This window comes from Paenibacillus cucumis (ex Kampfer et al. 2016), from assembly GCF_019748695.1.
In the GTDB taxonomy this organism is placed as follows: domain Bacteria; phylum Bacillota; class Bacilli; order Paenibacillales; family Paenibacillaceae; genus Paenibacillus; species Paenibacillus polysaccharolyticus.
This window is the reverse complement of record NZ_JACLIC010000006.1, coordinates 1-57,671: the sequence shown is the minus strand read 5'-3', so window position 1 is coordinate 57,671 and position 57,671 is coordinate 1. Positions and strand designations below refer to the sequence as shown.

Genomic DNA, 57,671 nt, shown 5'->3' with positions numbered 1-57,671 from the left:
CCACATTTGAATCTGTTCATAAGAAATTTATGGCAGCATTATCAGACAGACAGCAAGAAAACATTCATAACATTCAACAGCGTGTTGCTTTTAAACATACCGAACAGATCAAAGACAGTGATCATCTGGAGCTTCTATTAAATGCCGCAGTACAGCAGATCGTTATTCAAATTACGTATCATGACAAAAACAGGAGTGCGGCGGAGCAGAGTAAAGTCACAGTTTCTATTGAGAACAAAGAGCCTACGAAAGAGAATCTGGAAGATTACCATGATCAGTCAGAAGCAGTTTCCAAAACAAAAACCAGCACCCGTATTATACAGCCCATTGCGCTATATTCCATTAAAGGGTACTGGTATTGCCAGTCATACGATCTGAAGAAAAAAGCGTACCGTGTATTTCGCTGTGATCGAATCATTTCGGCTGTATTAACGCATATCGAACCTGTCTCACACCTTGCTGAAATACAAAGTGAACATCTCCAATCCCTATGGAAACCTTCCGAACAAGCTATTTCGTTTCAATGCAGGATCAGTGAGGCGGGCATGGAGCAATTTCAGCAAAACCACTATCCCTCCATGCGCCTTGAAGAACAAGACGGATTCTATCTGCTCGTCGGAACCTATGAACCTCATGAACTGGAGTTCATTGTGAGCTACCTTGCAGGGTACGGTACTTCCATTAAGATTGTTGAGCCTGAGATGTTGAAGGAATCGTTGAGACAATACTATTTAAATTTGTTGGAGTGTATTTGATGCTAATAAAAAATACCCGGTAGAGTGCATACCGAGAAAAAATACGGCATACACCCAAGCCGGGTATAAGATTAGAACATAATATCAATGGCCTCTAGCTCATCTTGTTCCTGTTCAGATTGACCGTTCAGGGAAATATCCTTCAGCAACATCGAAGGCTGTTCGCCAATCTGGCTGATGATTCCGAGCAGATCCTGAGCGAAATTATCGATCAGATTGCGTGTAAACAACTTGGTCGCATATTCAAACTGCCCGGTCATCCCCTCATCTAGCATCGAAATGACCAAAGTCAGATCGAATTGAGCAACTGTATGCTTTTCCGGATAAGATTCGATCTGGATCTCTCCGAAGCTTTGAACGTTATCTTCCTTCGTTTCCAGAGCAAACATGACATCGAATACAGGATTGCGGCTTAGATCTCGCGGTACCTGAAGTTTCTTCACAAGCTCCTCAAACGGATAATCCTGGTGATCGTAAGCCCCCAGCATCGTTTCTTTGACTTCGTTCAAGTAAGCAAGGAATGTCTTCTCCCCCGAAGGATAATGGCGAATGGCCAACGTGTTGACAAACATTCCGATCAGTGGCTCCAAGTCGGTATGTGTGCGACCCGAAACCGGCGTGCCTACAATGAAGTCTTCTTGCCCCGAGTACTTGCTGAGCAGGATAGAATAGGCCGCCGATAATACCATATAAAGAGTAGCACCGTTCTGACTGGCGATGCGTTCCAAGCTTTCCGTCATCTGCTGGTCGATATTGAAAGGTAGCACATCTCCCTCAAAGCTGCGAGTGACAGGTCTGACAAAATCCGTCGGCAGTTCAAGCGTCGGCAGTTCGCCTTCCAGCACGTCCAGCCAATAGGCTTCCTGACGTTTCAGCTGTTCTTTTACAGGCTCAGACTGTTGCCAAGCGGCATATTCCTTGTATTGAATTCGAAGCGGTTCAAGAGTCTCGCCGTTATACAGACGTAAGAGTTCTTCGACGAATATGCCCATCGACATGCCATCCGTGATGATATGATGGATGTCCAGCATAAGCAAGTGCCGCTCTGCTTCCCATTCAACTAAGCCCACACGTAGCAGCGGCGGCCGCTCCAAATCAAAGACTCGCACAAATCCGTCTGCGATATTTCTCGTTTCACTTTCTGTCGCTTTGGTATACTCGACGGCAAACTCCAAGTTCGGATAAATTCGTTGTACGGGTTCACCGTCCACCATTTCGAAGCCAGTTCGCAAAACTTCATGACGAGCGATTAATCCTTTGAGCGCGGACTCGAATTGATTCCGTTCCAAACACCCGACGAGAACCGTCATGCCTGACATGTTGTAACTAAGCTCCGCACCCTCCATCTGTTGCTGGATGTACAACCGTTTTTGCACGGAGGAAAGCGGATAGTAATCCTTCTGATCCAGCACCGGAATGGATCGGTGTTCCTGCCACTCCAATTGACTGATTATTTCAGCCATCGCTTCAATCGTCGAGTGTCGGAACACATCGCGCAACGGCAAGTCTACACTCAACTCCTTGTGCACCTTGCTAACCAGCATTGTTGCCCGTAAGGAGTGCCCACCAAGATCAAAGAAGTTATCCGTTACACCTATTGTTATTGGTCCGAGCACGTCCTGCCAGATGGCGACCAGTTTCGCTTCTAGCTTGGTTCGCGGCGCCACGTATTCGCGTCCTCCTCCAGCTCCTTCTTCTGGCGCTGGCAATGCCTTCCGGTCAACTTTCCCATTCGGCGTTAGTGGCAAGTTTTCCAGTTCTACAAAGTAAGATGGGATCATATAACCTGGCAACTCCTGGGCCAACGCGCCGCGCAGATCATTTACTGCCAGATCCGTTCCTGTATCCGATGTGTAATATGCACATAGCACTTTCTGCCCGTTTGCGTCATTTCGAACCAGCACCACGGTTTCGCGTACATTTTCCACCCGCAAGAGTTGTGACTCGATCTCGCCCGTTTCGATCCGGTAACCCCGGATTTTGGCCTGGTTGTCCATCCGACCGATAAAGTCCACGTTGCCGTCTTTCGTCCATCTCGCCAAGTCTCCCGTGCGATACAAACGCTCACCTGCTGTGAACGGGCTGTCTACGAACTTTTCTTCCGTCAGCTCTGGACGATTCAAGTATCCGCGCGCGACCCCAACTCCGCCAATAACCAGTTCGCCCAACACCCCGATAGGCACCGGATTCAGGTGCGCATCCACAATGTAAAACTTCGCATTTAACCACGCTTTTCCGATAGGCACATGCCCTGTCTCGGGAAGCATTTTCAGTGGCTCATCGTAGAAACTGGAGTCGATTGCTGCTTCCGTTACACCATAGGCGTTGATGATTCGGAATTGAGAGCCAAATCGTTCCTGCAAGGTTCGATAATCGGCTACGCTGCAGCTGTCTGAACTTGTGATGAGCAACGCCATCTGACTCATATCCAGCTGATTTTCATGCACATATTCCATAAACGGCACAATCAGCGCTGGCGTCGATTCAAAAATGGTCACCTGCTCCTGCTCAATCCAGTAGTGCAGACGAGACGGATCAATCCGATCGTCCTTCGGCACAATGACCATCGTGCCTCCGTTGTATAACGTGCGCGCAATATCGCCCACAAACACATCAAACGAGAAGCTGGCTAGCTGCAATAGCCGTACCGGGAACTGATCCAACCGATATTCCCGTCGGTATCCTGCCGCCGTATTCACCAGACTGCGGTGCTCAATCATGACGCCTTTGGGCTGTCCTGTTGTTCCCGATGTATAGATCACGTAGGCCAAATCCTCTGGACGGGCTTCGTGGAAGCTGTCCATACCAGAACTCATCAGCGCATTGGCCCGCTCCTCGCTGTAGGATGCTTCGTCATCGAGATACAACACTGCAGACAACGCCAGTTCCTCTGCTGTGAGCCAAGCTTCGGCACGCTCTCGCAGTGGCGTTTGCGTGAGTAGCACCTTCGCTCCGCTGTCTTGCAGCATGAACCGTACACGGTCTGCCGGGTAATCCGGATCGAGCGGTACATACGCGCCGCCTGCTTTCCAGACAGCGAGCACGGCTACCAGCAAATCCACCGAACGTTCGGCAAGAATACCGACGATGGATTCACGGCCGATGCCGCTTGCACGCAGTGTAGCGGCCAAACGGTTCGCCCGCTCATTCAGCTCCGCATACGTTAGACGGTCGTTCTCGTACACAACGGCCTCCGATTCAGGCGCTTGTTGCGCCTGTTCCTCGAACAGACGGTGGAACGTAGCTGCAGGAGCAGCTTCCACTTCTGAAAGCGCCGGGTTAAACGCGCAGAGAATTTGTTCTTTTTCCACAGTGGTTAAGAGATCCAATTCAGCAATGGTCCCTAACGGGTTACGGAGAATGGATTCGAGTAGTTGCAAGTAATGAGATGCCATTTTCTCCACCGTTTCGGTTTTATAAAGAGCTGTGGCATATTCAAACAGATATTCCAACCCTTCCTCAATCTCCGTCACGTCTAAACTTAGATCGAATTTAGAAACAATCTCTTCGCTGGCGTACGTCGATAAGCGGAGTCCAGGAAGCTGGATTTCCAAATTCTCTGTATTCTGCAAAGCAAACATCGTATCAAACAACGGATTACGGCTTAGGTCCCGAGCCACACTCACCTTATTTACCAGTTCTTCAAACGGATAATTCTGATGTTCAAAAGCACCCAGGGTGGTCTCCTTGATTTCCTTCAAATAGTCTAGGAACGTCTTATCGGCAGCCGGATAACTGCGAATAGCCAAAGTATTAACGAACATACCGATCAATGGCTGAACGTCACTATGATTTCTTCCCGCAATCGGTGTACCGACGACCACGTCTTCTTGTCCTGTGTATTTCTGCAACAATATCGTATATCCAGCAAGTAGAACCATGTAAAGTGTTGCACCGTTCTCGGATGCAAGTCGTTTCAGACCCTCGCTTTGCTCGCTATTCATAAACAATTGAAGTGTACGTCCCTCGTAACGCTGCATTGTCGGGCGCGGATAGTCAGTCGGCAATTCCAAAACCGGCAGTTCTCCGCGGAACATGTCCAGCCAGTAGGCTTCTTGCTTAGCAAGCTGCGCCTTCTGCTCGTTTGATTGTTGCCATACCGCGTAATCTTTGTACTGAATGCGGAGCGGATCAAGCGACTTACCGCTGTACAAATGTACGAATTCTTCGATTAGTACGTCTATTGAGACACCGTCAGATACGATATGATGCGTATCAAACATCAGAATATGCCGGTCCGGCGCCAGTTCGGCAAGACCTACACGCAGCAGTGGCGGCTTCGCAAGATCAAACGGACGAACGAATTGGCGCACCGTCTCTTCCGCTTGATCTCCGCTGATATGCACATATTCCACATCGAAGACGACTTCATCATAAATCTGCTGAATGGCTTCGCCTTTTATCATCTCAAAGCCAGTACGCAGCGTTTCATGACGAGCTACGAGTTCACGGAATGTTTCCGCAAACCGCTGTCGGTCAAGCTCACCTTCGAGCAACATAGCTCCCGGTATGTTGTAGCTCAGCTCGGCTCCTTCCAGCTGGTTCAAAATATAAAGACGTTTCTGAGCGGAAGAGAGCGGATAATACGCGCTCGGTTCCGCAACCGGAATAGCTGTGAACGAGCCGTTCTCCAGCTTCTCCATAGCCGTGGCCATTTCCTCAACCGTGGAGTAGCGGAATACGTCGCGAAGCGGGAATTGTACGCCTAGCTCTTTATGCATTTTGCTGACCAGCGTTGTCGCCCGCAGAGAGTGTCCGCCCAGATCGAAGAAATTGTCGGTTACGCCCACTGCTTTCTCCCGCACAAGCACATCTTGCCAGATAACAGCCAGCTTGGCCTCCAGTTCGGTGCGCGGAGCCACATATTCACGACCTCCATCTGCTCCCGTCTCTGGTGCCGGCAGTGCCTTCCTGTCGATTTTTCCATTCGGCGTCAGAGGCAGATGCTCCATTTCTACGAAGTATGACGGGATCATGTACCCCGGCAACTCGCTTGAGATGGCTCGTTTCAGGTCTGCTACGGTTAAGCCTTCTTCCGCAGTATAATAGGCGCACAACGCTTTCTGACCTTCTTGATCTTCCCTTACTACAACGACGGTTTCCTTCACACCCGTTGCACGCAGCAACTTTGCTTCGACTTCGCCTGTTTCAATCCGGTAACCCCGGATTTTTGCCTGGTTGTCCATCCGACCAATGAAATCCACATTGCAGTCTTTCGTCCACCTTGCCAAGTCTCCCGTGCGATACAAACGCTCACCTGCTGAGAACGGGCTGTCTACGAACTTCTCTTCCGTCAACTCTGGACGGTTCAAGTATCCGCGCGCGACCCCAATCCCGCCAATAACCAGTTCGCCCAGCACCCCGACAGGCACCGGATTCAGGTGTGCATCCACAATGTAAAACTTCGCATTTAGCCATGCTTTTCCGATAGGCACATGCCCCGTCTCGGGAAGCATTTCCAGTGACTCGTCGTAGAAACTGGAGTCAATCGCCGCTTCCGTTACACCATAAGCATTGATAATTCTGAATTGCGAGCCAAAGCGTTCCTGCAAGGTTCGATAATCTGCTACGCTGCAGCTGTCCGAACTTGTGATAAGCAGCTCCATCCCGCTCATATTCAGCCCCAGCTCATGCACATATTCCATAAATGGCACAATCAGCGCTGGCGTCGATTCAAAAATAGTGACCTGCTCTTGCTCAATCCAGTGGTGCAAACGAGACGGATCGATCCGGTCATCCTTCGGCACAATGACCATCGTGCCTCCGTTATACAGCGTGCGCGCAATATCGCCCACGAACACGTCAAACGAGAAGCTGGCAAGCTGCAATAACCGCACCGGGAACTGATCTAATCGATATTCCCTCCGGTACCCTGCCGCCGTATTCACCAAACTGCGGTGCTCGATCATAACGCCTTTAGGCTGTCCTGTCGTTCCCGACGTATAGATTACGTAGGCCAGATCCTCTGGTCGAGCTTCGTGGAAATCATTCATATCAGAACTCATCGGGGCATTGGCCTGCTCATCGCTGTAGGATACTTCGTCGTCGAGGTACAGCACTGCAGACAAAGCCAGTTCCTCTTCAACGAGCCAAGCTTCGGCACGTTCTTGAAGTGGTTTCTGGGTGAGTAGTACCTTTGCTCCACTGTCTTCGAGCATGAACCGCACACGGTCTGCCGGGTAATCCGGATCGAGCGGTACATACGCGCCGCCTGCTTTCCAGACAGCGAGCACGGCTACCAGCAAATCCACCGAACGTTCGGCAAGAATGCCGACGATGGATTCACGACCGATGCTACTTGCGCGCAGTGTAGCGGCCAAACGGTTCGCCCGCTCGTTCAGTTCCGTATACGTTAGGCGGTCGTTTTCGTAAACGACCGCCTCCGATTCAGGCACGCGCTGCGTCTGTTCCTCAAACAGACGGTGGAACGCAAGCACAGGAGCCGTTTCTGCTTCTGGTTGTGCAGGATTAAAGCCACCGAGAATTTGTTCTTTTTCTGCCGCTGTCAGCAGTTCCAACTGATTCACACGGATGTTCGGATTAGCTGCGACCTGCTCCAGTGCCCGGGCAAAATGACCGTGGATTGACCTGATATCTTCTTCTCTGAAGGTCAGTGCATTGTACGTAAACCGTAGCCAAATATGCTCTTCCGGAATGACAGTAATGTCCAGGTCGTAATTGGTTTGCTCCGGTGACTGGATGTTAGCGATTTTCAGCGCTTCTTTGTCCCCGCCAACAACCTGCTCAATCTGTTCCTCCATCGGATAATTTTCAAAGACCATGATATGGTTGATCAAGTCGCGCTTTTGCTTACTCAGCGACTGAATTTCGAACAACGGATATGTCTCATAAGTTCCCGATGTCAGTGCCTGATCCTGAGTATTTCTCAAAATATTAGCTATCGTTTCCGATGCTTTGCTTTGAATACGAACCGGAATGGTATTAATAAATAAACCAATCATACTTTCGATGCCTGGAATTTCAGCCGGACGCCCGGATACGACCGAGCCGAATACGATATCCTCACTGTTGTTGTATATTTGCAGAACCAGTCCCCATACGGTTTGCATGAAGGTATTAAGCGTCACCTGCTGCTGGCGTGCCACCCGTTCGATTTTCCCGGTCAATTCCTTGCTGAGTTCCACATCCATTTCAGCCATCTCAAAAGCATGCTGATTCAGCTTCATTTTTTCCTGAGGCAGTCTGGTCTGCTCGTCGTAACCCTTCAAATACTCGGACCAGTAGTGTGAAGCTTTCGCAACATCTTGCGTTTCCAGCCATTCGATATATTTGGAGTACGAAGTAACCGGTGGAAGCTCCAGCTTCCGATTCTCTTGCAACGCGAAGTAGGTTTCGAACACTTCCTTGATCATAAAGGACATGCACCAGCCGTCCATCAAAATATGGTGGTGACTCCAGATCACATGGTAGGACTCGTCGCCTGTACGCAATACGGTCACTCTCATCAAAGAGCCTTGAGCCAAATCGAACTTGTTCGCTTTATCCGCGCTAACGAAATCGGCTATGGTCTTCTCCATGTCTTCACCGCTTACCGAGCGAATATCTTCAAAGTACACTTCACACTTTCGCTCACGGAATACCACTTGAATCGGCTCGTCTCTCCAGCCCGTAATAAAGTTGGTCCGCAATGCCTCATTCCGTTGCACCAACGTATCCAATCCTTTAGCAAAGGCTTCGACATTCAAGCTTCCGTACAGATCGAAGGTCACCTGTTCGAAGTACGCTTCCGAATCAGCATCCAGCAGGCTGTGGAACAACATCCCTTTTTGCAGTGGAGTCAGGATATACACATTCTCCATTTCGCCCATCGCCGCCGTCTGTTCAGCTAACTGATTTAATTCCTCCACTGTCACATCTTGAAGCAGTACATCACTAGGTGTAAGCTCTGGTCGCTCTTTCAAAACACAATGAAGAATGACTTCGCGTAAACTCGTTTGAAGCAAGGTGCCTAATTTCTCTATCGTTTCCCGTTTATACTGGGTCTCCCCGTAACGAATCGTGAATTCCAGCATGCCTTCTGACACCATACCATTGATATCGAGGACAAAATCCATCACTGCATTCGGGCTTGAATCCGCGCCCGCACTGAATGGAGACGGCTGCACCCCGTTGCTTTCGACATCCTGGTCGAACTGACCCAAATAGTTAAAGCTGATCTCTGGTTCCAAAGTAAAGGCCTCACCGTCACGCGGTGCCGACAAATAACGCAGGATGCCATAACCGATTCCTTTGTTCGGAATACGGCGCAAGCTTTCTTTCACCTGCTTTACCTGATGACCGAGAGCCTGAACATGACTCAGCTCCAGTACAACAGGGAATTGACTTGTAAACCAGCCTACTGTACGTGTAATGTCCACATCTGGCAAAAGTTCTTCCCGGCCGTGGCCTTCGAGATTCACCAGCACACGTTCCTGACCGCTCCAAGCTTGTACCGCAAGGCCAAGCGCAGTCAGCAGCAGATCGTTCATTTCCGTATGGTATGCACGGTGTGCCTGCTTCAGCAACTGTTCCGTTTCCTCTGCTGACCAGCGAACAGTCACAATCCCGCTGTCCTTCAGCCTGGATCTGCCTTGTTCAAAATCTTTCGGAAGCGATTCATAGGTCAATTGCTCGACTTGTTGCCAGTACGCTCTTTCGCTATCTATTGCCGAGCTGTTGGCATAATCAGCAAGTTGTTTTGCCCACGTTTGGAATGAATCCGTTTTGAGCGGTAGACGAATTGGCTGTCCTTGCATAGCCTGCTCATAGCCAGTAGCCAAATCCTCAAGCAGAATCCGCCAGGATACACCGTCTACAACCAGATGATGAATCGCAATGAGCAGATGATCGCCGTCGTCACAGCGGAACAAACCGAGCTTCACCAAGGGGCCGTTTTCCAGATCGATGCTCGCTTGAATGTCATTCGCCTTAGCCTCTACCGTTTCTTTAACGTCGCGGACTCCCTTGAGATCGATAACTTCCAGATCGAACAGCGCTTCATTCTCCAGGGCGCTTCGGTTCCAAGCTGTACAACCGTTCTCGCTTTGACGGTAAACCGTGCGGAGAGCGTCGTGATGCACAACTAGCTGATGCATCGCATGGCGTAATGCTTCTTCGTCAAAACCTTGCTTGGAAAATTGCATGAACGCCTGGTTGCTATGATGCACGTCAGCCGGATTTTGTCCAAAGAACCAGTGCTGAATCGGAGTTAAGATCACCTCACCCGTTACTTCGGCTTGGCTAGCCGTTTTTTCCACCGTTTGCAGCCTTAAGCTAAGGGCAGAAATTGTCGGGTAATGGAACAAATCTTTCATGACCAACTTGTAGCCCGTTTGCAAAAGACGGGACGATACCTGCAAGGCCTTGATCGAATCACCGCCGAGCGCAAAGAAATTGTCCTTTGTGCCGACCTGATCCACACCAAGTACAGACTGCCATACTAACGCAAGTGCTTGCTCGGCATTAGTACGTGGTGCCGTGTATGCAACCTCGGCGCGAATACTCCCTTCCGGCACAGGTAACGCTTTTCGGTCTACCTTTCCGTTCGGCGTAAGCGGCATCTGATCCAGACGCATCATGCGCGCAGGCACCATATGGGAAGGCAGGGTTGTGTCCAGATGAGCCACCAGCCCTTCCAGATCGAAGCTTGAATCCGCTACGACATACGCACACAAATATTTCTGTCCCCGCTCATCCATCCGATCCATGACAAGTGCTTGACGCACACCAGCCACATTGTTCATGGTTGCTTCAATCTCACCAAGCTCGATCCGATAGCCGCGAATTTTCACCTGGTTGTCGATCCGACCGATGAAATCTACGTTTCCATCCGGCATCCAGCGGGCCAGGTCACCCGTCCGGTACAACCGCTCTCCAGCAGAGAACGGGCTATCTACGAATTTTTCCGCCGTCAAATCCGGACGGTTCAAATAACCGCGGGCTACACCCACACCGCCAATAACAAGCTCCCCGAGTACGCCGATTGGCACCGGCTTCAGGTTCGCATCCACGATATAGAACTTGGCATTCAGCCAAGCCATCCCGATCGGCACACTCCCCGTCTTTGGCAGTTTCTCCATCGGCTCATCATAGAAGCTGGAGTCAATCGCGGCTTCCGTTACGCCGTAGCTGTTAATAATACGGAACTGGGATCCGAAGCGCTCCTGCAAAGTACGGTAATCTGCTACGCTACACGCATCGGAACTTGTGATCAGTAACTGCATCGAACTGATATCGAGACCTTCGGCATACACATGTTCCATAAACGGTATGATTAACGCCGGAGTCGATTCAAACACCGTTATGGCATAGTCACGAATCCAGCCGTACAGCCGGCTTGGATCAATTCGGTCATCCTTCGGTACGATGACCATGGTGCCGCCATTATACAGCGTGCGCGCAATATCGCCGACGAACACGTCGAACGAAAAGCTCGCGAGCTGTAATAACCGGATCGGAAACTGATCTAGACGGTATTCCCTCCGGTAGCCAGATGCCGTGTTCACCAAGCTACGGTGTTCCACTGCCACGCCCTTCGGTTGGCCTGTTGTACCTGAGGTGTAAATGACGTAAGCCAAATCACCCGCCTTGTTCACATTTGCAGGATTGGATGCCGGATCTGCTACTTGTGTGCGCTTCTCAGCTTCTGCTGTGGCAGAGGTTTGGGCAGCAGCCAATTCCACTTCCGCCTGCAACGTAGCTCTCTCTTCAGCGCATGTTTCACCCCAAGCTTGTGTACCTACAGCCCCATTTTCCCCTGCAAGTCCGTACGTTGTCTCGTCATCAAGCGCAAGCACCGTTTGCAGCATCAGATTTGTATCAGTACGCCAGACTTCTGTTTGCTCCAGCAGGCAAGTCTGCGTGAGCAGGACAGATGCACCACTGTCCGCGAGCATATACTCAATTCGTTCAGCAGGGTAATCCGGGTCAAGCGGTACATAAGCGCCGCCTGCCTTCCATACGGCAAGCACCCCAATCAATAGCTCCGTGGAACGACCAGCCAAAATGCCAACCACCTGCTCAGGCTTCACTCCGTGCGTCCGCAGTATATATGCCACACGGTTCGCTTTGGCGTTCAGCTCCGCATATGTCAGCTTGCTATCTTCGTAGACAACGGCCAGCGCTTCTGGCGTACGCTCCGCCTGTTGCTCAAATCGCTCGTGGAATGTTCTCTCCCGCCAAGCTTCATGTGCTTCCGGATCTGTGCCCTCTTCCTCTTCGGAGGATTGTTTCGCGAGAGCCAGAGACGACACGTCAAACCCAACCAGCAAATCATGCTTTTCGTCATCCGTCAGGAAATCCAGATCCGCAATCCGTGCTCCAGGCTGAGCCAGAATCGACTCCAGAAGATGCTCGTAATGCCCTGCCAGCCGTACGATCGTTTCAGGTCTGAATAGCGAGGTAGCATACTCAATCTTGCAAACCAGTTCTCTCCCCGCTTCCACGATATCCAAGCTAAGATCAAACTTTGCTGTCTTCTCCTCGATGTCGAATAGCGCCCATTGCAAACCTTCCATCTTTAAATCCAAGCTCTCGTGCTTTTGTAAAGAAAACATCGTATCAAACAGCGGATTCCGGCTCAAATCCCGGTTCACCTGAAGTACTTCCACCAGTTCCTCAAACGGATAGTCCTGATGCTCATAGGCTCCAAGTGTTGTTTCCTTCACTTCCTGCAAGTATTCCATGAACGTCCGCTCTGCCGCTGGACCCAAACGAAGAGCCAACGTGTTGACAAACATGCCGATAATCGGTTGCAGGTCGGCGTGTGAACGGGCGGCAATCGGCGTGCCGACTACGATATCCTCCTGTCCCGCATATTTATGAAGCAATACGGAGTATGCGGCCAGCAAAAGCATGTACAGCGTTGAGCCCGTATCACCTGCAAGACGTTTAAGGGCTTCACTTTTGGCTTCATCCAGTGTAAACGTGAGCGTTTGACCGTCAAACTGCTGAACAGCTGGACGCGAGAAGTCAGATGGTAGCTCAAGAACCGGAAGCTCGGAGCTAAATACCCCACGCCAGTATTCCTCCTGTTGCTCAACGCGCTGTCGCTGCTCCTCGGATTGTTGCCAAACGGAATAATCCTTGTATTGAATATGCATCTCCGGTAACTCTTCCCCATTGTAAAGCCGCACGAATTCACGCAGTAGTACGTCCATAGAAAGGCCGTCGGAACCAATATGATGAATATCCAGTGCGAGCAGGAACTGCTCTTCTCCCAGTTCGATCAGCAGGGCACGTAGCAAAGGCGGCGCGCTCAAGTCAAAAGGCTGAATGAAGCCTTCAAGAATGGACGCAATCTGATCTTCACTGGCTTGAAGCTTCTCGATCTTGAAAGCGACATGTGGATGGATACGTTGAACCGGCTCTCCATTTACAATTTCAAAACCGGTGCGTAACATATCATGACGGGCCATCAACGTATCCAGTGCTCTTTCCACTCTGGCTTCATCCAGAACACCTTCTAATCGCAAGGCGCTTGGGAGGTTGTAATTCAGCTCCAAGCTATCCAGTTGGTTTAGGACATACAACCTTTTTTGCGCAGAAGAAACCGGATAGTATGCTTTGTCCTCCGCTTTGGGAATGGAAGTATGTTTCGTTACTTCTAAGCTGGCAATAGCCTCGGCCATCGCCCCTACCGTCATATAGCGGAATACATCACGTAACGGGAGTTCGACGTTCATCTCCTTCCTGATTTTGCTGACAAGGTTTATTGCCCGCAAGGAGTGGCCTCCGAGCTCGAAGAAATTGTTCAGGACTCCAATGCCAGAATAGCCCAGCACTTCCTCCCAAATTTTCACGAGTTGAGCCTCCAACTGGTTACGCGGTGCTACGTATTCAACGCCTGTTTCCATGCCACCTTGTGGCTCAGGCAATGATTTGCGATCGACTTTACCGTTGGACGTCAGCGGCATACGCTCCAGCTGCACGAAGTATGACGGGATCATATATCCCGGCATTTCCTCCGCCAATGCAGTTCTCATGGCACTGACTGTCAGCGTTCGATCCGCCACAAAGTAAGCGACAAGCGCCTTCTCACCTCCGCTGTCCTCACGAGCGAGCACCACTGCCTCTTCCACGCCCTCTACATTTAGAAGCTGAGTCTCGATTTCGTCCAGCTCAATCCGGTAACCGCGGATTTTCACCTGATGGTCGATCCGGCCTAGATATTCGATGTTGCCATCCGGTAGCCAGGTCGCCAAATCACCCGAGCGATACAGTTTCTCCCCCTCCGCAAAAGGGGAATCGACGAACTTCTCCGCTGTCAGATCCGGACGGTTCAGATATCCTCTGGCTAACCCTTCCCCAGCCACATACATTTCGCCGGAGACGCCAATCGGCACAGGACGGCGGTTTTCATCCAGAACGTATACGCTCAGCGTAGGGATCGGTTTACCGATATTACTTTTGGCTGCCTCTATCTCGACCCACGTAATTTCCTTATACGTCACATGAACCGTTGTCTCCGTAATACCATACATGTTGATCAGCTTCGTATCAGGGTATTTCGTCTTGTAGCCCTTGAGCAGCAATGGACTAAGCGCTTCTCCCCCAAAAATGACATTGCGAATCCGCAGATCATATGCATGATCCGTCAATACCTCCCGCAACAGTTGATAAAAGTACGTTGGCGTCTGGTTCAGAATGGTGACTTGTTCGCGGCCTAACAGTGCCAGGAAATCGGCTGGATTTTTCGCTGTGAGCGGTGGTACAATGACCAACTTACCTCCGTACAGTAGTGCTCCGTACATTTCCCAGACAGAGAAGTCAAAGCAGAACGAATGGAACAACGTCCACGTATCAGACGGTCCAAAGTCGAACAGGTTTTTGTCATTAAACAGGAGGCGCACAACGTTTTTATGCTCGATCAACGTTCCTTTCGGTTTGCCCGTCGTTCCCGATGTGTAGATGACATAGGCCAGATTGCCCGGGCCAGAGATCGGTTCCAAGTTCGAGACATCCAGCGCACTTCCCAAGTCCGCTTTGCCATCTCCCCAAACAAAATCATCCAATTCAAGCCGAGTTCCAGCGAAGTCCGTCTTCTCATGCAATTTCTTTTGAATCAGCAATAATGGTGCACCGGAATCCTCGATCATGAAACGAATACGCTCTTCCGGATAGTCGGGATCGACAGGCACGTAAGCTCCGCCCGCTTTGAGAATCGCCAGAATGCCGACGACCATATCAAGCGAACGTTCGGCCAAAATGGCCACCAACTGATCCGCTTCGACTCCGGTCTCCCTCAGTTTTCGTGCGAGGCGATTCGATTGTTCATTTAACTCGCGGTAGGTCAATTGCTTCTCATTCATAACAGCCGCCACGTTATTCGGGTAGAGCTCTGCTTGTTCTTCGAACAGTCCGTGAATGGTTTTCTGACGTGGGTAGTCCGCCTCCGAATCGTTAAACCCGTGCATCAGCTCGTGGATTTCCTCACCCGTAAGCATTTCCAGTGATGCAATGTCCCTGTCCGGTGCTGCTACGATGGTTTCGAGCAACTTGTCATAATGTCTGGCGAACCGCTCCGCAGTTTCCTGTTTGTACAGAGCCGTAGCGTACTCCAACCGACATTCAAGCTGACCATCCAGCTCCGAAATATCTAGTAGCAAATCGAACTTGGATGTTCGGTTTTCCAGCGGATAAAAAGATTGTTCAAGCCCCTCGATGACAATTCGCTCGTTCTCCGTATTTTGCAGGGAGAAGAACGTATCAAAGAGCGGATTCCGGCCAGTCGCGCGCGCAATGTGCAGACTCTCCACCAAGTCTTCGAACAAATAATTTTGATTTTCAAAAGCCCCAAGTGTGATGTCCTTAACTTCATCAAGGTAGGAAAGGTAAAGCTTGGAACGCTCTGGACGGCTACGAATGGCCAGTGTGTTGATGAACATTCCCACGATAGGTTGCACTTCTTCTTGCGTTCTTCCGGCAATCGGCGTTCCTACGATCAGATCTTCCTGGCCCGAATATTTATGCATAAGGATGGAGTACGCCGACAGTAGCACCATATACAGGGTCGTTCCCGTCCGTGCCGCAAGTTCTTTCAACTTCTCCGTTCGTTCTTTCCCGATATTAAACTTTACAGTCCGGCCGTCAAAGCTCTGCACCGCAGGACGCGGGTAATCCGTCGGTAGCTCCAAAACAGGCAATTCACCCGACAACTGTTCCAGCCAGTACTCCTTCTGCGGCTCAAGCATCAGCCCATAGGCTTCGGAATGTTGCCACACAGCATAGTCTTTGTATTGAATGTGTAGTGGAGCCAATGCTTCACTCCGATACAGACGACTGAACTCGTCGAAAAGCAACGCAGTCGAAATGCCATCGGAGACGATATGATGCATATCGAACAACATAATGTGGCGATTCTTGGCGACTTGGATCAGGCCGATACGTAGAAGTGGCGGCTTGGTCAGATCAAACGGGCGATAATAAGCCTCCACCATTTGATCTAATTCCTGCTCGTTCACCTGGAAATAATCCACGGCAAACTGCACCTCATCATAGATGCGCTGCACAAGCTCGCCCTGAACCTGCTCGATCCCGGTGCGCAGCGTCTCATGGCGCTGAATCAGTGCCCGGAATACTTGCTCGACGCGCGTATGATCCAATGCACCTTCGAGTAGAAGCGCCGCTGACATATTGTAGCTACGCTCGGCTCCATCAAGCTGGCGCAGGATGTACAAACGCTTTTGTTCAGATGAAACCGGATAGTACTCTGCCTGGGCTGTCTTTGTAATCTCGTATGTCTCCTGCTGCTTTAAGCCACCGATTCTCTGGGCCAACTGTTCAATCGTGGTGTAGCGAAAAACATCCCGCAACGGAACCTCGACTTGCAGTTCCTTCCGAATCTTGGAAACCAGTGAGGAGGCCCGCAAGGAATGCCCTCCCAGGTCGAAGAAATCATCTTGAACGCCAACTCGCGCAATACCCAGCACCTGTTGCCAAATGAGCGCAATCCTTGTTTCAAGCCCTGTGCGAGGTGCTATATACTCATGTCCTGCCTCTACCTCTCCGCTCGGTTCAGGCAACCCTTTACGATCAATTTTACCGTTCGGCGTAAGGGGAAGCTTATCGAGTGATACGAATCGAGCCGGGATCATATGGACAGGTAGCTCTTCCTTCAATTGAGACAGCAGATCGCTTATCTGCAAAGATACATCGCTAGCAACGTAACCACACAAATACTTCTGCCCCTGTTCATCCATACGGTCGATCACTACAGCCTGCTTAATGCCAGGATAACGTAGCAAAGCCGTTTCAATCTCCCCGAGTTCGATTCGGAACCCGCGAATTTTCACCTGGTAATCGATCCGGCCGATGAAGTCCACGTTTCCGTCTTCAAGCCAACGAGCCAAGTCCCCTGTCCGGTACAGACGTTCGCCCGGTACAAACGGGCTCTCTACAAACTTCTCAGCGGTTAAGTCGGAACGTTTCCAGTATCCGCGGGCTACCCCAGCACCACCAATAACAAGTTCCCCCGGAACCCCTATAGGCACTGGCTTTAATGCAGCATCAACAATATAGAATCTGGCGTTCAGCCAAGCTTTGCCGATTGGCACATGGCCCGACGTCGGCAGTTTGTCCAACGGCTCATCGTAAAAGCTGCTGTCAATCGCCGCTTCCGTCACTCCATAGCTGTTAATAATGCGGAATTGCCCGCCGAATCTTTCCTGTAACAATTGATAGTCGTTAACACTGCAAGCATCCGAGCTGGTAATCAGCAACTGCATGGAGCTAACGTCCAGCTTTTCTTCATAGATATGTTGCATGAACGGCAGAATGAGCGCAGGCGTTGATTCAAATACCGTAATGTTTTGATCCCGAATCCAGCCGTATAATCGGTTTGGATCAATCCGGTCATCCTTCGGCACAATCACCATAGTACCCCCGTTGTACAGCGTGCGTGCGATATCTCCGACGAATACGTCAAACGAGAAACTCGCCAGTTGCAGCAGCCGTACCGGGAACTGATCCAATCGGTACTCAAGGCGGTATGCATCCGCCGTATTTACGAGACTGCCATGCTCAACCATGACACCTTTCGGATGTCCCGTTGTACCCGAGGTGTAAATCACATAAGCCAAGTCTTGCGGAGCACTGTCGACAGAGTCAAATCCCATGCCAACCGCGTCCCCGGTATAAAGCTGCTCATCGTCCATGGCATAAACCGCTTGAAGCTTCAGCCTGTCATCAGCCAGCCAACCTCCGGCCCGCTCCAACAAATGACGTTGCGTAAGCAACACCGATGCCTCGCTGTCGCTTAGCATATACTCGATTCGCTCTGCCGGATAATCAGGATCTAGCGGCACATAGGCTCCGCCCGCTTTCCATACAGCGAGTACCCCTACCAGCAGTTCGACCGAACGTTCCGCCCAGATCCCTGTAATGCTCTCCTTTCCCACACCCTGTTCACGAAGGAGAGAAGCCAGACGTTCGGCCCGCTCGTTCAACTCGCCATACGTCAGCTGTTGATCCATATAGATGACTGCAGGATGATCCGGTATTTCCCTTGCAAACTTTTCAATATATCGATGAAACGCTTGTGCCTCGCTGAGTTCTGCCACTGGCGGGTTGAAAACGTTCAATATGCGATGTCTCTCCTCATCACTGAGCAGAGAAAGTTCACATACCCGTAGTTCGGGTGTCTGAAGGAACTGATCCAGAACCGTTACATACTGTTCCATAATCCGATCAATTTCGGCCTTCTTGAACAGGCCAGTACGGTAAGAAGCATGCAGAATGACATGTCCTTCATTCAGCATATGGTCGAAGCGCAGCAACAAATCGTCCATCTCATGTCTGGCAAAATGAGCCTCCAGGCGTACTTTGATTTCTTCGTACTCCTCAATTTTCAGAGGCAGATATTCCAGAGATGTGCGGAAAAGCTCCGACAGATCGTTGCGTCCATGTTGCTCACGCAAATCCTGGATCAATTGGTTATACGGATATTTCTGATACCGTAGATCCGCCGTATTTTCCTTGGAAACGGTCTGGATCAGGGACATCAGATGAGCGTCTGGATCAAGATGAATCCGTGTGGCCACAGTGCTGACGAACATACCAATGGTTTCTTTTTCCTTTTTGCTGGTACGATTGGCGAAAACCGTGCCGACCGGCACATCGGTGCTGTCAGTCAGCTTGTACAGCAGGGCGTACATGGTGGACAGAAATAACGTATATAAGCTGACCTGATATCGTTCACTGAAGGCCAGAATGCGTTCATACCGGGAACCGTCCAAAGTGATGGCGAGTTTATTGGACTCACTGCCAACGGAGAATGATGGCACCGATTTAATGCCCGTCGTTTCAGGCAACGTACTGTACTTTGTCAGCCAATATTCCTTGCCTTTTTGATAGCGTTGTGATTGCTCATACTCTTGCTCAGCAGAAATATAATCCAAATAGGAGGGAGCCTGATCATTACCTGAGATATCTTTATCTCTGCCATTCTCATTCTCATTCTCTTTGACTTTGCCTTTTACCTTACCTTTGTCTTTGCGCAGTTTCAGATATTTTTCCATCACGGCATGCAACAAAGCATTTACGGACAAACCGTCAGCAATGATATGATTTATCGTCAAATTAAGCCATACCTGACCATTTGCAAAATGAATAATTGTAAATTGGTAAAGGTGTTCGTCAAACACGCTTACCGGTTTTTCGCTTACTCCGTTTACCCATGTATAAAATTGTTCAGTTGTATCTAATTCGAGGTGGCTTATCCTGGCTTGCACATTCTCCAGTTCTTCAAACCACTGTGTTGGATGTTGTAAATCTCCACTAAGACGGATGCGGAAAGCATCATAGGTTTTGACGATTTCACCCGTCGCTTGCTCCAGAAGCGGTGTGTCAATCTCACCCGTAATTTGGTAAGTTGCGGAAAGCATCGTGATGGACGTACCCGGATTCATAATTTCCATAAACCATATTCGGCGCTGGGCTTGCGTTAATCCGTATTGCTTGTTGGTATTTTCTCTCACATCGACACACTCCCGTTTTAGAGATTGTTTGTAAATCAGCTAACTGTAAAGCCGGGCGTAATAACCTCCGAGCGCGAGCAGATCCTGATGCCGGCCCCGCTCAACGACTGTCCCTTGGTTCATAACCGTAATCAAATCTGCATGTTCCACGGCGCTGAGACGGTGCGCGATCAGAATAGTCGTACGCCCCTTCATCAGTACGTTCAGAGCCTGCTGTACCCAATGCTGGGATTCGTTATCCAGTGCAGAGGTTGCTTCGTCCAGCAGGAGAATTGGTGCATTCTTAAGAATCGCCCGCGCAATCGCAATGCGTTGCCTTTGTCCGCCTGACAACGATGCGCCTCTCTCTCCAACCGACGTTTGATACTGCTCAGGAAGTTCCTGAATAAAATGATGAGCGTATGCCGCCTTGGCAGCTTCGACAACTTCTTCATCCGTGGCTTCCGGCTTGCCATAGCGGATATTTTCCTCAATCGTGCCTGCAAACAAGAACGGCTCCTGCGGAACATAAGCAATCTGCCTGCGGATTTCCTCCAGTGTGTAATGGCCAAACGCTTTGCCTTGGAGCAGGATTTCTCCACTGTCCACCGGATAAAAGCCGAGCAATAGCTTGATCAGCGTACTTTTGCCGCTACCGCTGGCTCCCACAATTGCTGCGACCTGGCCGGGAAACACCTTCAAGGACATGCCTTCAATCACCTTTTTATCCATCTGATAGGAAAATTCCACATCGCGAAACTCCACCGCAGCATCCGAAAAATGTTTACTATCTGGAGATCCTAGTCGCTCTGGTTCCTCTTCCTCTGCAAGTACCTCTTGAATCCGGTGAGCCCCCGCGAGCGAATTCTGAGTCATGGACAGAACCATCCCCAGGTTCAATAAAGCGTGCGTCAGATTCACTTGCAAAACCGCCAGGGCAGCAACACTCCCCATTCCCATAAGTCCATAGGCATAGAGAAGACTACCGATGACGATAATGCCACAGAACGTGACGTAACTAATAAAATGATTCACCGCAGCCTGCATGCCGTTCTTCTGTGCAGTTTGCCGAAGCGTCTGGGTCATCTGTTCGTTCAACGTCTCATACTGGCTATAAATCGAACGGATTCGAAACAGTTTCACCATCTGAATGCCGCCCATGAAATCTTTGAATTTTTCAGTCATTTTACCAAGCGTTTGCAATCCTTGTTCGGACAAGACACGAATATCTCGTGCAAATTTCAGGCTGACCGCGGAGGACAATAGCAGAATGACAAAAGATACGCCAGCAAACCGCCAATCGATCAACACCATGGAAACAATAGAGCCGATGCAAAAAACAACTTGTAGCAACAGAACGAAGTAAACCTGTGAAAATGTAAACTCAACTGTCGTTACGTCGTTGTTCACCCGCGACAACAAGTCCCCGTGGTGCGTTTGCTCCAGGAATCTCGGACGTACTCGGCATAGTTTGTTATAAAGACGCTCGCGGATGTTCAGTACAGTCAGCTCGACACTCCGCTGGTACAAGTAAATGAACCAGGGCGAAATGATATTTTCCAGAAACAGCGCCGTGCCCAAAATGATAAAAGCATTCACCATCAGAGACGTGTCTCGAGATACGGCGAAATCAACCAAGTTATGTACGACCAAACTGAAGGCGATCAGAAACAATGTCTGGGTGAGAGCCGTTACAGCCAGGCCGGTGGCGTACTGAGTTTTTTGCTTGCGGTTCATAAATGTCAGCAAATAGCCAAGTTCTTTAACTTGCGAGATCCATCCGCCCTTTTTCATGTGTGCGCCACCTCCCTGCGTTCGGCGGACTCGGTAAACTCCTGGTAGTAAGACTGGGCATACAGCCCATTCATCCCCAGTAATTGTTCATGAGTGCCCTTCTCCACAATATTTCCCTGTTCCATGACCCAAATCTCGTCGACACTTTGTACCGTAGAAAGTCGGTGAGCAATAACCATCGTTGTTCTCTGTTTCATCAATACACCCAGAGCTTTCTGAATCGCACTTTCCGACTCCGGATCAAGGGCCGACGTAGGCTCGTCCAACAACAGCACGGGAGCATCCTTTAAAAAGGCCCGAGCCATGGCGATACGCTGACGCTGTCCGCCGGACAAAAATCCTCCGCGCTCTCCGACATACGTCTGGTATCCATCAGAGAGCTGCATAATGAAGGAATGCGCCTGAGCAACTTTGGCAGCTTCAATAATCGCGTCCATCGATGCTCCCTCCTGCCCGTAGCCAATATTTTCGGCAATCGTCCCGCTAAACAAATACGAATCCTGAGTGACCACGGAGAAATGTGACCGCAGTTGCTCCGGATCGGCACCATCAATCTGGCTGCCAAACACGCGAATTTCACCTTCGCTTTTCTCCGGTAGCGGATAAAAGCCGCAAATCAGCTTAAACACCGTGCTCTTCCCTCCGCCGCTCGCCCCGACAAGAGCAATCGTCTTACCCTCCGGTACCGAGAAGCTAACATTCCGCAGGATCGGAGAGTGATCTTCATATCCGAAGGTTACATTCTTAAATTCAATAGGAGCTGCGTTGGCCTTCGGAATTAAACGGCCATTTTCTGTTTCGGTTGGTTGCTCAACGATGTCGGAAACCCTTCTCAAGGCACCGGCCATTTCGAACGTACGCGTGATAAGCTCGGGAATATGTTCCAGCGGTTCCAGACACAGATTCAGCAAGTATAAGAAGGCTACAAGTTCTCCCGCGCCTAACTGCCCTTGATAGATCAAATAACTTCCGTAACTGACTGCAAAAATGATCGGACTGATCATCAGTGTAGAAAGCAACGGGTTGACCCAGGCTTCCCGCTTTTTTACCGCCAGTTTTTTTTGAGCTGTCAATTGCAGCAACACTTGGTAGGATCGAGATAACATTCCGGATAACAGGTAGCTTTTTACAACAGGCATCCCCCCGAGCGTATCCTGGAGGTTAACGTTCATTCGGCCCATATTGGTCTGAGCTTCCTCCGTCAACCGCTCCAATTGCTTGCCAATCCACTGAGAAACCAGCAAGGCTACCGGAAATAACAGCAGACTGTACAGCATCAGCTCCCATTGGAGGTAGATCAAATATGCAAAACAGCCAATGAACAATAGCGGATGATAGAACCACTGGGCAAAATCCCGAATCATAAACTGCTGGATGAGCTGCAGATCATTGTTGATCCGTGACAGCATGTCACCAGAGTGTTGCTTTTCCAAATCGGAGACCCGAAGTTTGCCAATATGACGCATGACATCGTTACGGACATCCTGAACCGCAGAGGCACTGCTTCGCTCCACGCCGAAACTCATGAAAAACTTCGCAGGTACACCGATCAGGATGACCACAAAGACCGCATACACGATCTGTAACACGATTGGCCCTGCCCCTTTCTCGGCCTGCGTGGTCAGTTGCTCGATCAGACTTCCCGTCCATATCTCAATGACGGCCGCAGCAATTGCGGACAATATACCGACGATCATCCAGCCCTTGTGACGGCCTACATAAGACATCAGCCAGCGAAACGCTTTCCATGTGGCGTAAGCGGTGTGACGCTTGGAAGGTTCCGCTGTGACTTGTTCTCGAACGAATGGTTGCCGCTCAGCTTCCATGCAGTACTCCAGCCTCCGCCTCGATCTGCCGCTTAACTTGCTCTAAAATATCCCGGATGACGACGGCCGTTTCGTCCACACGCACAAGCTCTAATAGTTCTTCATGCGCGCCTTCCAAACGATAGTCGGTGTAAGCTTGCCTTGTCGCACGCCTCCAGGATGGCAATTGGTGCTCCAGACGAAACGCCTCGCTGTCCTTCGCAATCAATTCATAAATCCGGGCCGAGATCGTTCCAGAATTAATAAGCTGTGCCTCGTACATCAAGGTCGCTTTAACCTTACGATGAACCCGCTCCCGTACGAGTGAGTTACTCATTAATTCCTTCTCTTCTTCGTCAAAATCGGCAAGCATTTCTTCAAGCTCTTTCTCTGACGTTTCAGCAGGCGTCAGCGTTTCCTTAATCCACGAGTCCACCATAAGCACGTCCGTTACGACATGCCCTCTTTTTTCCATCACTTTAGCTACCTCAAACGTCAGGTTGCCTCCAAAGCAATAACCGAGTAACACGTAGGGCCCTTCTGGCTGGATGCGAACAATCTCATCCACATAGCGGTTCAGCATGGACTCGTAATCGGTGGCATCGTCGATAAAATCAATACCGTAGAGTATGAATCGTCCATCGAGCCTACTTGCGAGTTCCCGGTAACCTATGCCGAAGCCGCTACCGGGAGGGAAGCAGAACACGTTAAGATCACCTGTTTTATTCAACTTAATGAAAGAGTCTCCCCCTTGATCTAGCCCCATATCTCCCTCTCCAAAAGCCATGGCTTCAACGGTGAAATGATGGAACTCGCGGTTCAGCGGGATCTCAATTCCTGTTTCATCGTAAACAGCTTGAACGAGCCTCATCAGGCTTAACGAATTGCCTCCAAGTTCAAAAAAGTTATCCTTTACGCCAACCTGCGGAACGGCAAGCGTATCTTGCCATACACGGGTGATTTTCATCTCAAGCAACGTTCTCGGCGCGACATATTCGGCTTCCCTGGCCGCGGTTTCCCCTGGCGCGGGCAATGCTTTGCGGTCAATTTTCCCGTTCGAGGTCAGCGGCATCTGCTGAAGCTGAACGAAGTGAGAAGGAATCATATACCCCGGAAGTTGCTTGGAGAGTTCCTCCTTAAGTTCATGCGCCGAAAACCTGGTTTCTGCGACGTAATACGCAACAAGAAGCTTATTACCGTTCGCGTCGTCGCGATCAAGCACTTTGGCTTCCTGCACAGCTTCAATCTTCAGCATCTGGTTCTCGATCTCATCCAACTCGATCCGGTACCCACGAATTTTCACCTGATGGTCGATCCGGCCCAGATATTCGATATTGCCGTCTGGCAACCAAGTCGCCAAATCGCCCGTGCGGTACAGTTTCTCCCCCTTTACAAACGGGGAATTGACGAACTTCTCCTCTGTTAGATCCGGACGGTTCAGGTATCCTCTCGCAAGGCCTTCCCCGGCAACGAACATTTCACCCGCTACACCAATTGGAACGGGTTGGCGGTTTTCATCCAGAACATACACACGAAGCGTAGGGATAGGCTTGCCGATATTACTCTTCGCCGCCTCTATTTCGGTCCACGTAATTTCCTTATATGTCACATGAACAGTCGTTTCCGTAATGCCGTACATGTTGATCAGCTTTGTCTCCGGGTACTTCGTCTTGTAACCCTTGAGTAATAACGGACTGAGCGCTTCGCCTCCGAAGATGACGTTACGAATCCGTAGATGATATGCATGATCGACCAAGACCTTACGGAGCAACTGGTAAAAATACGTTGGCGTCTGATTCAAAATCGTAACTTGTTCGCGGCTTAGCAGCGTCAGAAAATCAGCGGGACTTTTCGCCGTCAGCGGTGGTACGATGACCAGCTTACCTCCATTCAGCAACGCTCCGTACATTTCCCAAACAGAGAAATCAAAGCAGAAGGAGTGGAACAGTGTCCATGTGTCAGCTGGCCCAAAATCGAACAAGTTCTTGTCGTTAAACAGAAGGCGCACGACATTTTTATGCTCAATTAGCGTTCCTTTAGGTTTACCAGTCGTTCCTGACGTGTAGATAACATAGGCCAAGTTCCCCGATCCAGATATCGGTTCTAAGTTTGAAGAGTCCAGTGTACCTTCGGAGCCGAGCCCATTCTCTTCCCAAACAAAATGATCTAATTCAAGCCGAGTCCCTGCGAAGTCGGTCTTTTCATGCAAATGCTTTTGAATCAGTAATAACGGTGCGCCTGAATCTTCAATCATGAATCGGATGCGCTCCTCTGGATAATCGGGATCGACAGGCACGTAAGCCCCGCCGGCTTTGAGAATCGCTAGGATGCCAACAACCATATCAATCGAGCGTTCAGCTAGAATCGCGACCAGTTGGTCGGCTTTGACTCCTGTTTCCCGCAGCTTCCGCGCAAGGCGGTTGGATCGTTCGTTTAATTCGCGGTAAGTCAGCTGCGCTTCATTCATGACAACAGCTACGTTATCCGGGTAAACCACTGCCCGTTCTTCAAACAAGCCGTGAATGGTTTGCCCGCGTTCAAATCCGGTTTCGGTGGCATTAAATTGATTCAGGAGCGTTTCCCTCTCATCTGGAGATAGTACATCGGCTTGTCCAATCTCCAGATCCGGCTGAAATAAAAGTAAGGATAGTAGTCGAACCAGATGGTCGGCTGCCTGTTCCACAAACGCATGCTCATACCGCTGCCCGTCATAGCTTATCTCCAACTTGATCGAGCTGTCTTCGCGGTCGAAGCGAAAAATCATATCGTTCACCATCCGGTTGCTCAGCGGTTCAGGATGAATCGGGGCGAAGGTGACCACGGTATTAATGACCGGGAAGCCGTCCTTCGTGTAACCCAGATGGAGCGGCTCCACCATTTTCCGAAAAGGCAGGTGCTGATGCTCCAGCGCCTCGCCGATGGAGGTTTTAATTCCTCCAAGTAACGTTTTAAGCGTCGTCTGATGGCTTACAGCCGTTTTGATGACCAGGATTTCATGGGACGTCGGCATCTCATCCGCTTCTGCATGATAAGAAGGCATACCGACCAGTACTTGACCCTGCCCTGTATATTTGAACAGCAGGCCTTTTACTCCTGCCAAAGCAACCATGTATATCGCCAAATTGGAACCACTCGCTAGGCCAATAATTCTCTCCGAGAGCTCGCTTGGCAGAATGCGGTGAAGCAAGCCCGGCTTGGCCTGGACTTCCCCACTTGCAGAACATTTGGAGGATTGACTGTAAGGAAGGAAGCTCAGGCTGTCACTGGCATCAAACTTGCTGCTCCAGTACTGTTCTTCCTTTTCAAATAAAGATTTCATGGATACCTCCTCTAAAATGAAGTGACCGCATGCCCCGCGCAGATCCAAAATGTTTGTTTTCGGATCTGTGCATCTATGGGCTTGCATGTTGTTCGTCATCTTACTTGGTATGCGTGCAGATTTCGCTAGACATCAAAGGTACGTCTGTAGAGTTAAAACGCGAATTCGATTGTATCCACCGCATTCTTTCCGTCTGTCTCCGGTTTATGGCATTCAATGCGGTTTAGCTCAAGGTGTGGATTTTCCACGATTTGAGACAGCACCCGCAGGTAATCCTCGGACAAGGTACGAATCATCGTCTCTTTGAACAGCTTCGTGGCATAGAAGAATCCCCCGCTCAGCGAGCCGTTGTTTTCATACATAAACAGGGTTAGATCAAACTTGGCTTCTTCCAACTGGTCGAGTTCAACATTTTTCAGGTTGACCCCTTCCAGTTCGACGTCGTGTTCTTCGATATTTTGCAAGTCGAAAACAGCATCGAATAACGGGAAGCGCCCTGGTTCCCGCTTCACATTCAAACGCTCCACAAGCTCTTCGAACGGATAATCCTGGTTCTCAAAAGCACCCAAAGCTGTCTCCTTCACTTCTTCAAGGTAGGACAAAAACGTTTTGTCGCCTGAAGGACGATTGCGGAGCGCCAACGTATTAACAAACATCCCGATAACTGGCTCCAAATCGACATTCGTTCTTCCCGCCACCGGGGTACCCACGATGATATCCTCTTGTCCGCTGTACTTGGAGAGCAACAAGGTATACGCCGCTAGTAGCACCATGTACAGCGTGCTTTCTTGCTGGGCTGCCAATTGACGCAATCGCTCAGAGAGAGAAGCATCAACGTCGAAATCCAGATGCATGCCTTCGTAATCGCGAATCGCAGACCGTTCATAGTCCATCGGTAAGTCGGCCCTTGGGAGCTCGCCTTCAAAGGCTTTCAGCCAGTACGCTTCCTGCCGCCCGATCCGGTCTTGGTAATCCTTAGAGTGTTGCCAAACAGCATAATCTTTGTATTGAATCCGTAGTGGAGGCAGTTCTTCACCGGCATATAAACTTGAGAACTCATCCATCACAATTGCCATCGATACGCCGTCGGACACAATATGATGCATATCGAACAGGAGAATATGCAGGTCCCGCTCCAGTTCTATGACTCCGGCGCGCAGAAGTGGCGGCTTGCCAAGGTCAAACGGGCGAACGAAGCCGCGAATGGTCTGCTCCATTTGAGTCACATCCTCTGGATCTGCTTGATGGTGTTCGATAGCAAAATCAACCTGCTGGTAAATGCGCTGAACCGCTTCACCCTTCACAACTTCAAAACCGGTACGTAGTGATTCATGGCGAGTTATCAATTTACGCATGGCATCTTCAAAACGCTCTAAATCAAACTCACCTTCCAACTGCACCAGTTCCGGCATGTTATAAAGCTGGTCTGCTCCGTCCAGCGTGTGCTGAATGAACAATCGCTTCTGCGCAGAGGAGAGAGGGTAGTATTCTCTCACATCCGCTTGAGGAATGGCGTCATGCTCCCGTCGCTCCATCCGGGCGACTACCTCGGCCATCGCTGCAATGGTCGAGTGACGGAATACGTCGCGCAGCGGCAGATTGACATTTAATTTCTTAAATACCTTGCCTGCCAATGACGTTGCCCGTAGAGAGTGACCACCAATGTCAAAGAAGTTCTCATACACGCCGATCTCCTTCGTTAGCCCCAGCACCTCTTGCCAAATCGAGGCCAATTTCATTTCCAGTTCATTGCGCGGTGCGACATACTCCGCTCCGCTTCCTGCCTCCCCTTCCGGGGCTGGCAACGCCTTCCGGTCAATTTTTCCGTTTGGCGTCAGAGGCAGATGCTCCATCTTCACGAAGTACGATGGGATCATATACCCTGGCAACTCCTGTGCCAGCGCTCCACGCAGATCGTTTACTGCCAGATTCGTTCCTGTATCCGGTGTGTAATATGCACATAGCACTTTCTGCCCGTTTGCGTCATTTCGAACCAGCACCACGGCTTCGCGTACATTTTCCACCCGCAAGAGTTGTGACTCGATCTCGCCCGTTTCGATCCGATACCCCCGGATTTTTGCCTGGTTGTCCATCCGACCGATAAAGTCCACGTTGCCGTCTTTTGTCCATCTCGCCAGGTCTCCCGTGCGATACAAACGCTCACCTGCTGAGAACGGGCTGTCTACGAACTTCTCTTCTGTCAGCTCTGGACGGTTCAAGTATCCGCGTGAGACCCCAACTCCGCCAATAACCAACTCGCCCAGCACCCCGACAGGCACGGGATTTAAATGTGCATCCACAATGTAAAACTTCGCATTTAACCACGCTTTGCCGATAGGCACATGCCCTGCCTCGGGAAGCATTCCCAGTGGCTCATCATAGAAACTGGAGTCGATCGCTGCTTCCGTTACACCGTAGGCGTTGATGATTCGGAATTTCGAGCCAAAACGTTCCTGCAAGGTTCGATAGTCTCCTACGCTGCAGCTGTCTGAACTTGTAATGAGCAGTTCCATCTGACTCATATCCAGCTGATTTTCATGCACATATTCCATAAACGGCACAATCAGCGCTGGCGTCGATTCAAAAATGGTCACTTGCTCCTGCTCGATCCAGTGGTGCAGACGCGATGGATCGATCCGGTCGTCCTTCGGCACAATGATCATTGCGCCTCCGTTATACAGCGTGCGTGCAATATCACCCACAAATACGTCAAACGAGAAGCTGGCAAGCTGCAATAGCCGCACCGGGAACTGATCTAATCGATATTCCCGTCGGTATCCTGCCGCCGTATTCACCAGACTGCGGTGCTCAACCATGACGCCTTTGGGCTGTCCTGTTGTTCCCGACGTATAGATCACGTAGGCCAGATCCTCTGAACGGGCTTCGTGGAAATCATCCATGCCAGAACTCAGCGGCGCATTGGCCCGCTCCTCGCTGTAGGATGCTTCGTCATCGAGATACAACACTTCCGCCAACGCCAGTTCCTCTGCTGTGAGCCAAGCTTCAGCACGCTCTCGCAGTGGCGTTTGCGTGAGTAGCACCTTCGCTCCACTGTCTTCGAGCATGAACCTCACGCGGTCTGCCGGGTAATCCGGATCGAGCGGTACATACGCGCCGCCTGCTTTCCAGACGGCCAGCACAGCTACCAGCAAATCCACTGAACGTTCGGCAAGAATGCCGACGATGGATTTCCGGCCGATGCTACTTGCACGCAGTGTAGCGGCCAAACGGTTCGCCCGTTCATTCAGTTCCGTATACGTTAGCCGTTCGTTTTCGTACACAACAGCCTCCGATTCAGGCGCGTGTTGCGCCTGTTCCTCAAACAGACGGTGGAACGCAACCGCAGGAGCAACTTCCACTTCCAGCTGCACCGGGTTAAATGCGCTGAGCATTTCTTTTTCCTCAGCCGTTAAAAAGCTCAGCTCAGCAATCTTCGCATCCGGACGGCTTACAATCGTGACAAGCAACTGCTCATAATGTTTGGCCAGCTGTTCGATGGTTTCCCTTTTATAAAGAGCCGTCGCATATTCGAAGCTGTAATCCAAGCCGCCGTTCTCCTCACCTACATCCAAGCTAATATCAAACTTGGCGGTATCCATTGCGCTCGGATAAGAAGTCAAGCGGAGCCCTTCCAACTCGAATTCCTCGTTCTCCGTATTCTGCATCGTAAACAACGTGTCAAAAAGGGGATTACGACTTAAATCACGGGTGACTTGCACCTTGTCCACCAATTCTTCGAACGGATAGTTTTGATGCTCGAAAGCATGAAGGGTCGTTTCTTTAATCTCGTTCAGGTATGACAGGAATGTCTTCTCCGAAGACGGATAACTGCGAATCGCCAGTGTATTCAAGAAAATCCCGATTAACGGTTGCACATCTCCATGGTTCCTTCCGGCAATTGGCGTACCAACAACTACATCTTCCTGACCTGAATATTTGTGCAGAAGCACGTTATAAGCAGCAAGCAACACCATGAACAGTGTCGTGCCCGTTTCTGAAGCCAACTGTTTCAGGGCATCGGTTTTCGAAGCTTCTAAGAAAAACTCCAGTGTGTGACCATCGTAGCTCTGCACAGCAGGACGCGGATAATCGGTTGGCATTTCCAGCACCGGAAGTTCTCCTTGGAACATGTCCAGCCAGTACGTTTCCTGATGCTGAAGCCGTTCCTTCTGCTCCTGTGAATGTAGCCAAACGGAATAATCTTTGTACTGAATGCGTAAAGGCTCCAGTTGTTCTCCCCCATATAAGCGGACGAATTCTTCAACAAAGATCTCCATCGATACACCGTCGGAAATAATATGATGCATATCGTACATTAGAATATGGCGTTCCGGAGCAAGCTGGACAAGGCCTACTCTCAGTAACGGAGGTTTCGCCAAGTCAAACGGACGGACAAAACGATGAACGATCTCTTCGACCTCTTGCTCATCTGCTGAATAGAACTCCACGGCCAAATTCAAGTCTTGGTAAATCCGTTGCGCTGCTTCGCCATCCACCATCTCGAAACCGGTGCGCAACATTTCATGTCTATCCACGAGCTTACGGAATGCGTCTTCGAACCTTGCACGATCCAAAGCCCCCTCTAGCACCATGGCTTCCGGCATGTTGTAACTAAGCTCCGCACCTTCTAGTTGATTCAAAATAAAGAGACGTTTTTGAGCAAAAGATTGTGGGTACACCTCACGTCTCTCCGCCAGCGGAATAGCAACGAATTTCTGCTCATCTAGCCGGGAAATGGCAACCGCCATGTTCTCGATCATAGAATGACGAAACACCTCTCGCAGTGGCAGATCCACGTTCAACTCTTTATGAATCTTGCTGACCAGTGTCGTTGCCCGTAGGGAGTGACCGCCGATGTCGAAGAAGTTCTCGTACACGCCGATCTCCTTCGTAAGCCCCAGCACCTCCTGCCATATCGAGGCCAATTTTCTTTCTAGCTCATTGCGTGGTGCGACATACTCCGTTCCGCTTCCTGCCTCCCCTTCCGGCGCTGGCAACGCCTTCCGATCGATCTTTCCGTTCGGCGTCAGAGGCAGACAGTCCATTTCCACGAAGTACGATGGAATCATGTATCCCGGCAACTCTTGTGCCAGTGCACCTCGCAGAACGTTCATTGCCAGATCCGTTCCCGTATTCGTTGTGTAATACGCGCATAACATCTTCTGTCCTTCTCCATCAGTTCGAACCAGAACGACTGCTTCGCGGACACCTTCCACACGCAACAGCTTCGCTTCGACCTCACCTGTTTCAATCCGGTAGCCCCGAATTTTAGCCTGGTTGTCCATTCGACCGATGAAATCCACGTTGCCGTCTTCCATCCACCTCGCCAAGTCTCCTGTACGATACAACCGCTCACCTGCGGCAAACGGACTGTCTACGAACTTCTCCTCTGTTAATGCTGGACGGTTCAAATATCCGCGCGAGACCCCAACTCCGCCGATAACCAGTTCGCCCAGCACCCCTACAGGCACCGGATTCAGGTGTGCATCCACAATGTAAAACCTCGCATTCAACCACGCTTTTCCGATAGGCACATGCCCTGTCTCGGGCAGCATTTCCAGTGGCTCGTCGTAGAAACTGGAGTCAATCGCCGCCTCAGTCACGCCGTAAGCGTTGATGATTCGGAATTGCGAGCCAAAACGTTCCTGCAAGGTTCGATAATCGGCCACGCTGCAGCTGTCCGAACTAGTGATGAGCAACTCCATCTGACTCATATCCAGCTGATTTTCATGCACATATTCCATAAATGGCACAATTAACGCTGGCGTCGATTCAAAAAGGGTCACCCGCTCTTGCTCGATCCAGTGGTGCAGACGCGACGGATCAATCCGGTCGTCCTTCGGCACAATGACCATCGTGCCTCCGTTATATAGCGTGCGTGCAATATCGCCCACAAACACGTCAAACGAGAAACTGGCTAGCTGCAACAGCCGTACCGGGAACTGATCTAATCGGTATTCCCGTCGGTATCCTGCCGCCGTATTCACCAGGCTGCGGTGCTCAATCATGACGCCTTTGGGCTGTCCTGTCGTTCCCGACGTATAGATCACGTAGGCCAGATCCTCTGGACGGGCTTCGTGGAAATCATTCATATCAGAACTCATCGGGGCATTGGCCTGCTCCTCGCTGTAGGATGCTTCGTCGTCGAGGTACAGCACTGCCGACAAAGCCAGTTCCTCTTCAACGAGCCAAGCTTCGGCACGTTCTTGAAGTGGTTTCTGGGTGAGTAGTACCTTTGCTCCACTGTCTTCCAGCATGAACCGAACGCGATCTGCCGGGTAATCCGGGTCGAGCGGTACATACGCGCCGCCTGCTTTCCAGACAGCCAGCACGGCTACCAGCAAATCCACCGAACGTTCGGCGAGAATGCCGACGATGGATTCACGGCCAATGCCACTTGCACGCAGTGTGGCCGCCAAACGGTTTGCCCGCTCGTTCAGCTCCGCATACGTTAGGCGGTCGTTTTCGTAAACGACGGCCTCCGATTCAGGCACGCGCTGTGCCTGCTCCTCGAACAGACGGTGGAACGCAGCTGCGGGAGCCGTTTCTGCTTCGGGTTGCGCCGGGTTAAATGCGCTGATCAATTCTTCCTTTTCCGCTATAGTCAACAGGTGTAGCTCAGCAATCTTCGCATCCGGACGGCTTACGATCGTCGCAAGCAAATGTCCGAAATGAGCCTGCAACCTTCGAATCGTGCTTTCTTTGTAAAGAGCCGTTGAGAATTCAAAGTTGCACTCCAACACGCCGTCTTCTTCTGTAACATCCACACTCAAGTCGAACTTGGCTGAGCCGTAGTCACTAGAGTACGGTGATAACTTCAGTCCTTTCAGTTCTACCTTTTTTTCCTCCAAGTTTTGCAGGGAGAACATCGTATCAAAGAGCGGGTTGCGGCTCAGATCACGAGTGACTTGCACTTTGTCGACAAGCTCTTCAAACGGGTAGCTTTGATGCTCGTAAGCTCCTAAAGTCGTTTCTTTCACTTCTTCCAAATACGAAAGGAAGGTCTTGTCCGAAGTCGGATAATTGCGAAGCGCCAGCGTATTAACGAACATTCCGATTAAAGGCTGCGTGTCTACATGTGTTCTGCCCGCAATTGAAGTTCCGACGATCAAATCGTCTTGACCTGTGTATTTATGCAATAGCACGGTATATGCCGCAAGTAACACCATATATAGCGTCGTTCCTCTTTGAGCGGCCAGTTGCTTCAAACATTCGTTCGTCTTCTCATCGACGAAAGATGTTAACGTCTGTCCTTCAAAACTTTGCACGGCAGGACGCGGGTAGTCGGTCGGCATCTCCAGCACTGGCAAATCGCCTTGGTAACGTTCCAACCAATAGCTTTCTTCCCGTTTCGACTGCTCCTTTTGCTCGTCTGACTGTTGCCATACCGCATAGTCCTTGTATTGAATGCGTAAAGGCTCTAATGTCTCGTCGCTGTATAGACGGACGAGTTCATCGACGAATACGTCCATCGAAACCCCGTCAGAGATAATATGGTGCATGTCAAACATCAGTAAATAACGTTCGGTCGCCAGCTCTACGAGTTTCGCTCGCAGCAGTGGAGGCTTCGCCAAGTCGAAAGGCTGGATGAAGGCCTGTACAACGTCTGGCGCTTCTTCCTCGTTCGCATGGCAGTACTCCACAGCAAAGTGGGCACTCTCATAAATGCGCTGTACTGCTTCGCCTTGCACGATCTCGAAGCCGGTTCGCAGCGTTTCGTGCCGTGCAATCAGTCCGCGGAAAGCCTTTTCCAGCAGACTCCGATCGATTGTTCCTTCCACCAGTAACACACCAGGCATGTTGTAGCTCTGATCTGCTCCTTCCAGCTGATTCAGGATATACAACCGCTTCTGAGCTGATGAAAGTGGATAATATGCTCTTCTGTCTGCCAACGGAATCGACGAGAACATCTGCTCTCCGATCCGGGATATGGCTAGGGCCATCTCTTCAATTGTCGAATAGCGAAATACGTCCCGCAGAGGCAATTCAACGTTCAACTCCTGGTGCACCTTACTTACGAGTGTTGTCGCCCGAAGTGAATGGCCGCCAAGGTCGAAGAAATTATCATGAACGCTAATGTGCGCGAGTCCGAGTACACTTTTCCAAATATCAGCCAGACTGGCTTCGAGTGGGGTCCGTGGTAGAGTCCCCTCTTCTCCAACCTGCAAGCTCTCCTCTGGCGCCGGGAGAGACCTGCGGTCAACCTTGCCGTTCGTTGTCAGCGGGAGTTGCTCTAGCTGGATCAAGTACGACGGAATCATATAGGCCGGTAGCTCCTGGGAAAGTACACTCTTCACCTCAGCCGCTGGAAGCTCAACGTCTGCTTCATAATACGCACAAAGTTGCTTTTCGCCGGAAGCACTCTCTCTGGCAAATACCGTTGTTTTCCGAATGCCCTCCACTTTCTGAAGCTGAGCTTCAATCTCGCCGAGTTCAATCCGGAAGCCACGAATCTTCACTTGGTCATCCGTCCGTCCAACGTATTCAATCGTACCGTCCGGCAACCATTTCGCTAAATCCCCCGTTCGGTACATGCGTGCTCCCGGTTCAAAAGGATGTTCCACGAATTTCTCTGCCGTCAGCTCAGGCCGGTTATTATAGCCCTGTACCAAGCCTTCTCCACCAACGCATAATTCGCCAGCCACACCGATCGGTAGAAGTTGGTTCCGGCTGTCGACGATATACACCGTTGTATTACTGATGGGTCTTCCTATAGGAACGGTAACGGCTGCGTCATCAATGAAGTCGACCGGAAGGTATGTGGTATACACTGTGCTTTCCGATGGGCCATACAGGTGGTTAAGTTTTCCTGGTCCGATATGGGCGAGCGCTTTACGCACATGGCCAACCGACACTCGCTCTCCTCCGAACAATATTGCCCGGACATCTCGCAAGCAGTCGATGTTCACATCTATAAGCACGTTGAAAAACGCCGTCGTTATCAGCATCACCGAGATGTGCTCACGCTGAATGAGATCCGCTAACTGACCAATCTCCAGCACAGTCTCACGAGGAACCAGTACTAACCTTGCTCCGTTGGTTAAAGCACCAAAAATATCGAAGATCGCTCCGTCAAACGAATAACTCGAAAGCTGGAGGACATGATCGTGCTCCGTGATGTCGATATAATTCGTATTTCGCACGATACGCACGATGTTACGATGTGAAACAAGGTTTCCTTTCGGCTTGCCCGTCGTGCCTGACGTATAGATGATGCATGCCAGATCTGTCGCTTCTGTGCCTGGATGTAGATCAGTGCTGTCCTCGTGATAGAAAAATTCATCATCCAATAAGATCACGGAGTCCGAATCCGTCAGACGTTCACGCAAGTGGCTCTGGGTCAGCATGACCTGAGCTCCCGAATCCTCGATCAGAAAACGGATACGCTCCTCTGGATATTCTGGATCAATTGGTACGTAACCCGCCCCGGCTTTGTGTGCCGCCAGCATACCCACCACCATTTCAATGGAACGCTCAGCCATAATAGCGACTAGTCTCCCTCGGGTTATCCCGTGACTACACAAGGTACGGGCAAGGCGGTTGACACGTTCATTCAGAGCGCGGTAGGTCATCTCGTGTCCATTCAAGGTGACAGCAGTTGCATCTGGGATGCGCCCCGCTTGTTCCTGGAACAATTGAATGAGCGTCTTATCGCGAGGAAACGCTGTGGTGGTATCGTTAAAACGTTCGAGTAGGTCCGTCTTTTCTGCCTCCGTCACAAGTTCCAACTCACCCACCGCAATTTTCGGATTAGCCGTCACCTGCTCCAGCAGATGTACGAGATGCCCCTTCAGTCGCTCGATACTATCTTTGTCGAACACTTCAGCATTAAAATCGAACCTGATTTCGATCTCGGCTCCTGGTGATACGGTCACGTTGAAGTTATAGTTCGTCTGCTCCTCCATCTGAACGTCTGCGATCGTCAGTTCCCCATGGTTCTGGTCGCCCGCTTGCTCCATCTGTTCATCTACAGGATAATTCTCGAAAGCGATGATATGGTTGATCAGGTTCTGCTTTTGCAAGCTGAGGGCTTGAATCTCATACAGCGGATAGTAATCATAACTCCCGGACTCCAGCGCTCGCTCCTGAAGCTTCACCATCAGGTTGGCAAATACGGTGTCGGCTTCACTCGTGACACGAACCGGAACTGTATTGATAAACAGACCGATCATGGACTCAACGCCTGGAATCTCCACCGGTCTTCCGGCTACAACGCTACCAAATACGGCATCGTGGGTTCCGTTATATTTTTGCAACATTACACCCCATGTAGCCTGCAAAAGTGTATTTACCGTAACCAGGTGCTGTTTCGCTACCTGATCCATCCGTTCACTTAAATCCTTGCCCAGCAGAGCTGTGACGTGATCGGCTTTAAATCTGTTATGCGGCGCTGATTCCTTTTGCCCGGGGAGTACCGTTTGCCCCTCATAACCTGCCAAGAATGCCGTCCAATAATCGGATGCTACCTTTTCGTCCTGCTTCTCCAACCATTCGATATAAGTACCGTAATCTGCTCCTTTATCTACCACCGGTTGCTCACCAGAGATCAAAGCAGAATACACCTCAAACAGCTCCTGTGTCAGCTGAGACAGACACCAACCATCCATTAAAATATGCTGGAAACTCCACAATACATGGTAGCTTTGCTCTTCAGTACGGAGGATCGTAAAGCGAACAAGTGCATCATGTTCCATGTCGAAGCCGCGAAGTTTGTCATCCTCAGCCTTTTTGTCCAGATAGGCCTGTTTCTGTTTTTCATCCATTTTCAAATGAAGCAACTCTTCATATTCGAAGCCAACTGGTTTATCACGGTACACAATTTGCAACGGCTCCCCTGTCGGACCTTTCACAAAATTCGCCCGTAACACCAGATGTCGTTTCGCAAGCTCCATCCAGCTTTTCTCGAAAAGCTGGACATTGAGTGCTCCCCGCATCGTAAATCGCGTCTGCTCGAAGTAAGCGGCTGTTTGCTGATCAAGCGCGCTGTGGAACCACATACCCTTTTGCATCGGCGTAAGCGAGTAAATATTTTCGATTTCCCCGAGATGACCGGAACGCTGAGCGATTTGCTCCAATGCTGTAATGGTCAAACCTTTAAATTGTACGTCGCTTGGTGTCAGTTCGGTATGTTCTTTCCCTACACAGTGCGCTATGAGCTCTCGGAGACTTTGCTCAAGTCCTTGAGCAAAAAATTCCATTGTTTCCTTCCGATACTGCTTTCGACTGTAGCTAAGATCAAGCGATAAAGCTCCGTCCAGCACCATGCCGTTAATATCCAGCACAAAGCTGCGGGCCTGCCGATCACTAGCCGGGCTACCACTGGAATAAGCTGATATGCCGATCTCATCTTGATTGACATCATCGTCGAACTGACCGAGGTAATTAAAATTAATTTCCGGCTCTGCGCCCCAAACCAAGCTATCCTCCGACTTGGAGAGATAACGGCATACGCCATAGCCAAGACCTTTGTTAGGAATGCGGCGCAAACGTTCCTTGACCTGTTTAATCTGGTAGGCCAAATCCCGATCGCTTTCCGGCTCCAGGACCACTGGGAATTTGGTCGTAAACCAGCCAACTGTGCGATTAATGTCGATATCAGTTCCGATGGATTCACGTCCATGTCCTTCGAGATTGATCCGCACACGTTCGTGTCCTGTCCAATTGCGAATGGCTATGCCGAGCGCCGTAATTAAAATATCATTCATTTCAGTGTTATAAGCTCGATGAACCCGCTTCAGTAACAGCTCTGTTTCTTCGGGAGTTAAACGGACGAATAGTGATTCGCTGTCTTGTTGTGTCGTCATATCCGTCTCCATATCCTTCGGTATGGCCGGAACCTCAATTAGCTCCACGTCCTGCCAGTAGGCTCGCTCCTTCGCAAGCTCCGCACTTTGTGCGTAAGCGGCCAGTTGTTCTGACCAAGTGCGGTACGCATCCGTTTTCGCCGGGAAACGAATGTCCTCGTTTTTGACTGCTTGCTCGTAACCCAGTGCGAAATCCTCCATCAAAATACGCCAAGATACACCGTCCACCACGGCATGGTGAACCGTCAGTAACAGATGATCCCCATCCGCACACTGAAACAGTCCTGCTTTCATAAGAGGCCCATTCTCCAGATCAATACCTGCTTGAATGTCCGTTGCCTTCGCTTCCACAACCTGCCCGGTGTGTTGCTCATCCTTGAAGTCGAACACATCCAGAGTGAACAACCCGCCTTCCTGAATTGCTCGGTTCCGGGCGCTAAACCCTTGTTCCGTCTTACGGAATACCATTCGCAAAGCGTCATGATGTTCGGCCAGCTTTTGCAGTACATGTCCTACCGTTTCTTCGTCGAATCGGTCCTTTCGGTACAGCATCACCGACTGATTGAAATGATGGGAATCCACAAAGGAGCTCTCGAAAAACCATTGCTGGATCGGCGTCAGTACTGTTTCACCCGTAACTTCTCCTTGATCGATGGTACGTCCAATCGGTTTCACATGCAGACTGAGCTGTGAGATCGTCGGATATTTGAACAAATCCCGGATTTCCAGCTTGTACCCGGCTTGATGAAGACGCGAAGATACTTGAATGGACTTAATCGAGTCTCCACCAAGCTCAAAGAAGTGATCCGTTACCCCAACGCGATCAGCGTTCAATACGGCCTGCCATACATCAGCAAGAGTCCGCTCCACTTCATTTCGGGGAGCTACGTACTCGCCTCCAATCAGTGCATTTCCTTCTGGGGCAGGCAAAGCCTTGCGGTCAATTTTGTCGTTCGGCGTAAGGGGCATCCTTGGAAGCTGAACAAAATGGGCCGGAATCATGTAATTCGGCAAGTTTTGTGCCAGCGTGCTTCTCAGCTCACCTAGTGTAAGTGGGTGGCTCGCGACCAGGTAAGCACACAGTTCTTGGCCGCTTTTACCTTCCCTCGCTATTACGATTGTCTCCTGCACAGAGTCAATCTTCAGAAGTTGCTCTTCAATCTCCCCAATCTCGATTCGGAATCCACGGATTTTCACCTGATGGTCGATCCGTCCCAAATACTCCATATTCCCGTCTGGAAGCCAGCGGGCCAGATCTCCCGTCCGGTAAAGGCGTTCTCCCGGTGCAAACGGATGTTCCACGAACTTCTCTGCCGTTAGCTCCGGTTGGTTCAGATAACCTCTCGCAAGTCCCACACCTGCCACGCACAACTCGCCGTCCACTCCTGGAGGTACAAGTTGCAGGTGGGCATCCAGAATAAAAATCTGGTGATTCGCCAGTGGCCGCCCGATCGGAATCACTCTGTGTTCCGGTTGCTCCTCATTCGCATCCCAAAGTGTCGTAACAATGGACGCTTCAGTAGGACCATAAGCATTGAAATAGTGAACCTTCGTTTTCCACTGTTGCACGAATTCGGCTGATACTGCCGAGCCTCCCGTTACGAGTTTCGTTAAACTAGGGAGTTGATCCGGGTGCAAATAAGCGCTATACGTTGGCGGCAAAATGGTCGCTGTAATTGCATGCTCATTCATATAACGCTCGAACAAACGAGTGTCGAGAATCGTTTCGGCTGTAGGAATGTACAAAGTCGCACCAAAGTAGAGCGCTTTGAACATTTCCCAGCAGGATGCATCGAATGACAGGCTGGCGAATTGAACAATTCGGTCTCGCTCCGTAATACCAAGCCTGTCTGCAAACATCAATTTCAAGCTTACCAAACCCCGATGCTCCAGCATGACTCCTTTGGGTTTGCCTGTCGTACCTGACGTATAGATGACATAAGCGAGGTCATTCGGACCACTAGCGAGCTCCAGATCCGCCCCATCGTTGTCATAGGAGTTCTCGTCATCCAGTGCAAGAACAGTCCCTTTGAAAGGTACTTGGTGCATCAGTTCCCTTTGAGTCAGCAGTAACTGCGCGTTAGAGTCATCCAGAATGTAACGGATTCGTTCTTCGGGGTATTCGGGATCAATGGGCACGTAAGCACCGCCAGCTTTTAGAACCGCCAAAATACCAACAACCGTCTCTAGCGATCTCCTTACCATCAAGCCGACCAATTGATTGGGTAACACGCCGACGGATCGTAGCGTTCTCGCCAGCCGGTTAGCTCGTTCATTCAACTCCGCGTATGAAAGTTGCTGATTCTCAAAAACAACTGCCGTCGCTTCTGGCACCCGCTGTACCTGTTCTTCTATGAGTTGATGGATTGTCCAATCCCGGGCATAGTCCTGCTTGGTATCGTTAAAGCTTTGGAGCAATTTAATTTTCTCTTCTTCAGACAACATATCAATCTTCACGATGTCCAGTTCCAGCTCGTGGAGACCCACAGTTAACAGGCTGTTGAGATGACCAACAACCCGAGTCATGAATTCAGAATCATATAAATGCTCGTTGTATAAAAGAGCTAACTGTATGGTCCCGCCGGTTATGCTGAACTCAAAAGAACAATCCGTGACCACATATGGTGTGATTTCATCCGTGTGTAGCTCCTTTAGAGATACTAGTGTATGGATGATTGGCTTCCCGTCCTCATATTGCAAGTCCAGCTTCTCCGTCATTTTCGAGAACGGAATATGTTGATGCTGAATCACTTCCGGTAAGGAAGTCCTCAATTCATTCAGAAGTGTTTTAAAAGTCACACCCGCCGCAAACGAGTTTTTTAATATGACGGTATGATTAATGGAGCGTCGCTGTTCCGTCTTTTTCGGTACAATCGGCATACCAACCAAAATGTCGGAAGCGCCTGTATATTTATATAAAAGTGACTGCACACCCGCAAGCATAATCATAAACGTCGCCAGCGGAGTCCCCTTACTCATTTGTAGGACACGTTGCGACGCTTTCTCTGAAAGCGAACCACTAACGGTTGTCATCATGGGTCTTAAAGGGCTTTGCGTTTTGCTGTAAGGTAACCGCGTCAGAATATCATCATCACTACCGAGTTTTTCGTTCCAAAACAACGTTTCTTTTTCAAAAGCCACCTGGATCGTTCCCCTCTCTTCATCGGTAAAAGCAATCCGGCAGAGCCTATGCCGCAGCAATGCTCCCCGCCTTTTCAAAATGTGATAACAATAGCTATGGCTTATGCCAAATCACCGCTCTGCTTATCCAATTGATTGCATATGGCAATCTTCTGCCTGGTAACGATCTCGAACGACTACCCTGCTTGAAAAAAATAGAGACATCGTTTACGCAAAAGGTGTATCTGTTACTGACTCCCTTGCTTCAATATGTTTACTGTGAACACAGATGCCCGAAAACGGACCTTGCATTTAACCTTGGATTCGGAATTGGAATTAGAGGTGGACAAGGGAGGCTCCTCCCATTGATGTAAGACGTGCTGTAGGATTCCAGAGGCAGCAGAAAATCAGCCGTACCTTCGGATTTTGCAACGGAGTTACCTTGATCAAAACCTATGTTAAGGGGCATTGATACACTCTATGTACGCTTAATGAATTCCCCCGCAGTCCCGATGTGGATAAGTCAAGATCAGGCCGCGGGGTAGTGATCTTTTCCCGGGCGATTACATGTGAAGATGGTATTTCATGAGGTTCACAAAAATGCTCTGTATTAGATGAACGGGTTAGCCCTAGGAATAGAAATGAATTCCATGTTGTCTGACGCGCGGCCCCCTGAAAGAAGTTCTAGCCCTATTGCCAGTGCACCCGTCAGTTTGACCAAGCTTAGGTTGTTACCAGCAAACGCTGGGCCTCTTGAGAGATTACCTGCTGAATACTAGACTTGATAATATCGCAACCAGCAGCCAGATTCTCCATGGAAACAGTCAGCGGAGGCATGATCTTCAGGACGAGGTCCCCTCTGCCGGCCCTTTCAATAATAAGCCCATTCTCAAAACTGATCTCCGACATCCGCTTCGCCCCGGCTTCATCCGTAAAGCCCGAAACGTCAATGCCCCAGATCAGGCCAATTCCGCGGATGGTGATGGAAGGATGTAGAGGTTTGATTTCTTTATCAAGGAACGCTCGCACGAACTCTTCCTTCTGCTTCACCTGTTGTTCCAAGGCTACTCTATCCCGGAACTCAAGAGCAGCCTTGGCAGCCACAAAAGCGAGCTGGTTGCCGCGGAAGGTGCCGTTGTGTTCCCCTGGCGTCCAGAGATCCAGTTCAGGCTTCAGGAGCAGGAGGGACATTGGCAGGCCGTACCCGCTGATCGACTTTGACAGGGTAATCAGATCCGGCTCAATCCCCGCACGTTCGAAGGAGAAGAATTCGCCAGTTCGGCCGCAACCGACTTGAATCTCATCGGTAATGAGCAGTATATCGTGCTTGCGGCAAATCTGTTGCAATCCGCGTAACCACTGTGCGTCAGCAACATGAATGCCGCCTTCAGCTTGAACTGTTTCGAGCAGAATGGCAGCCGGCTTATCAACTCCGGAGTGCGAATCCGTTAGAATATTTTCAATATAACCAAGTGTATCCATATCTGCGAAAGCTCCACTCGGATGTGGTATGAAGGTAACTCCATCCAGAGGAAGCCCCGCTCCTTCCCTCATCGACTTAGAGCTTGTTGCCGAGAGGCTGCCAAGTGACATGCCGTGGAAACCACCCATGAATGCAAAGATGCCGGTTCTTTTCTTCGCCTTGCGTGCAAGCTTGAGTGCCGCTTCCACCGCATTTGTACCCGTCGGACCGCAGAATTGAAGCTTGTAATTCAGCTTCTTTGGCTCCAAGATCCGTTCCGAGAAGCTCTGGATGAATTCGCGCTTGGCCATTGTGTACATATCGAGACCATGCATAATCCGATCGGAGGTCAGATAATCTAGAATCCGACCTTTAATATAATCGTTGTTATGACCATAGTTCAGTGCTCCAGCACCTGCAAAAAAATCAATGTATGCTCTTCCATCCTCAGCATATAACAGGTCTTCCTTGGCCCGGTCGAATACTACCGGAAAGCTTCTGCAGTAAGATCTTACGTTAGATTCCAGCTTTTCAAAAATGCTCACGCGCTTCATCCTCCATCGTAATTGGGATAAGTTTAGCTTCATTCTTTCTGAAACTTCTGGCGTCATCGAGCAAAAAATTCTTGGCTGTCGTTACCACAATTGTCGGTCCTCGCATGCCGGCTTGCTGGGTATCCAGTAGACTGGTCTCTCGCACACAGCTTAGGTATGTATAAAAACCCACCAATTCTATTTTTTTCAATAATTGGAAGGTCGACCTGCGTAGAATTATATCAAATTTCCAAAGAATGTATAGTAAAATTTTGGTTAAATTAGATCTTTGAAGTATAAAGTGTTAATATTTCGCCTTAAATTAACACAATTAGGAGGGAAATAAGCAGAGTTTGTCATCAATCGAGGAATTCAACAGGAGTAATTTACCAATAAATCGAATGGTATTAATGGTATATATTACCTTTAACTTCTCCGTCGAAGCTTTGAATCCTTTCACTTTACAAAAATTTAACATGATTGTCCTAATTTGATCTCGTTAACTTATGTAAGCAGAAGAATTTAAGAAGTTATACTTTTCATTTTAATTTACTTTTGTTTTGTAAAGATTAGCAGAGCTAAAAATTACGTTGATGTCGATTTAACAACTATTTTACGAAGTGCATTACTTGCGATTTCGATACGTGGAAGGCTCTCTCTTCTTCATTTGGCTTCGTCTTTTTCTTTCATTTTCACTACAACGAATGATTAAGGCTGTATCGTATATTTTGAAAACTAAAAAAAGGAAGCCACGAGTCAATCTCTCGGGCTCCCTTTTCGATGTTAAAACTTTTTTCGTACCATACGATTCAAAACTCTTTTACTGGTTCACAACTTTTTCATCACTGAACATGTGCTTGTTCATTCAAGCCAGGGTTTTACTCAACCGTTACACTTTTCGCCAAGTTACGTGGTTTATCGACATCGTGACCCAGAGCGAGGGAAGCGTAATATGCCAGCAATTGCAACGCTACAACAGACAGAGCTGGGCTTAGAAGTGGCAGTGTCTTAGGAATCGCAAACGCTTGGTCAACGGATTTAAGCAATGGAGCTACGTGCTCTTCGTACGTAATCGCCAGTACGTCTGCGCCACGTGCTTTTACTTCTTTGATGTTACTTACCGTTTTCTCCAGTACGTTCTCCTGTGTTGCCAAGGCAATAACAGGGATACCGTCCTCAATCAACGCGAGTGTACCGTGTTTCAACTCACCTGCAGCATAAGCTTCAGAGTGAATATAAGAGATCTCTTTCAGTTTCAATGAGCCTTCTTGTGCTACCGCATAATCCAGACCACGGCCGATGAAGAAGAGATGTTCATGTTTAGAGATTTGCTCCGCATACCCTTTAATCGCATCCGCTTGCTCCAGCATGGATTCCACTTGTTCAGGCAGTGCTTGCATCGCTGCCAGTGTGTGTGCAATCTCATCCGGTGTTTGTGTACCACGTACTTGTGCAAGGTACAGACCAAGCAGGTTGAACGCGATCAACTGGGACGTGTAAGCCTTAGTGGAAGCCACTGCGATCTCAGGTCCAGCCAATGTAGCAATTACATCGTCTGCATCACGTGCAATCGAGCTACCCACAACATTTGTAATCGCCAGTACATGCGCACCGTTAGATTGAGCTTCACGCAGTGCTGCCAGCGTATCTGCTGTTTCACCGGATTGGCTTACCACAATTACAAGTGTATCTTTATGAACGATCGGCGAACGGTAACGATACTCGGAAGCAACATCCGTTTCAACCGGAATACGAACCATTTGTTCAATCACTGTACGTCCAACCAGACCAGCATGGTACGCTGTACCACATGCGATGATTTGAACGTTACGAATATTTTTAATTTGCTCTTCCGTCATTTTGAGCTCAGGAAGCTGCACTTTTTTGCCTTCATTGTCGATGCGACCCAGCATTGTATCACGATATGCTTTTGGTTGCTCATGAATCTCTTTCAACATAAAGTGCTCAAATCCGCCTTTTTCCGCGGTTACTGCATCCCAATCGACACGAATCATTTCCCGAGAAATAAAATTGCCCTCAATCGTCATCAATTCGACAGCATCATGTGTCAATACAGCCATTTCGCCATCATTCAGAATGTACACATTACGTGTATGTTCCAGAATTGCCGGAATATCGGAACCAATGAAGTTCTCGCCTTCACCAACACCAATAATCAATGGACTAGCTTGACGCACAGCAACAAGTTTCTCAGGCTCATGCTCTGTCAATACACCCAGTGCGAATGCACCACGCAACAACGTGATCACTTTTTGCACAGTTTTAACAATATCACCATTGTATTCACGTGCAACCAGGTGAGAAATGACTTCAGTATCTGTCTCGGAAGTAAACGTGTGACCTTGGGAGATCAGCTCATCCTTCAGCTCCAGATAGTTCTCAATAATCCCGTTATGCACAACGGAAAACTTCTGGCTTCCATCCGTGTGTGGATGGGAATTCTCGTCCGATGGTTTACCATGCGTAGCCCAGCGAGTGTGTCCGATTCCGGCATTACCTACCAGCGGAGCACCATCCAGCTTTGCTTCAAGATTCGCCAAACGTCCAAGAGCTTTCGTAATTTGCAGACCTTGCGGTGTAAATACAGCGATCCCTGCAGAGTCATAACCACGATACTCGAGCTTTTTCAATCCTTCGACCAATACCGATTGAGTGTTTTTATTACCAATATATCCAACAATACCGCACATAATTTAGTTCCTCCGTTTGTATATGAATACTGTGTCTGGAAGAGAAACAGGCAGAGGTGGACGTATTGGAAAATGATAGATTGCTTACCGTATCATGAATATCATTTCCTATTCAATTATCAATGATTAGAACGGCCTTCTGCCGCCCTGTGTGTTCATGCTCTATTACGAATGCAATCATGAATGTACATCATTTTCCCGTCCGCGCACTGTTTACGCTCTTCACGCACATTCATTTTGAATTTTATCTGATCCTTTGCACCTACCGGCGCGTTGTGTGGACAGTCACCTATCCATTTTCCGCAATCCGGTTTACGGCTCTGGTGCATCACCGGGAGGTCCCCGCCGAACAATCCGAACACCTCCACCTCGTCAGCTTGATTGCCGTCCATGTTTCCCATGTTATCTCCTGATTAGCAAAAGAGAAATCCATCAACATGCGTCCCGCGCAACTCCAAGCTCTGGCGCTTGTGTAACTGTAACCTTACAATCCTCACTTTCCGTGTCTGAATGACGACTCCACTCATTATATGCACCTGAAGTCCATTTTGCAATGGAGCAAAGTACCTGTAACCATTTCAGCATATTTACCCACGCTCCCAGCCAAATAATCAGACCCATAGTCTTATCTGGCCAGGACGCAGGAACAATGAATGAATCGTTAATATATGGAATTAAATCAGCCTCTGTATAACCATATGCCAAGATATCAATTTTGTGAAAAATAACACTCAAATCGCATGACAACAGGCTTTTTTCAGTAGGTTATACCAGTTCTTTTTGCACAACATCTGCAATCTGGGATACAAACTGCTCCAGCTCATCTTTATCTGGCCCTTCAGCCATAACACGGATCAAGGACTCGGTACCCGATGCACGAACAAGCACACGACCATTATCCCCCAGTTTTTCTTCTACTGCAGCGATCGCTTCTCCGATGGCAACATTGCCTTCGTATTTGCTCTTGTCTTCAACACGAACGTTAACCAGCACTTGTGGGTACTGTGTCATGATTGCTTTCAACTCACTCAGCTTTTTACCTGAAGCTTTCAGTGTGTCGACAAGTTGAATCGCCGTTAGCATGCCATCTCCCGTTGTATTGTAGTCCAGGAAAATAACGTGACCCGACTGCTCTCCGCCCAGGTTATATCCACCACGACGCATCTCTTCCATCACATAGCGGTCACCAACAGCCGTTTTGGCTGTTTTCAGCGCAAGCTTCTCTGTTGCTTTGTAGAAACCAATATTACTCATAACGGTAGACACCACCGTGCTATCTTTCAGCTTGCCTGCCCGATTCATCGCGTCTCCGCAAATACACAGAATAAAGTCGCCATCCACTTCGGCACCCGTTTCATCAATAGCAATCAGGCGATCGGCATCCCCGTCAAAAGCAAGACCAAGATCCGCTTGATGTTTCAGCACCTCTTGTTTTAAATGCTCCGGATGGGTCGAACCGCACTGCTCGTTAATGTTCAGACCGTTCGGCTCAGCGCCAATGGCAATAACTTCAGCCCCAAGCTCACTAAATAATTTTGGTGCAAGCTCATATGCCGCACCATTGGCACAGTCGAGTACAATTTTGAGACCAGAGAACGACTCGGATACAGTGGTTTTCAGATAATCCAGATAACGATAACGAGATTGCTCATCCATCGTCACCGTTCCAAGACCTGCACCAACGGGGCGTGGCAGTTCATCTTTTACCGCATCCATCAGCTCTTCGATCCGGTTCTCCGTCTCATCCGATAGCTTGAAGCCATCTCCACCGAAAAATTTGATACCGTTATCCTCAACAGGATTGTGGGAAGCCGAGATCATTACACCCGCGTCTGCTTTGAGCAAACGAGTAATATAAGCGACACCTGGTGTAGACACAACGCCTAAACGAATTACATCCGCTCCAATAGACAACAGACCCGCTACGAGTGCTGATTCCAGCATAAGTCCAGAGATTCGTGTGTCCATGCCGATCACTACTTTAGGTCTTTCCACCCCACCTGCAAGCACATAACCACCACAGCGTCCGATGCTGTAAGCCAGCTCCGCCGTCAATTCTTTATTCGCAACCCCTCTTACACCATCTGTACCAAAATATTTACCCATGATCTAACTCCTTCTATTTGCATCATATATGAGCACATCAATATCATTTTTAGATTTGAAAATAAAAAATTGCATAATTACGGATTAGAACCAGATTTACTGCCGTTGTTATTATTTGCATTGTTATTTACACTACCACGATTGGTCGCTGCACTTCCCTGCTGAGTTTGATCCTGCTGTTCCGTATTCGATTCGTTTTGCTCTTCTACAGGATCTGTGTTTGGCTGTCCATTCTCGACTTCTGCCGGTGATGGATCTGGTCCTGAGGGATTATCCTCACCTGAATTTTGCTCCGGAGGAGCAGTCGCATCTGCGGCTTTCTCACTGAGCTTCACTGTGGCACTAAAATTATTAGACGCCTCATCCAGCTTAGCGAACCGGGGCAGATTAGCTTCCAGTTTAATCTCATGTGTGCCCACACCAAGTCCCTGGAGATTGGCTGTAAGCTTGATGTCATCACCACTGAGACCTTCGAGCATGGTTCTTGGCCCACTTAGTGTAATGTTCTGTCCACCACTTTTAGGAGTAACCAACTCACCTTCCAGCCCGTTCCCCACACCAGTTAAATGAATCGGTACGTTGGGAAAGACTTTGGTCGTTGTTTCGACCTCATCATATGGGGACACCGTCACCTTGATCTGAATCGAACTAGGCTCGATTTTCTCAGAACCAGAGGGCGGCGTCAAGTCCACGTTAACTGTAGAGGTACCAGACTCCGTGAATTGCGTAAGATCAAGAGTAGCTTGGTCGTAGGACTGTATACCTGCAAGTGCTCCCTCACTCCCATAAATCGAGACTTCTTTCACGCTCGGCTCGACCGAGGACAGCACCAGACCCTCTGGTAACTGTCCCGAATATTTGATCCTCAAGGGAACTTTAGTGTAGGGCTGATTGACTGGTATTCGAACTTCGACTGTTTGAGGTGACATGGTTGCATTCTCGATGACTTTACCCTCAGCATCATATGCCTGAAGCTTCACTTTTTTCTGAATTATATCTTCCTTCGCATCTTTCACACTGACACTGCCCTGAACACTCGCCACAGCATCAAGCTGTCCTTCCGGCAGAGTTACCTTAACTGGAGCAGAAGGCTCAACCACGGGCGTTCCAGCCGTATATCCAGCCGAAGGCTCTCCTTCGGGTACAATATTCACATTGAACGATTTGGTGCCCAATTTCTCCACGTTCACCGTTACCATGGAAGGTTCCATACTGACCACTTCAACGCCGGAAGGCAGGTCAGGTACAAGGGGCAGTGTGTTCGAACCATCTTTAACCTGGCTCAAATCAACCAGAACCTTATAATCATCATTGGTAAAAATGGACGTAAGCATTGAACGCTGTCCTTTAATCTCCAGCCGCACCTCATCTGTGCTAAGTGAAGTAAGAACATAAGCATTACTATCCAGCCCATATGGCTGAACAGGTACAGTACGCTCCACAACCTTGCTCGATATCCCCGTTGTGATGGTTGGTGTAGTTGGTACTTCATCCAGATGAATCATGAACCAGAGAAGCAGGCTTACCGCCAGTGCAAGTATTTTCGCAAAGTTATTGTTGTTAAACCATTTATCCATTGTTACGTCCCCCCTTCCGTTTCCAGAAGGTTGACCATGCATTCTTTTTGCTCAGATTGGAGGTCGGACGCAATTCCTCATACAGCTTGGCAATCAGCGACTCTTCCTTAATATCACGAACTACCTGTCCATTCATCGCCAGAGAAACTTGCCCTGTCTCCTCCGAAACAACCAGACAGATTGCATCGGCCACCTCCGTTATTCCGATTGCCGCACGGTGGCGCGTTCCCAATTCCTTACTGATAAACGGATTCTCGGATAATGGCAGGTAACAGGCTGCTGCAGATATTTGTTTTCCTTGAATGATGACTGCCCCATCATGGAGCGGCGTGTTGGGAATAAAAATGTTAATCATCAGTTCAGAACTGACGAGAGATTGCATCTTGATCCCGGATTCCGTGTAGTCATTCAGTCCTGTTTCACGCTCGAAGACGACAAGTGCACCAATTTTACGGCGAGACAAATAGTTAACGGACTTAATAATTTCACCAATTAACACGGTTAACTCTTCATCACTTGCGGCGGCTGAGCGCCCAAACAGTTTACCTCGACCCAATTGTTCCAAACCACGACGGAGTTCCGGCTGGAATATGATAAACACCGCAACAACCCCAAACGTAAACATCTGGTTCATTAGCCATTTAAGTGTATACAGATTTAGCCATGTGCTTAACGCCCAGATCAACACCAGGAACAAAATTCCTTTCAGTAGCTGAACCGCGCGTGTACCCCGCACTAGCAAAATCAGTTTGTACATAATATAGGTAACGATCAATATATCGATAACGTCCTTAATGGACTCTTTCCACGTTAAGTCAGCAAAATAATTCATAAGCCAGCCCCCGCTATCCCCATTGATGAGTAAACTCTGATCTCATATTAACCATTTGGGATTTTACATAATCCCTTCTTCGCATTTATTCAATGCTTATCTATATGTAGTATGTTCTCATTACTATCTAGGTTATAACGTTACCGTTCAGGTTGCAAGTTACTCCAGTCACAAACTGCATATAAGCTTCCTTTTCGCACTTTCTCTGTCATTTAGGCAATAAAAAAAGAGCACCCCACGCAATTCGGAGGTACCCTGCTTGGTATATACCCGTGAAGTTATACCCTGACTTAGCGGTAAGCCACTTCATTTACCATATTGGTTATTTTGTACCAAAACCAGTCCAGCGCCTGATCAATACTTTTTACCTGACCTGACACGTGCGCTGTAGAAGCTTGAAACAGTTGTCCGTCGATGACCGTCAGATTGCCATTCACATCACCATACACCTGAGCGGTTCCATTCTCTATCGTAAGATCGCCAGCAACTGACTTACCTTCTGGAACAATAACCGTGTTGCCTTGAATCACGAGCTGATCCAGACTGTTCCCCTTAACGACCATTTCGTTGTTCTGATTCCAGAAATTGAAGGCGCTAAAGAGCATCACGACCAAAAAGAAGGCTGCCGCCGTCAGCGCGGGATGTCCTTTGACCCATCTGAGCCATACTTGTTGTCTCTTGGGCTGTGGCAGAGCATTCATAATTCGATTGGTCAGCTCATCCGAGGCAGACGGTGAATAATGTTTCATGGCAAAGAGTAGCATTTCCGTCTGTTCCAACTCTTTAAAGCGCATGCGACAATCCGGACAGATCAACAAATGGCTTTTCAATTCAGTTTTCTGATCCGGGGACAACGACTCATCCAAACATTCATGCATTAAAGAGACGGCCGAGTTGCAATCCATATGAGAGCCAATCCTTTCCTTAGACACTTAGTCCATACACCTGCAAAAAGCATGCATAAGACTTGCATACATTTCATACGCACCCGTTTCGGATATGTTTCAAATAATTTTGCCCAAAATTTCGGGTGATTGTGATTATAACTTATATTCTAGTTTTTTGCGCAGAAAATCACGGCCCCGGTGCACCCTTGTCTTAATCGTTGTTACGGGCATACCTGTGACATCACTGATCTCCTGTAATGACAAGTCCTGTAAATATCTCAAAACCATAACGGACTTATACTTGGCTGGTAAGCTATCAATCGCCTCACGGATGAGGGTCTGTGTTTCGGAAAGCAGTGCTTCACTCTCAGGTGTTCGATCATCACTCGGAAGCATTGCGTAGCCGTCAGTTCCTTCCTGATCATTCAGTTCTGCATCAAGTGAGTAAGAAGGTTTCTTTCTTCGTAACCGATCGATGCACAAATTCGTTGCAATCCGATAGATCCAGGTCGAGAATTTCTGATTCGGATCATACTTTTCCATATTTCGAAACACACGCAAAAACGTCTCCTGAACAACATCCTCCGCTTCGTGACGGTTGCTCAGCATCCGATATGCCAAATGAAACAGCTTGTCCTTGTATAATTCAACGATTTCTGCAAAGGCTCTCTGGTCTCCCTTGAGTACCAGCTTCACAAGCCTGTTCTCCAAATTGTCCACCCTGATTCCCCCAGACATGCTGATGGGTCTTCCGTCTTCTAATACCCGTCCACACTTGTAATTCACCAATCAAATCGTAAATCAACTTTGGTCAAAAATCAAGACTGTATGACAAATATCCTCCAAAAACAGTAAAAACGGGAACTCCCTAAGGAGTCCCGTCTAATCTCTCTTTTCAAAAGAAGAGATAGATATTTATTTTATTACATAAATCATTCATCATATGAACGTTGTGAATGATCTTTTGATCAAACATCAGCCTGTATTCCGCAATCCTGCTGCAATACCATTAATGGTCAACAATACTTCACGAAGTAGTTCGGTATCATCCTCACCACGTTCCCGCATGTCACGCAGTTCACTTAGCAACTGTACTTGCATGTAGGAAAGTGGATCAACATAGGGATTACGCAAACGAATCGATTCCTGAATTACAGGTACATCATCCAGAATTTCAGCTTCACCTGTAATTTTCAGAATCAGCTCTTTGGTAAGCTTAAACTCCGATTCGATCTGACCAAAGATACGGTCACGAGCTTCTTTATTGGAAGTCATGGCCGAATACTCTTTAGCAATCACGAGATCTGCTTTGGCAACCGCCATTTGCACCGTATCAATCAGCGTACGGAAGAACGGGAAGTTAGCATACATTTCTTTCAGGACGTTCAGGTTCTCCTCTTTGCCCTGATAGTAGCTTTGCAACCCCGTACCTGCCGCATACCAAGCCGGAAGCAAGTAACGGCTTTGTGTCCAGGCAAATACCCAAGGAATCGCACGCAAGTCTTCAAACTTGTCACTGCCCTTCCGTTTGGATGGACGTGAACCAATATTGAGTTCGCCTACTTCTGGAAGCGGCGTAGACTCTTTAAAGAACGTGAAGAAATCCGGGTCACGGAAAATGAGATCCTGATACTTCGTCAGTGACACTTCCGAGATGTCCTTAATAATCTCATCCCAAGCTTGCTCTGACGCCGACTCTTGCGGCTCCAGACCATTCAAAGCCGCTGTGATTAGCGCCGAAGTAGCCTGCTCCAAACTACGGTAAGCAATTCCTTGGAGAGAATAACGAGATGAAATAACTTCACCTTGCTCCGTAATTTTGATTCCGCCGCCAATCGTATGAGGAGGCTGTGCAAGAATACTACGGTTCAGTGGCATGCCGCCACGTCCGAGCGCTCCGCCGCGTCCGTGGAAGAATTTCAGCTTCACACCATGCTCATTGCCCACAGCCGTAATCGCATTCATCGCTACGCGCAGTTCCCAGTTTGCCGTAACTACACCGCCATCTTTATTACTGTCGGAGTATCCAAGCATAATTTCGTGCAACTCATTACGTCCAGTCACGCTTGCACGATATATAGGTAAGTTAAACAACCGTTGCATAATTTCCGATGCTGCATGAAGGTCGTCAATCGTTTCAAACAACGGAACAGCTTGCAGTGTAGAGATCACTTCACCGTTTGCCCCTTTGGAGAACAAACCAACCTCTTTGGCAAATACCATCACTTCAAGTAGATCACTTGCTCCTTGTGTCATACTGATCAAGTAACTCGTGATACAGCCTGTACCGAACTCATTCTGTGCACGCTTAATTGCACGGAAGACATCCAGACACTCTCTCGTTCCTTCCGTGTACTGATGATACGGAGAAGTAAGCGGTCTTGGATCATCCAGCAAACGAGCAAGCAGATCGATTTTCCCGTCTTCCGTCAGACGTGCATAATCGTCTACAATGTTCATTTTTGCTAAAATTTCCGACATCGCACTTTCATGCTCCTTGCTGTGCTGACGCACATCCAGGGCAGCGGTATGGAATCCGAAAAGTTCAACCTGACGTATCATTTTACGCACTGTAGTATCTGCTACATAATCAGCAAAATGATGACGTAAGCTACGGTCGATGATTAACAGATCATTAATCAGGTCTTGAGCGTTCTGGTAGCGATCTGGCTGACCAACCTTGTTCTCATCCAGGACATTGTTCAGCTTGGCAATCATGTAAGCCAGTTTAATGCGATAAGGTTCCTTTTCATTACGCCAAATGTCCACTTTTTTCAAAGTAACACAGTTGCGATCCTGCTCAATCGACTGCGCCAGTTCATCCGAGATATGAATGATGTTGGTGCTGAAGCTGAGGTGTCCCATAAGTTCAATCATAATCCGCTGATACTCACGCAAAGCGAGCTTGCGTTGCATGAGAAGCGTTTGCCATGTTACATCTGAAGTTACCGATGGATTTCCATCCCGGTCTCCACCAATCCAGGAACCGAAACGCAAATACGTCGGCACATGCCAGTCATGGTCTGGATAAAATTTATTCAGGCAACGTTCCAGTTCCTGATATACATCCGGAAGTACGTGGAACAACGTTTCATGAAAGTAATACATCCCGTTCCGCACTTCATCGAGTACAGTCGGTTTGCGATCGCGAAGCTCATCTGTCTGCCAGAGCGTAATAACCTCATTCAACAGTTTCTCACGCAGTTGTTCACGTTCACGCAACGTCAGCGTAGGATTGTCCAGTAGCATGACATCTTCAGAAATCCGTTTATGGATATCCAGAATAACCCGGCGCATCGCTTCTGTCGGGTGAGCTGTCATCACGAGTTCCAGTGATAAATCATCCAGAATCTCTTCTACTTCGGTATGAGACAATCCACGTTCTTTCAGGTCCTGTACTGCCTTTTCAATCGAACCTGGCTGTACAGCATCTCCCGCAGAACGCTCATAATCCCGTTTACGCCGAATCCGATGGTTTTGTTCAGCAATATTAACTAATTGAAAATAAATAGCGAAAGCTCGAATAACCTGATGACGATTGTCCGAGTCTAATTCCTGGATCATCGTTTTGAACTCTTCATACAGTTCTGGCAAAAACTCTGCACGCAACGATTTGCTCGTTTCCCGAATCTTCTCAACGACATCTAGAAGCTCCGTGCCTCCTTGATGGACAAGAACTTCTCCGAGTATGTTGCCCAGGAACCGCACGTCTCGCCGAAGCAGGTTGTTGGATTGGCTTTTGCTGGCGGTTACCGTAGTTTCAGTCATGCTTATCCTCCCATCTGATCGTTCCATTCGTACACGTAAATTTGACACCTTCATAACATCATACAATAAAATGGTACGAAAATCTTTATTTTTCTACTAGTAAAAATGGGGATTATCCCCGAAATACATCACAAAAACACGCTTTTTTATTCATTTTCTTGTTCTGCTTCTATGAATAGCCATATGCTGTCGCATGATACCTTTTTCACGTACTTTTTATACCTTGAACATCTCATAACTAATCTAAAAAATTCATAATTATGCAGTCACATTATTCTAGGTTTTGGAATACGGAAGTAGGCTTTCAATTCTCCAGTTTTAGCATTCATGGATAACAGGCGCTCCTAAGAAACATGACCGGCAAAGCAAGCTTTTGTATACTTTACCACACTGACGCAATGAATTAAAGAGAAATTTCGATTTTCTAACACTTACCGTTGTCTTTTGATATATTTCTTATGTATTTCACAGTAAATTTGTTTGTCCCCCATAACTTAACACTCCTCCTGCTACATAATGTTCTTGTGTATTTGGGCAGATTACTTGATAGTTCGTACAACATAAAGGAGGAGTTCACATCATGAAAAAAGCCACAACCATTATTGCTTCCATGTTAGTCGTTGCCGCAATGGCTGGTTCTGCAGGTGCTGAGGGCCATATGACCAACGGGATGGATACCAACGGTTCACGTGTAAAGTCTTATCAGAATAGCAACTACATGGACCGTACAAACAGCAACTTGAACATGAACATGGATGGTAACTATCGTACCAATGGGGATTACCGAAACAATGGGGATTATCGCACTAACAGTGTACGTACAAATGCAGCTACAACAACAGACCGCGACAACGGAATGGACTGGGGATGGCTTGGTTTGCTCGGGTTGCTGGGACTGGCCGGTATGCGTAAGAGAGCAACTGATCATCACGAGCGTTAATTGATTGGTTCTTTTGTGAAAAAAAGGGCCTCCGCTACTAAGCTGGTCATCACTGACCTTTAGCGTAAAGCAACATAAAAGAGCCGAACCCATTGTGTACTGCTTCACACAATGGATTCGGCTCTTAGATACATACAAGGCGATCTGTGCCTTAGATCGCCTCCTAACACGATATATCAACGTTTCAGATTCATTACAAAAAAAGTCTCTGCTATAAGTGCAGAGACTTTTTTGAATCAGTAAGCGGGTGATGGGAATCGAACCCACGCTATTAGCTTGGAAGGCTAAAGTTCTACCATTGAACTACACCCGCATAAACAAAAATCGGGATGACACGATTTGAACATGCGACCCCCTGGTCCCAAACCAGGTGCTCTACCAAGCTGAGCTACATCCCGATATGAAAGATAATAATGGCGCGCCCTGAGAGATTCGAACTCCCGGCCTTTTGATTCGTAGTCAAACGCTCTATCCAGCTGAGCTAAGGGCGCAAATATTGGAGCGGAAGACGGGAATCGAACCCGCGACCCTCGCCTTGGCAAGGCGATGCTCTACCGCTGAGCCACTTCCGCAAAATAAGGGATGCGCGTGGAGGGACTTGAACCCCCACGTCAAAGACGCTAGATCCTAAGTCTAGTGCGTCTGCCAATTCCGCCACACGCGCATGTAGTAAAAGTGAGTCATGAAGGATTCGAACCTTCGACACCCTGATTAAAAGTCAGGTGCTCTACCAACTGAGCTAATGACTCATATTAAAATGGCTGGGGATATAGGATTTGAACCTATGCATGACGGAGTCAAAGTCCGTTGCCTTACCGCTTGGCTAATCCCCAAAAATTGATGGTGGAGGCTGAGGGGATCGAACCCCCGACCCTCTGCTTGTAAGGCAGATGCTCTCCCAGCTGAGCTAAGCCTCCATCTTTGGGATGTTCATCCCTAAAACATTAGATAAAACTATGACCCGTAGGGGATTCGAACCCCTGTTACCTCCGTGAAAGGGAGGTGTCTTAACCCCTTGACCAACGGGCCCCATTTGCAGAGCTCTCAACCGGGATCGAACCGGTGACCTCATCCTTACCATGGATGCACTCTACCTACTGAGCTATGAGAGCAAATGGCTCCCCGAACAGGACTCGAACCTGTGACAACTCGATTAACAGTCGAGTGCTCTACCAACTGAGCTATCAGGGAATAATATGCATTTGGGCTGCAAATGCAACTCATCGTACAACGTCCACATGCAGAGCCTGTTTTTTATGTAAGATGAAAAAGTTCGCTTGGCGGCGTCCTACTCTCCCAGGACCC

The 57,671-nt window shown here is 49.0% G+C and carries 18 protein-coding genes and 11 tRNA genes (1 of these 29 running past the window's edge); 2 read left to right on the top strand and 27 right to left on the bottom strand.

Going from position 1 to position 57,671, the window contains the following annotated elements; translation table 11 throughout:
• Positions 1-755 carry the 3' portion of a helix-turn-helix transcriptional regulator gene (locus H7T88_RS02865; RefSeq protein ID WP_221786776.1) on the top strand. Its footprint begins 292 nt before the window's first position, so only the last 755 of its 1,047 coding nucleotides appear in the window; its start codon lies beyond the left edge, outside the window; the stop codon is at positions 753-755.
• Between the two features lie 71 nt (positions 756-826).
• On the opposite strand, the gene H7T88_RS02860 is transcribed toward H7T88_RS02865, so the two are convergent.
• The 16 genes from H7T88_RS02860 to ppc form a co-directional block, all read right to left on the bottom strand.
• The gene (locus H7T88_RS02860; protein WP_221786775.1) at positions 827-19,729 is read right to left on the bottom strand and encodes a non-ribosomal peptide synthetase; all 18,903 of its coding nucleotides are present in this window, start codon (positions 19,727-19,729) and stop codon (positions 827-829) included.
• A 39-nt stretch (positions 19,730-19,768) separates the two neighbouring features.
• Positions 19,769-21,502 (bottom strand): ABC transporter ATP-binding protein, encoded by a 1,734-nt coding sequence (locus H7T88_RS02855; protein ID WP_221786774.1) that lies wholly within the window; start codon positions 21,500-21,502, stop codon positions 19,769-19,771.
• Complete coding sequence (locus H7T88_RS02850; RefSeq protein WP_221786773.1) at positions 21,499-23,328, bottom strand: ABC transporter ATP-binding protein; 1,830 nt, start codon at positions 23,326-23,328, stop codon at positions 21,499-21,501. The genes H7T88_RS02855 and H7T88_RS02850 overlap by 4 nt, the downstream gene beginning before the upstream one ends.
• On the bottom strand, positions 23,318-26,626 hold the full coding sequence (locus tag H7T88_RS02845; protein WP_221786771.1) for a non-ribosomal peptide synthetase: 3,309 nt from the start codon (positions 26,624-26,626) through the stop codon (positions 23,318-23,320). Before H7T88_RS02845 ends, H7T88_RS02850 begins: the two co-directional genes overlap by 11 nt.
• A 152-nt stretch (positions 26,627-26,778) precedes the next feature.
• Positions 26,779-41,649 carry a non-ribosomal peptide synthetase gene (locus H7T88_RS02840; protein ID WP_260510682.1) on the bottom strand — a complete coding sequence of 4,957 codons (14,871 nt, stop codon included), beginning with the start codon at positions 41,647-41,649 and terminating at the stop codon, positions 26,779-26,781.
• Between the two features lie 624 nt (positions 41,650-42,273).
• Entirely contained in the window at positions 42,274-43,557 is a 1,284-nt protein-coding gene (gene ectB / locus H7T88_RS02835; RefSeq protein ID WP_154891780.1) for a diaminobutyrate--2-oxoglutarate transaminase, read from the bottom strand.
• A complete protein-coding gene (locus H7T88_RS02830; protein WP_253491078.1) occupies positions 43,544-43,711 on the bottom strand; it encodes a hypothetical protein in 168 nt (55 codons plus the stop codon). The genes ectB and H7T88_RS02830 overlap by 14 nt, the downstream gene beginning before the upstream one ends.
• A gap of 712 nt (positions 43,712-44,423) precedes the next feature.
• On the bottom strand, positions 44,424-46,256 hold the full coding sequence (gene glmS / locus H7T88_RS02825; protein ID WP_090924350.1) for a glutamine--fructose-6-phosphate transaminase (isomerizing): 1,833 nt from the start codon (positions 46,254-46,256) through the stop codon (positions 44,424-44,426).
• Between the two features lie 155 nt (positions 46,257-46,411).
• Positions 46,412-46,657, bottom strand: coding sequence for a hypothetical protein (locus H7T88_RS02820; RefSeq protein ID WP_090924351.1), 246 nt, complete (start codon positions 46,655-46,657; stop codon positions 46,412-46,414).
• 31 nt (positions 46,658-46,688) lie between these two features.
• Positions 46,689-46,841 carry a hypothetical protein gene (locus tag H7T88_RS02815; protein WP_186331813.1) on the bottom strand — a complete coding sequence of 51 codons (153 nt, stop codon included), beginning with the start codon at positions 46,839-46,841 and terminating at the stop codon, positions 46,689-46,691.
• Positions 46,842-47,021: 180 nt separating this feature from the next.
• Positions 47,022-48,362 (bottom strand): phosphoglucosamine mutase, encoded by a 1,341-nt coding sequence (glmM, locus tag H7T88_RS02810; RefSeq protein ID WP_123065967.1) that lies wholly within the window; start codon positions 48,360-48,362, stop codon positions 47,022-47,024.
• Between the two features lie 77 nt (positions 48,363-48,439).
• The gene (locus H7T88_RS02805) at positions 48,440-49,939 is read right to left on the bottom strand and encodes a CdaR family protein (protein ID WP_221786769.1); all 1,500 of its coding nucleotides are present in this window, start codon (positions 49,937-49,939) and stop codon (positions 48,440-48,442) included.
• Positions 49,932-50,771: a diadenylate cyclase CdaA gene (cdaA, locus tag H7T88_RS02800; RefSeq protein ID WP_090924354.1), complete on the bottom strand. Its 840-nt coding sequence runs from the start codon at positions 50,769-50,771 to the stop codon at positions 49,932-49,934. The genes H7T88_RS02805 and cdaA overlap by 8 nt, the downstream gene beginning before the upstream one ends.
• A gap of 290 nt (positions 50,772-51,061) precedes the next feature.
• Positions 51,062-51,676 (bottom strand): zf-HC2 domain-containing protein, encoded by a 615-nt coding sequence (locus H7T88_RS02795; RefSeq protein WP_090924355.1) that lies wholly within the window; start codon positions 51,674-51,676, stop codon positions 51,062-51,064.
• Positions 51,677-51,811: 135 nt separating this feature from the next.
• Positions 51,812-52,378, bottom strand: a complete 567-nt coding sequence (sigW, locus tag H7T88_RS02790; protein WP_221786768.1) for an RNA polymerase sigma factor SigW — start codon at positions 52,376-52,378, stop codon at positions 51,812-51,814.
• Between the two features lie 255 nt (positions 52,379-52,633).
• Complete coding sequence (gene ppc / locus H7T88_RS02785) at positions 52,634-55,426, bottom strand: phosphoenolpyruvate carboxylase (RefSeq protein WP_221786767.1); 2,793 nt, start codon at positions 55,424-55,426, stop codon at positions 52,634-52,636.
• Between the two features lie 580 nt (positions 55,427-56,006).
• Here ppc and H7T88_RS02780 point away from each other — a divergent pair.
• Positions 56,007-56,366, top strand: a complete 360-nt coding sequence (locus H7T88_RS02780; RefSeq protein WP_145334652.1) for a WGxxGxxG family protein — start codon at positions 56,007-56,009, stop codon at positions 56,364-56,366.
• Positions 56,367-56,608: 242 nt separating this feature from the next.
• Here H7T88_RS02780 and H7T88_RS02775 read toward each other — a convergent pair.
• The 11 genes from H7T88_RS02775 to H7T88_RS02725 all read right to left on the bottom strand — a co-directional run bounded on the left by H7T88_RS02775 (position 56,609) and on the right by H7T88_RS02725 (position 57,557).
• A tRNA-Gly gene (locus H7T88_RS02775) sits at positions 56,609-56,679 on the bottom strand.
• An 11-nt stretch (positions 56,680-56,690) separates the two neighbouring features.
• Positions 56,691-56,764: transfer RNA gene (locus H7T88_RS02770), tRNA-Pro, on the bottom strand.
• Positions 56,765-56,780: 16 nt separating this feature from the next.
• A tRNA-Arg gene (locus H7T88_RS02765) sits at positions 56,781-56,857 on the bottom strand.
• A 6-nt stretch (positions 56,858-56,863) separates the two neighbouring features.
• Positions 56,864-56,938, bottom strand: a tRNA-Gly gene (locus tag H7T88_RS02760).
• A gap of 11 nt (positions 56,939-56,949) precedes the next feature.
• Positions 56,950-57,030: transfer RNA gene (locus tag H7T88_RS02755), tRNA-Leu, on the bottom strand.
• Positions 57,031-57,042: 12 nt separating this feature from the next.
• A tRNA-Lys gene (locus H7T88_RS02750) sits at positions 57,043-57,115 on the bottom strand.
• A 9-nt stretch (positions 57,116-57,124) separates the two neighbouring features.
• Positions 57,125-57,199 (bottom strand) — tRNA-Gln (locus H7T88_RS02745).
• A gap of 8 nt (positions 57,200-57,207) precedes the next feature.
• A tRNA-Val gene (locus H7T88_RS02740) sits at positions 57,208-57,283 on the bottom strand.
• 40 nt (positions 57,284-57,323) lie between these two features.
• A tRNA-Glu gene (locus tag H7T88_RS02735) sits at positions 57,324-57,395 on the bottom strand.
• A 10-nt stretch (positions 57,396-57,405) separates the two neighbouring features.
• Positions 57,406-57,478: transfer RNA gene (locus H7T88_RS02730), tRNA-Thr, on the bottom strand.
• Between the two features lie 3 nt (positions 57,479-57,481).
• Positions 57,482-57,557 (bottom strand) — tRNA-Asn (locus H7T88_RS02725).
• Positions 57,558-57,671 lie beyond the last annotated feature (114 nt).

What these genes read in the sequence shown, in the direction of transcription:
- H7T88_RS02795 (WP_090924355.1), bottom strand. Translation starts at nt 51,676, where the DNA reads ATGGATTGCAACTCGGCCGTCTCTTTAATGCATGAATGTTTGGATGAG.
- H7T88_RS02780 (WP_145334652.1), top strand. Translation starts at nt 56,007, where the DNA reads ATGAAAAAAGCCACAACCATTATTGCTTCCATGTTAGTCGTTGCCGCA.
- glmS (WP_090924350.1), bottom strand. Translation starts at nt 46,256, where the DNA reads ATGTGCGGTATTGTTGGATATATTGGTAATAAAAACACTCAATCGGTA.
- H7T88_RS02850 (WP_221786773.1), bottom strand. Translation starts at nt 23,328, where the DNA reads ATGGAAGCTGAGCGGCAACCATTCGTTCGAGAACAAGTCACAGCGGAA.
- H7T88_RS02815 (WP_186331813.1), bottom strand. Translation starts at nt 46,841, where the DNA reads ATGCTGAAATGGTTACAGGTACTTTGCTCCATTGCAAAATGGACTTCA.
- H7T88_RS02855 (WP_221786774.1), bottom strand. Translation starts at nt 21,502, where the DNA reads ATGAAAAAGGGCGGATGGATCTCGCAAGTTAAAGAACTTGGCTATTTG.
- ppc (WP_221786767.1), bottom strand. Translation starts at nt 55,426, where the DNA reads ATGACTGAAACTACGGTAACCGCCAGCAAAAGCCAATCCAACAACCTG.
- H7T88_RS02845 (WP_221786771.1), bottom strand. Translation starts at nt 26,626, where the DNA reads ATGAAATCTTTATTTGAAAAGGAAGAACAGTACTGGAGCAGCAAGTTT.
- cdaA (WP_090924354.1), bottom strand. Translation starts at nt 50,771, where the DNA reads ATGAATTATTTTGCTGACTTAACGTGGAAAGAGTCCATTAAGGACGTT.
- glmM (WP_123065967.1), bottom strand. Translation starts at nt 48,362, where the DNA reads ATGGGTAAATATTTTGGTACAGATGGTGTAAGAGGGGTTGCGAATAAA.
- H7T88_RS02820 (WP_090924351.1), bottom strand. Translation starts at nt 46,657, where the DNA reads ATGGGAAACATGGACGGCAATCAAGCTGACGAGGTGGAGGTGTTCGGA.
- H7T88_RS02805 (WP_221786769.1), bottom strand. Translation starts at nt 49,939, where the DNA reads ATGGATAAATGGTTTAACAACAATAACTTTGCGAAAATACTTGCACTG.